The following is a 51977-nucleotide window of genomic DNA, read 5'->3' on the forward strand; positions in this document are numbered from 1 at the left end:
TTTTTATGAAATTTCACGTGCCGACCTGGAGGCGCCCGTCATCGTAAAATGCGTCGAAATTTTAAGCGCCAATGCAGGAGCTAGCGGTATGGTGCTTGGTCAGGCGCTTGATTGCTTTTTTGAAAATAGCGATAAAGCAGATGTGAAAAACGCTAAAAATAGGCTCGGTCTCGCTCAAAAAAGGCTAAATTTAGACGAACTAGAATTCCTGCATATCCACAAGACCGCCAAGCTGATCGCAGCAAGCCTTGAAATGGGCGCAGTCATCGCAGCTCTTGACGCGGCGCAGTGCGAGCGGATCTACGGCATCGGACTTGATCTGGGCTTAGCCTTTCAGATAGAAGATGACCTCATAGACGCTACTAGCGACGAGAGCGAGGCTGGAAAGCCAGTGCATAACGATGTTACAAAGAATTCTTTTACGAATTTACTTGGCATTGATGGCGCTAGAGCCAGTAAAAACGAGCTCATCGCAAAGATACGCCGAGAGCTTTCGGATATGCCAAAGGGCGTTTGCAACGTGGTTGAAAATTTGATAGATAAACACTTGAAAGGTTGAAAATGCTGAAAAAACAAGCCGATACGATAAGATTTTTATGTGCCGATATGGTGCAGGCGGCAAATTCCGGTCATCCGGGCGCTCCGATGGGACTAGCCGATATAATGGTCGTCCTCTCGAAACACCTAAAACACAACCCCAAAGATCCTACCTGGCTAAATCGCGATAGGCTCGTTTTTAGCGGTGGACATGCGAGTAGCCTCGTTTATAGCTTTTTATATCTTAGCGGCTACGACGTGAGCCTTGAGGATCTTAAAAATTTCCGCCAGCTTGGCTCAAACACTCCGGGGCATCCTGAAATTCACACTCCGGGCGTCGAGATAGCTACCGGACCTTTAGGCCAAGGCGTGGCGAACGCAGTAGGCTTTGCCATGGCGGCAAAATACGCTGCGAACGTCCTAAATACGCCTGAAAACGAGATAATAAACCATAAAATTTACTGCCTTTGCGGAGACGGAGACCTAGAGGAGGGCATAAGCTACGAGGCATGTGCCTTGGCCGGGCGCTTGGGCCTTGATAACCTGGTGATGATATATGACTCAAACCACATCACGATCGAGGGCGATACGGCCATAGCTTGGAGCGAAGACGTGAAGGTCAGGTTCGAAGCGCAAGGATTTGAGGTCGCACGCATAAACGGACATGATTACGACGAGATAGAATTTGCTCTAAGCGAGGTGGCAAATAAAGACAAGCCCTATCTCATCATCGCAAATACCAGCATCGCAAAAGGCGCAGGCGAGCTTGAAGGCAGTCATAACGCACACGGTGCGCCGCTTGGCGAAGAGGTTATACGCGCAGCAAAGAGTGCGGCAGGCTTTGATCCGGAGCTTAAATTTCATGTCGATGAGGACGTGCTTATTAGATTTCGCGGGGCTCTTGAGAGAGGAGATCTCGCACAGGCCGAGTGGAACAAGCAACTCTTGTCGCTAGATGATGAAAAGGCTGAAATTTTAAACGGGCTTTTAAACCCGGATCTAAGCACGATAGAGTATCCTAAATTTGACGGTAAGAAGCTGGCAACGCGCGACAGCAACGGGCAGATAATAAACGCTATCGCAAGCGCGCTACCCGGATTCATCGGTGGTAGCGCAGATCTAGCGCCGTCAAACAAGACCGAGCTAAAGGGCATGGGTGACTTCCCGTGCGGCAAGAACATACACTTTGGTATCCGCGAGCATGCGATGGCGGCGATAAATAACGCGTTTGCCAGATACGGGCTGTTTTTGCCTTTCTCGGCGACGTTTTTTATTTTCAGCGATTATCTAAAGCCAAGTGCCAGGATGGCCGCTCTCATGAGCCTAAAGCACTTTTTCATCTTTACGCACGATAGCATCGGTGTGGGCGAAGACGGTCCGACGCATCAGCCTATCGAGCAGCTAAGCCAGTTTCGCGCGATGCCAAATTTCTATACCTTCCGTCCGGCTGACGGCAACGAGAACGTCCTTTGCTGGCAGGTGGCTCTAAATTTAGACGCTCCAAGCGCGTTCGTGCTTTCTCGTCAAGGGCTTGCACCGCTTGAGGGCGGAGTCTTTGGCGAGGTCAAAAACGGAGCGTATCTGCTAAAAAAGAGTGAAAACGCGAAGATCACCTTTGTCGCAAGCGGCAGCGAGGTCGAGCTTTGCCTCAAAGCGCATGAAATTTTAAGCGGCGATGGCATAGCTACGAACGTAGTTTCTGCGCCTTGCTTCGATCTGCTTTGCGAGCAGTCATGCGAATATCTGGATAAAATTTTAGATAAAAACAGCGTCGTGATCGCCGTAGAAGCCTCAAGAGGCCTTGAGTGGTTTAAATTTGCAGATCATGTTTACGGCATGAAAGGCTTTGGCGCTTCAGGCAAAGCCGCCGAGCTGTTTAGCCATTTTGGCTTCGAGCCGACTGCGCTAAGCGAATTTGCAAAAGGTGTGCTTTAATGGATATCGTTCATATCATAGTTCTTTCATTGGTGCAAGGTATAACTGAATTCCTACCGATATCAAGCTCTGCACACCTCGTACTCGTGCCAAAGCTGCTTGGCTGGCCCGATCAAGGGCTTGCCTTTGATGTAGCGGTGCATATCGGCACGCTAACGGCGATCGTTTTTTATTTCAAAGATAGTATTTTCGGGCTTTTACGCGACTTTTTTGCCTCTATTGTAAGGCGCGAAAGAGTAGGCGACAGCACACTGGTCTGGGCGGTTTGTTTTGCGACGATACCGGCAGGGATCTTTGGTCTAGCGTTTAATAGTCTGATAGAAGAATATACAAGAAGCGGTATCGTCATCGCGGTCACTACGATAATCTTTGGCGTAGTCTTATATCTAGCCGATAAGAGAGTCGGCACCAAAAGTGAATACGACGTCACTATAAAGCTAGCACTCATCATCGGTTTGGCGCAGGCTTTAGCGCTGATACCGGGTGTCTCGCGCTCTGGCATAACGATGAGTGCGGCGCTATTTTTAGGCTTTTCACGTGTAGGAAGCGCGAATTTCTCATTTTTGATGAGTATCCCTGTCATTTTACTAGCGGGCGGGCTAGAGAGTGTCAAGCTCATAAGGCACGACATCTCTTACATATGGAGTGATCTGGCGCTTGCAGCCCTGATCAGCGCTGTGAGCGCGTATATCTGCGTCAAGCTCTTTATGCACATCATTTCAAAGATGAGCATGACGCCTTTTGTCGTGTATCGTCTTATTTTGGGCGTATTTTTGCTATTTATGTTTGTTTAGAGTGATGGTTTAGGCTGTGAATCTAGCAAAAAGGCGAAATTTACAGCCTAAAATTAAATTTCGTATTGATTTTGTGCGCTCTTGTTTGATTTTAAGCACTTTAAGTTATAATACGCTTCTTTGGGTAGATGTCCGAGTGGTTGAAGGAGCACGCCTGGAACGCGTGTAAAGTGAAAGCTTTCGAGGGTTCGAATCCCTCTCTATCCGCCATCTTTTATCACTACTGATTATCACAAGAATTGAAAAGCTTCGTATATATTTGGCTACGGTTGCAATATAAAAATTTATATTTCGTTGTAAAAGGCTTAAAATTTTGTATCATCATAAAGTTAAAAATTAAATTTATTTTTTAATATATATAAAGAATTTTTATCAATAAGCAATAATTCTTAAAAAATTTGTTTCATTTTTACACATATTTTTTTAAAATTTTAGGATTTTAAATTTAGTTATTAAAAATAATAAAATTTTTATAAATAATGTAAAATATCTGTAAATATCCCTTATTTTAGCCGTTTTATGAAATAAATTTTAAATCAATGTAAAGCTAAAGTAAAAATCAAATCACATAAAAATCGCTATATTCTTAAAATTTACTAAAAAAAATAATACTAAAAAAATCTCATTAAGAATTAGCTTATATTTAAAGTATTAAAATCGTATTAGAAAAGCATTAATAAATGATAAATGGAGGTAGGAAATCAGGTGCTTGAAGGATAAAATGGCCCAAAGGGTCTTGCGTCGGGAAATTTAGTGAGACTTTGTCTCTAGTTATAAGATAAAACGAAATCAAGGAGTTTTTATGAAACGCAGTTGGCTAAAAGATGGGGTTTTCGCCTGTATCTTCGCCCTTAGTGCTTCGTTTTTTTGTGTATCTGCTCAGGCTACCGAGAGCATGGAGAATGTATCAGACGATGCTCCAAAAACTTTTCAAAACGATGGAGTAAAGCCAAGGACACTTGAAGACATAGTGCATGGGGATGCGGACTTTTGGGACTATCTCAAGAAAAATCACCCGATTTTCAAATTTGAAAAAGAGGGACGTTTGATCGGAAAATACTCGCTTTCTGATCGTCAAAGTGAGTTTGTAAATTTCGGTGGCGGTAAAAAATATGCCGAGAAAGTTGGACATCCTACCTCTATCACATACCGCTTATCTATGGAGTCTTTTTTGGACTTTCCTAATAAATTCGTAGGCCCTGAAAAATGCGGCGAGTGCCACCCGGCTCAATACGCTCAGTGGGAGCGCTCACGTCACGCTAAGACCATAAGATGGCCTGAGGAGCTCAGCGAAGTAAACGGCGATCCAAAACAAGGCATGTACGGTACTAAAACGCCGATCCTAACGACTGGCATCAGGCCTGATGATACTTACGGCATCATCGGAACACCAAGGACGAAATATGGCTTTGTCGATAAATGGCTCGTTCGCGGCACTTATCACGTTATAGACGGCACACTTGACGATCCTAACTCAAAAATCGTAGCCGGCGGAAATCAGTTCTCCGTGAACTGGACAAAAACATCACCCCGGAAGTCGCTAAAAAGATAAAAGAAATTTCGCCCAATTTCCCTACCGAAATGAAAGATTTTGGCGGAAACGGCTCGCATATGTGGGGTATGAACTCTTACGGCTCGACATATCAAAACAAGATGCTTTTCCAGCCGGCCAGTGCATACTGCGAGGTCTGCCACTCGTTTAAATTCGACTTTAAAACCAAAGGTGAATTTTTTGCGGCATTGGGAAACGCCAAAGAGCTTAGAAAACACACCGTCGCAAGAGGAATTTCATGCGAAGAGTGCCACGGAGCGGGTGCTCACCTATACGGAGCAAGAGGCGCTGGTATGCCTAGTAACTGCGAGCGCTGTCACCAAAGATTTGCATATCATGAAGACGATGCAAAGATCAATCCTAGCAAGCCTTTCAACTCGTTCTTTAAATCAAGCTGCCCTGCTTGCGGAACCGAGGGCTCTCAGCTTTACAACTCCAAACATTATGATAAAGGGCTAAGGTGCGCTACTTGCCACGATCCGCATGAGATCACTAAAAACGACTGGAGAGACAACTACACCCTAACAGGTCTTAAGAAAACATGCCAAGACTGTCACCAAGAGCAAACGGATATGTTTAAATACGGCGGACCTCACGCGAAGGATAATTGCACGGGCTGCCACATGCCGGCTATGATGAGCTGCGAGAATTTCGCCGCCATACAAGACCCGGATAAAGCCGGATACGACAATACCAGAACTTCGCATATCTGGAAAATTTTAGTCGATAAGGATAAAAAATCAATCAACCCTCCTGAAGGACAGCCGCGCGATCCTAGGACTACTAAGGGCTGGAGGCTCGCTCGCGAGGACGGACGCTTCTTTGTGGATTTGATGTGGAGCTGCGGCAGGACTGCGTTTGAGGATCCAAATTTAGTAAAACCGGGCGCGAGCGGATGCCATAGCGCTATCCAATCCACACTGCCAAAAGAGCTTCATTACACCGATCAAGCTACGATCTATGACGCTGTGATGCAGTGGCAAATGCCTGTAAAAGACGGATACGCAAAAGTTGAGATCGCCTTAAGAAAGATCGATCGCTTGATGGCTGATGACAACAAGCTTTCTACCGAGCAAAAGTCTAAAATTTTGAGCCTTGCAAAACAAGCTCAAGATAATCTAGACATCTTGAAAAAAGACGGCTCATGGGGTGTTCACGGACCAAAATATGCTAAAAAGCTAGTCGATGAGGCTCTTGTTTATACTACGTATGCCCAAGAGATAGCTGAAGGCAAAAGCAAATAGGCACAAAATTTAGAGGGGTTCGTCCCCTCGATTTTTAAAAACAATAAAGGAGAAAACGGCTATGTTAAAATTTGCCAAGTTTTTATTTATTGCTTTGATGATTTGCCCTGCCTTTGCGTCGATGCCTGCTGATGTAAATTTAGGTATAGACGGGCTCAAGCCTATAAGTCTTAACGAAGCTGAAAATTTAAAAGCTAAAAACGCCTATTTTTTAGATACGAATACGCCGGTTGAATTTAAGCTTAGGCATATCGACGGTGCGATGAACGTAGATGCGAACAACACCGCTTCGATGCTACCTGAAGACAAAGACGCCAACATCGTCATATACGGGTTAAATTCCTCTTCAAGAGAGCCAAACGATGTAGCCTTGGTCGCAAAACAAAAGGGTTATAAAAATTTATATTTTATGACAAACGGCATCGAAGGTTGGGTGATCGCAGGCAAGAAAACCGTCTCATCGCAAAAGACAGACAAACTCACAAACAAAGAGGTAACCAACTTCCACGACGGGGTACACGGCAGACTTAGGTTCGCTAGCGTGCCAAGCTGCCGCGACTGCCACGACTCGCCTAAAATTTTATATGCGAGCAAGGCCGAACGCGAGGAGCTTTTTAAGGACAAAGAATTTGTAAATGACAACTGTAAAAGCTGTCACAAAGACGTAAAGGCTGATTTTGAGGAGAGCGTGCATTCACCACTCGTGACAAAGGAGCTAAAAGATGGCAGGAAGCTGCCAAACTGCACCGATTGTCACGGTATCCACATCGTCGATAAAAGCGGCGTAGCGAAAAATTTAAAGCAAGTCAGCGAAAGCAACTGCGGCAGCTGTCACGAAAAAGAGCAAAGCCTTTATCATCAGACTTTCCACGGCAAAGCGCTTTTACTAAACAAACCGGGCGATGCCGTAAGGGTAGCGGCGTGTTTTGACTGTCACGGCACTCACAACGTGATGAGCCTTGATAATCCAAAATCTACGATAAATCCTAAAAACCGCGTAAAAACCTGTGGCGAGTGTCACCCGAACTCAAATCTAAATTTCACTGGCTTCATCGCACACGCAGATCATACCGATAGTGAAAATTTCCCGCTTCTACACTCTGCGTATGTGTTTATGACAGGGCTTGTGATAACGGTGTTCGTGTTCTTTGGTCTTCACACTCTGCTTTGGTCTATCAAGCTCATAAAAACAAGGCTCGAGCGACCTTTGGAGTGGAAAAAGGCGCGAGAGGCGGCTCACAACGATGTGGTGACGATAAAGAGATTTAGTGCATTCCACATAATCCAGCACTTCTTTATGGCCGCATCGTTCTTGGGGCTTGCATTCTCGGGCTTGCCACAGAAATTTTACGACGCACCTTGGGCGCAAAGCATGATGGATATGATGGGCGGACCGATAATGGCGACAAAGATCCACCATATCTCGGCCATCATAATGTTTGCGGTGTTCTTTAGCCATATCTTTGAGATCATCATCGTTCAAAGTAAAAAGGGCTCAGGATTTTTCAAGCGATTATTCGACGCTGACTCGCTCATGCCAAGATGGCAGGACTTTGCCGATATGAAGGCGCATTTCTTGTGGTTTATCGGCAAGGGCGAGAGGCCGCAGTTTGACAGATGGACCTACTGGGAGAAATTTGACTATCTAGCCGTCTTTTGGGGTATGTTCATCATCGGATTTAGCGGGCTTGTGTTGTGGTTTCCTAACTGGTTTGCAAATTTCTTACCGGGCTGGATGATAAATCTAAGCACGCTGGTGCACTCGGACGAGGCGCTACTGGCGACCGGATTTATATTTGCGATCCACTTTTTCAACACTCACTTCAGAGCCGATCGCTTCCCGATGGATATGGTCATCTTTAGCGGGACATTGTCAGAGCAAGAGATCAAGCAAGAGCGTGTCAAATGGTATGAACGCCTTGCAAAAAGCGGTATGCTCGAGAAGCTTTATCATAAAAACGAGAGCTTTGGCTCGTATAAGCTTATCGCCAAGATCGCCGGATTTGCGATGCTTATCACTGGCATGATCTTCCTCTTTATGATGATATACGCTTATATCGCAAGCTTATCTTAATAAATTTAGCTCCCCTTTGCGGGGGGCTAAATTTCAAATCCTACCTAGTGCGGTGTATTTATAAAATTTTAAGAAAAATAATTTTTTTACGATGATTTTACGCATCGGTCGCTTTACGATTTTATAAAAAATTAATAGTAAAAATTTATATTTGCTTAATATCTCTTTGTGAATTTTGATATCACGCGTCAAAGAGTTTAAATTTTATGCCAAAGATCGGCATCGAAATTTCGCTTTGAAATATCGATTAAATTTTGTCATTTTTTTATCACGAAAATTCTTAAAAAATTTATTAATGATTTAAATTTATATAGCTAAACGCCTAAAAGCGCCATTTGATGAGGTTTATGTATTAATATTTATTTAAGAGTATAACGGGTATAGTTTTTTAAGAGTTCTTGAAAAATGGTAATGAAAACGGGCGTGTGTTATGAAAATTTTTCTTTTCTTAAGTTTGCTTTTTACTATTGTTTTTGCTCGCGTCCAAGGCTGTGATTACGACGCTAAGCTCGCTCAAGTAGCGCTTTTAGACGACGGCTTGGTTAAAATTTTAAACATTGACACACAAAAGATCATAAAAAATATCCGTTCAAAAGACAAGATCACCTGCCTAGCCTATGACAAAGCGGCCCTTTATGTCGGGCTTAGCAGCGGCGAAGTGATAAAATTTGACCCCGTTTTGGGGCAAAGATCGATATTTTCTCTAGCCGACACTAAGGCTCGGGGCGAAATTTCGCTCATGAAAATCCTAAACGATAAAATTTACGCCCTCATCGGGCAAAATACGCTGATCGTTTATGATATGAGCTCCAAAAAGCTCATCAAGAAAAATTTTCCTCAAATTTATAGAATTTCAGTCCTACTCCCGCTGGATAGCGAGCTTGTGACGACTAGCTACGACGGCACGGTTTATAGCCTATATCCTCAAAATTTAGAGGCTACCAGGCTCTTAGACCTTGGCTTCGTGCCTACTAGCGCCTGTATCTTAAAGGGCTCGCAAGATGTGGTATTCGGGCTTTTTGACGGTGAGGTGGTGAGCTTAAAAAGCGGACTTCGCGCAAAGGTGGCCGAAACTAAAATTTGCGCATTAGCCTGTTTGGATAGTGAAATTTACGCTGGCGGAGGTGACGGTAAAATTTATAAACTAGATAGAAATTTTAAAATTTTAAGCGTCCAAAAGGTTCATACGGACGAGCTTAGAGGGATTTTTACGGATAAAGATTTTATCTTGAGCGTCGCTTTTGACGGCGATGTGAAATACAAAAAAGCAGACTGAAAACATTTTAATAAAAGGAGAGCAAATGCAAAAGTTTTTAAACTCTTGTATCGCGGGTATCGCGCTGCTTGGGTTGTCTTTTAGCGCGGCGTGTAGCGCAAGTGATCTTGAACAGGTCATGAAAGAGCGCGGACTCAGCGAGAAAGACGTCCTGGCAGCCGCCAAAACCTATCAGCCAAGCGGACGAAAGGACGAATTCATCGTATTTTCATCCGGCGGTCAATCAGGCCAGATACTAGTTTACGGCGTTCCGTCGATGAGAATTTACAAATACATCGGCGTTTTCACGCCTGAGCCTTGGCAAGGATACGGCTATGACGACGAGTCGAAGGCAGTGCTAAAACAAGGCGCTATCAGGGGCAAAGAGATAACCTGGGGCGATACGCACCACCCGAATTTCACCGAGAAAAACGGCGAATACGTGGGCGATTATCTTTTCATCAACGATAAGGCCAACCCTCGTATAGCCGTCGTAAATTTACATGATTTCGAGACCACTCAGATCGTCGTAAATCCGATAATGAAAAGCGAGCACGGCGGTAGCTTCATCACTCCAAACAGCGAATACGTCATCGAAGCCAGCCAATACGCAGCTCCGCTTGATAACAACTACCACTCCATAGACGACTACGAGGCGGTTTATCGCGGTGCGATCACGTTTTGGAAATTCGACTATCCAAAGGGCAAGATAGACGAAAAGGCCTCTTTCTCGCTTGAGCTGCCTCCATACTGGCAAGATCTAAGCGACGCTGGTAAGGGAGAGAGCTTTGGCTGGGCTTTCACAAACTCGATAAATACCGAGATGTATACAGGCGGTATCGAAAAGGGCTTGCCTCCGTTTGAGGCGGGTGCTAGTAGGAACGATACCGACTTCATGCACGTTTATAACTGGCAAATTTTAGAAAAGCTAGCTAAGGACAAGAAAAACTATATGGAGATAAACGGCCATAGAGTCATCACCATTAAGGCTGCCGTCGATGCGGGAGCGCTATTTTTGATACCTGAGTCAAAAAGCCCTCACGGTATAGACGTGACGCCTGATGGCAGATACATCATAATCGGCGGAAAACTCGATACTCACGCTTCCGTTTATGACTTTAGAAAGATAAAAGAGCTCATAGATAAAAAGGATTTTGCCGGTACTGACCCGTATGGCATCCCTATCCTCGATATGAAAAAAGCCCTTCACGGACAGGTAGAACTAGGCCTTGGACCACTGCACAACTCTTTTGACTCTAAAGACGGCATAGTCTATACTTCGCTTTATGTCGACTCTCAGATCATAAAATGGGACTATAAAAATTTAAAGGTGCTTGATAAGGTAAATGTGCATTATAACATCGGACACCTTGACACTATGGAGGGCAAGTCCTCTAAACCGGTAGGCAAATACGCCATAGCGCTGGATAAGCTTTCTATCGATCGCTTCAATCCGGTAGGACCTCTTCATCCGCAAAATCACCAGCTCATCGACATAAGCGGTGCTAAGATGGATCTAATCTACGATATGCCTATACCTCTTGGAGAGCCTCACGATGTCGTCTCTATCGCAGCTTCCAAGCTAAGTCCGGCGCTTACTTACAACATGGGAACAAACTCAAGAACAGGCAAGCCAAGCCCTTATGTCACCCTTGCCGGTCAAGAGAGGATCGAGCGAAACGGCAAAAATGTGACCGTGTTTGCAACGATGATAAGAAGCCATATCAACCCTGAGCATATCGAGGTAAATAAGGGAGATAACGTTACTATCCACCTTACAAACTTAGAGCGCGCTCAAGACGAGACTCACGGCTTTGGTATAGATCTATACAATATCCACGCATCGCTTGAGCCGGGCAAAACGGCAAGCGTGAATTTCGTAGCCGATATGGAAGGCATCTTCCCTTACTACTGCACGGAATTTTGCTCTGCGCTTCACCTTGAGATGATGGGATATTTGCTCGTTAAAGATCCGAATAAAAAATACGAATCCGCAAAAGGCAACAAGCTAAAAGCTCTAAGCCCTGAGGCTTTAAAAGCCGAGTATGACAAGGTCATCGCGACAAACAAAGCTACTGACGCGGTAATACAAGAGGTCGTAGCGTATCTCAAAGAAAAACATTTTGAAAAATATCCGAAGGTGAAAGAGCAAGTCGAGGACGCACTGGATCAATACAGCAAGATAGCCGAAGTCAAGAAAAAAGCTGATGAGGCCTATAAAAAAGGCGACGTAAACGGTGCGATCCTTTGGGAGTATCAAGTATGGCAATACATGGTAAAAACCGCCGATGTGGGTCTAAGGGCTAAAAACAATCTCGCAAAAGCTATCGCGACTCCTATGAGTGCGGGCGCTGCAAAGGGCGAGGAAGCCTATCTAAAAGGCGGATGCAACGGCTGCCATGTCATCGGTCAAGTAAGCTCTGGCCCTGATCTAACGGGTGTGCTTTTACGACACGAGAACGGCGAGAAATGGGTGGCTGATTTCATAAAAGATCCTGCGAAATTTTATGAGGACGACTATGTTAAAGCGATGATAAATTACTTTAACCTAAGGATGCCAAATCAGCACATGAGCGACGAGGAGATAAAGCATATCATCGAATACCTAAAATGGATCGATGAGAACGCCGGTCTTTAAAATTTGGGCGGGATTCCCGCCCTTTAAATTTTGAAATTTGACTTGAAATTTTGAGCGTTTTATGGTAGCGACATCGCTCGCTGATTTTTTCTGGTTCGACTTTGCCTCGCAGCTTTTCAAGACGCTTTACGCTATGCGTTTGCAGCGAGACTTCGCTACAAACAAAGGAAGCTGCAGGGCCAACAGCGAAAATCGCGGCATGCTTATCAAATAAAATAGGCTCTGTTACAATATTTCATTGATTTTTAACTTCCAAGAGCGAAGTCAAACCTTGTGAAGCGACGCTATCGCCGCCGATTTACAGGGAAGCGGCAGCTGACCGCGTAAATCGTACTATATGTTCGGCGTCTTGCGGAGCGAACATGGTTTGCGAAGCAAGTGTCAATGATTTATTATAACAGAGCCATAAAATACTAAGCATAAAAAGTAAAATTTTAAAATTTAAAGGAGAAATCATGAACAAGTATAAAATTTACACCCTTATAGCGCTTGTCATCATGACCGTGTGCTTTACTATACCGGTGCTTGGATTTTACGGAGCGAAGGCAAAGATCGAAAATGGCGACACTTTGCCCGCATGGACATATAAAATTTACGATGTTTATACGTCCTTTCAGTACAAAAACCACCTCCTGCCAAAGGACGTGGCATCAAGCCTGGAAAAGATGATCGAGCAAAAGGCCGAGATAGGCACGCCGTCTTTTCCTATCTGGTATGTCTCGCTTGAAGCGCCAAACTATCCAAAGGCAGCCTTTCCTGACGGTATCCCTGTTTATTTTCACGTAGACGGATACAGCGGGGACGTGCATGAGATGAATACGATAAACCACTACATCGGTATGTATCCGATGGAATACGGCGGCAATGTCGAGCGAGCTATAGCACCTTATTATCTGCTTATTTGCACGCTTTGTATGCTGGCATTTTTGTATTATGACGGTAAATTCAACTCCCTTTTGATGATACCTCCTATCATCGCACCGCTACTTTTCATGGGTGCTTTTACGGGCTGGCTCTACTGGTACGGACACAACATGCAAGAGTGGGGCGCGTTTAAGATCAAGCCTTTCATGCCGACGGTCCTTGGCGACGGTAGCGTCGCGCATTTTACGACGCACTCTTACCCGGCTATCGGTTTTTGGGTCATGATAATCATGAGCGCGCTTTGCCTGCTTGCGATGTTTTCAAAGAAAAAAGAGCTGAAAGGCTGAATTTATGAAAATTTTACTCCTTGTGTCGCTCGTGCTCAAATTTGCTGTGGCAAATGCCTTACAAGAAGCGATCGACAACGCCCAAGCTGGCGACACGATAAAGCTTGGCAGCGGAATTTACGAGGGGAATATCGTCATAAATAAGCCTCTAAGCATCATCGGTGAGGATAAAAGCGTCGTGATAAAGGGCGAGGGCAGATCGAGCGTGATAAAGATCATCGCCTCTGACGTGAGACTGGAAAATTTAAAGATAAGAGGCAGCGGAGATAGTCTGAGCGATCTTGACGCCGGTATAAGCTGCGACGGGGCAAATAACGTGACTATCAAAGCAAACGAGCTTACGGACGTGCTTTTTGGCGTTGAGCTCAAGCAGTGCAACGCCTCTAAGATCGTAGAGAATAACATCACCTCAAAGGCCGTCGCGATGCCTCTTAGAGGCGATGCGATCAGGCTTTGGTATAGTCATGAAAACTTGATCGAGTCTAACTATGTCCACGATAGCCGCGATATGGTCGCGTGGTATGCGAGTCTAAACACCTTTAGGAAAAACCACGGCGTGCGCGGTCGCTACTCGATACACTTCATGTATGCAAACAAAAATTTGGTGGAATTTAACACCTTTGAGGGCAACGCGGTAGGTATGTTTTTTATGTATTCGCAAGGCTCGCTCGTTCAAAATAACTTGGTCATAAATTCAGACGGCGCTTTTGGCATCGGCATCGGGCTAAAGGACAGTTCGGCCTTTACTATAAAAAACAACACTCTCATCTACAACGCGCGCGGACTGCTTTTAGACGCCTCTCCGTTTCAGCCAAATATGCCAAACGTCTTTGAAAACAACCAAATTTTACACAACACCATCGGCATACAGTTTCACGCCACCCAAGAGCCAAGCGTCTTTAAGGACAACGACTTCATCGGCAATATGCAAATCGCCTCAAACGATACACCCGGCTCAAAGATGTATCTAAACCAGTGGCGAGGCAACTATTTTGACGAATACGAGAGCTTTGACATCGACAAAGACGGCTTTGGCGATACGCCGTTTTTGCACTTTATATATGCCGATCAGTTGTGGCAGTATCATCCGAATTTGCAGTTTTTTTACGGCTCTAGCATATTCAGCGTGCTAAATTTCCTCGCCAAACTAGCGCCGTTTTCAGAGCCAGTGAAGCTACTACAAGATGATAAGCCGCGTATGAAGCCTGTAAACGAGCAAAATTTGGCTAGGGGCTAGCGTGGATAGGCGAAATTTCATCATTGCCGGTGCTGCAGCGATAGCCTGCGGATATGGCGTAGGTATCGCCCTACCAAAGACGAGAGCTGATGAGCTTTATCTAAGGCCGCCCGGAGCTGTTAAAAATTTCGAGTCGCTTTGCATAAAATGCGGCCAGTGCGTGCAGGTGTGCCCCTACCACAGCATCGATCTGCTAGACATCGCACAGGGCTACTCAAACGGCACGTCTTACATAGACGCGAACAAAAGAGGCTGCTATCTGTGCGATCTCTTCCCTTGCGTATTGGCCTGTCCTAGCGGTGCATTAAGCCACGATACGAAGGTCATCGGCGATGTGAAAATGGGCGTGGCGATCTTGGTGGACGCCAACGCCTGTTTGGCTTTTAAGGGTGAGAGCGTCGATGAGAGCGGAGTTAAAAATTTACTGGATAGGAAAATTTATAACGACAGGGAGCAGGCGGTAAAGGATAGCATAAAGGCCAAAATAGGCTCTATCTGCGATCTTTGTGCGAGCTTGTGTCCGGTCGGAGAGAGCGCTATAATCATGCAAGGAAATTTGCCTCTCATCAAGCAAGACTGCGTCGGATGCGGCGTTTGCGCTGAGGTCTGTCCGCCACAGGTCATAAAAATAGCGCCAAATAAAACCTATGATGAAATTTACTAAGGAGAGATGATGAGATATATTTTTTATATTTTTGCCTTTATGCTTCTTTTTAGTGGCTGTAACGATAAAGGCAAAGACGATAAAAACCAGACCGCCTCGGCGTCTGCGCAGACTGCCGGCGTCATAAAGGTCGAAAGATCAAGCGCTAGCGCCCAGCCAAGCCGATCTGACTTCGTTCATTACGATATTGACGGAGAAAAAAAGGTGAAATTTGGCCTTGAGGACAATAACGTAAGCAGGCAGATCGGTGCTTTAGCGATGGTGAAAAGCCCGCTTGAGAGCATAAACGCAAAGCTCGTGCGCGGCAGGCTCAGTAAGGATTTTATCGTCAAATGCTCCTCTTGCCACGATGATTACGCAAACGGCATCATCGGCCCATCGCTACTAAATAAAAGCGGCGATGAAATTTACGATATGATAATCGCTTATAAAAATAAAGAAAAAGCCAACGTACTTATGCGAGATCTGGTAAATTCTATGGACGAGAGCGAGGTCAGAGCCCTTGCGAAAGATATAAGCGACTTTAACGCGCAGTTTAGGAGTAAAAAATGAATATAGGAAAGATCGTAACTATATTGATCGCCATAGGCGTCTGTGCGCTGATGGTGATGATGCTGATGTTTCAGACACCAAGTAAAAAAGGCGGCGAAGCAAAAGCGCAAAGCGCTTCTCAAAACAATGCCACGCAGGTTTCAAACCAAGCTCAAAGCACGACTATCGAAAATTTCGCCTCCAGCGAGGAGCTACAAAAGATAAAAGAGCTCGCGGGAAGCGTTCAAAACAAAGCCGCAGAGGGAACCAGCAAGCTATATCTGACCTCGTGTGCGCCTTGTCACGGGGCTGACGGTAGGGGCGTGATGGCGCCAAATATCGCCGGCATGGATAAAGAACAGCTCATCAAAAAGCTGCAAGACTATAAGGCGGGCAAGGTCGAGAATTCGCTGATGAAAGGGCTTCTCGCAAACACCAGCGACGCTGACATAGCCTTGCTTGCGGATGAAATTTCAAAATTTAAAAAGTAGCCATGAACAAATACACCACCCGCGCGACAGTGAGGCAGATCGGCTTTTTCGATACATTGATCAGCACCGATAAAAACGGCAAAAAACGCCCCAGCATTAGGGCTTGGCGCATAGGAGTCATCGTTTTGGTGCATCTTTTGTTCGTGCTGTCGTATCGAGCCGATATCCAAATTTTAGAGGGCGATATCAGCGGCTCGCGGATATTTGGCTTTCACTTGACGGATGTTTTCATGAGTGCGCAGGTGTTTTTATCCACGCATGAGATGCACGTAAATCTCATTATCGGATCGCTCAGCATACTGGCTTTTTACGTGATAGTGGGCGGTAGAGCGTTTTGCAGCTGGATATGCCCCTATTCTCTCATAGGCGAGATAGGCGAGAAATGGCATGAGAATTTGCGCGCCAAAAAGCTCATAAAAGAGCGAAATTTCGATACCAAATGGCGCTACGTCTTTACGCTGTTTTTTTTGGCTCTAAGTCTTGCTAGTGCGCAGCTCGTGTTTGAAATTTTCAATGTCGTGGGTATATTTTCGCGTTTCATCATCTACGGCTACGCGCATGCGATCTGGTTTGTCGTAGCCGTCTTATCGGTCGAAATTTTCTTTTCGCGCCGCGCGTGGTGTCGCTACGTTTGCCCGATAGGCGCGACCTACTCGCTGCTGGCTAAGCCAAACGCGATGAAGGTGAGCTGGGATAAAAACAGATGCGATCATTGCCTGGTCTGCATAGACGTCTGCCTCGTGCCTCACGTGCTTGAGATGACAAAGACCAAGGCAAAAGATAGCAGCGAGCAAAAAGAGACGTTTCGTATCGCAGGGGCTGATTGCACGCTTTGCGGACGCTGCATAGACGTATGTCATCAAGACGCGCTGAAATTTGACAACGGGTTTAAAAAGCTGATATAAGGGAAAATTTTGATAAATCTAAAAAATATAACGAAGAGCTTTGGCTCGCAAAAAATTTTAGACGATGTGAGCCTTGATGTAGCACGCGGCGAGAAGCTGGCTATCCTGGGGCAAAACGGTGCCGGCAAAAGCTCGCTCATGCGTATCGTTTTGGGTGAGTTTTTACCCACTAGCGGTAGCGTCAGCATAAACGGCTTTGATCCGCTAAAGAACCGAAAAGAGGCGCTCTCTCTCATATCTTTCGTGCCTCAGACGCCGCCTCCGCTTAAATTTAGCCTCGCTGAGCTTTGCGAATTCGTTTGTAAAAGCTCGAACGTGAGCTTTGATGAGATAGCGAAATTTTGCGGCGAGCTTGACTTTTCACTGGAGCAAAATTTAGGCAAGCCCTTTTACAAGCTCTCGGGCGGCATGAAGCAAAAGATGCTCATAGCCGTGGCGTTTGCTAAAAATACCGAAATTTTGATGTTTGACGAGCCGACGGCAAATCTCGACGTGGAGGCTAGGGGCGCTTTTAAAATTTTGCTAAAAAGGCTCGCCGAGGCTAAAACGATGGTCTTCATCTCGCACCGTATAGACGAGATAGACGATATCTTGCAACGATACGTGCTGATGGATCTTGGCAAGATAGTAAAAGATGAAATTTTAAAAGGCAAGGGCGCGTGATGAAAAATCTACTTTTGATAGCAAAGCTCGATATAAAGGAGTCGTTTCGCTCCAAGTGGTTCATGCTTTATCTGGGGCTATTCTCGGCGCTGATGCTAGGCTTTTTGTTTAGCGGAGTGACTGATTCTAGGGTGCTTGGCTTTTCGGGACTTACGAGGGCGCTTTTGTTGTTCATTCAAATTTGCGTCGTCATCGTGCCTATTTTCATACTCATTTCCACCGTCAGGAGCATAAATTCCGATCGCGATACGAATTTACTCGAATACGTCCTCAGCTTTCCTATCAGCTTAGCGGAATTTTACTTTGGCAAGGCCCTCGGACGAGCGTTTGTCGTGTTCGTGCCGCTTCTTGTCGCTTTTATCTTATGCGTGGCGGTTGGTATTTTTAAAGCAGTCGCGATACCTTGGGATGTTTTGAGCCTTTATCTGGGGTTGCTTTTTAGCCTCAGCATCGTGTTTTTATCGCTTGGATTTTTGATCTCTAGCCTCATAAAAAACCAAGAAACTGGGCAGGGCGTGGCATTTTTACTGTGGCTTATAATGCTTGCATTTTTAGATCTTGCGCTGATTGGCTTTTTGATGAGGAGTTCAGTTGATGAAAGGGTTATTTATTTTATCGCTTTGATAAATCCTATCGAGCTTTTTAGGATAGCAGCCATCTGCCTTTTTGATCCAAACCTCGCTGTCATCGGTGCGGCATCGTATTTCATACTGGCGAAATTCAGCCCCGCAGCGTTCATCGCTTACAGCATACTTTATCCGCTGATCTTGGGCGCTCTTTGCCTTACGGGCGGGTATTTCGTCTTTAAAGAAAAAGATTTGGTGTGAAATTTCGATTTTATATTTCATTAAATAAGAATTGGCTTTAAATTTAGAACAAAGCTGTATCATTTCGTTGTCCAACAAGAAAAACCTCCTTTTTGTAGCAACCCCCTTTCCCCCAAGGGGGTTTGTTTTAGTCTCCTACATTTTTGCTTATATATGTAAAATCTCGGTAACACTTCTTTGATCTATGCTCTAAATTCAGCTAAAACATAAAGTAAGATGAGTAAAATTTATAAACACTTTGTCAAAGAAGGACAAAATTTTAACATACGAAAGGATCGAAGATGGAATTTTATATGAAAGCCGCCGTTTTGTGCGGTATATTGGCATCGTTTTGCTCGCTTGAGGCTAAAAATTTAGAGACTGCACACACCAAAACGATAGATGTCGCCGTCAAAAGAGTCGAGCTTGAGATGATATCCGACCTCGTCTACGCCCAGCCGCCTATTTATGGCTATAAAAACAAGGCGCTTGAGATGGATATCATAAAACCAGTCTCCGATCAGCCCTTGCCGACCGTGCTTTTCGTGCCTGGAGGCGGCTTCATATCATCGAACAAGACTAAATTTTTTCAGCCTCGCGTAGATATCGCGCAAGCCGGATACGCAGTCGCCAGTATCGAATACCGCGTCGCTCCCGAAGTCACATTTCCGCAGCCTCTCATCGATGTCAAGTCTGCGGTCAGATTTTTACGCGCAAATGCCAAGAGATTTGGCATAGACCCGGACAAGATCGCCATAATGGGAAACTCTGCGGGCGGCTATCTCTCTGCGATAACAGGCGTTACAAACGGACTGAAAGAATTTGACGTAGGTGAAAATTTAGGCTTTAGTAGCGATGTCAAGGCCGTTATCGATATTTTCGGGCTATCTGATCTTAATAAAGTCGGTCAAGGATATGCCGAGGAGCTTGAAAACGAGCACTACTCGCCCTCAGCCCCGGAGGCGCTTTGGCTAAACGGTATGGCGACGAATTCTCGCACGAGCGGCAGTGTGCTAGACTATCCCGATCGCGCTGCAAAGGCAAATCCGATAAATTATATCTCGAGCAAAACACCGCCATTTTTGATAATGGTCGGTGACGCCGATACGCGCGTATCGCCGATAGAGTCTAAGCTGATGCATGAAGCGCTGCTAAAAGCTGACGCTAAAAGCGAGCTCATAATCGTAAAAGGCGCCGAACATGGCGGAATTTATTGGGCGCAAAGGCAAATTTCAGACATTTTGATCAAATTTTTAGATGAAAATTTGAAAAAATAAAGGCCAACGGACAAAATTTAGACGTAAAATTTGAGTCCATATCTCATGGTCTGACAGGCGGTCTAAAAGCACGTTATCTAGGTGGTTTGACGTGCATGGCTCAAGATCTTAAATGATAACGGATTTTAAAATTTATTAACTAAGGGTTGAGTTAAAATTTAGAGCCAAATAGTATGATTTCGTTGTCCGACAAGAAAACCTCCTTTTTGTAGCAAATTAAAGCCCCTTATCCCCCTGAGGGGCTTTTGCTTTATCCTCGCTTTTAAATTTCTTTGTTATAATCCTCGGATAAAGGAAATTTTATGCTTACACATATAGATGAAAAAAACCGCCCCAAAATGGTCGATGTCAGCCCCAAAGAGCCTACGAAGCGCGTAGCGAAGGCAAGTGGCGTTATAAAAATGAGTAAAGAAGCCTTTGAAGCCGTGAAGCAAAATACCGGTAAAAAGGGCCCGGTGCTACAAACCGCCGTAGTCGCAGCCATAATGGGTGCGAAAAAGACGAGCGAGCTCATACCGATGTGCCATCCTTTGGCGATATTAGGGGTCGATTGCGATATCGAGGAGTTGGCTGAAATTTGCGCTTTCAAGCTTTACGTGAGCGTAAAGATAGAGGGCAAGACTGGCGTCGAGATGGAGGCGCTGACGGGCGTGAGCGTGGGGTTGCTTACTATTTATGACATGATAAAGGCCATAGATAAGAGCATGCAGATAACTGATATAGCGCTTGAGAGCAAGAGCGGAGGCAAAAGTGGCGAATATTTGCGATCTTAATGGCAAACCTGACATAAAATACCCGATCTTTTGGGAGTATAAAGTGATCTTTGACGCGAGCGAGGATGCAAACGCCAAAATTTCACAGATAGTAAAAGATCGCGAGCACAAGGTGAAATTCTCTAAATTCAGCAAAGACGAAAAATACGCTAGCTACGATGTGAGCGTGCTTGTTTTTAGCGAAGAGGAGAGGCTCGAGATATTTTCGGCACTAAAGCATAGCGCAAAATACGTTTTATAGGAGCAAAAATGAGCGACGAGAAGCTAAAGAAAAATTTGCAAAACTACAAGGACAGCGATGGCCTCCTTATAAGCATGAAAGCGCTTGCCGGCGACTTTTTCAAGGAGCTAAAGGATACGAGCGAGAACGAGCTAAAAGAGGCGCTAGAGGCCAAGATGAACGCGATGTATGAAAATTTCAGCGAGCAAAATTTGATCAGCGCCAAGAACCTAAAAAACGCGATGGAGGGGATAAGCCAAGCCCTAGTCAGCGACAAGGAAGAGGAGCTTTACGAGCTTATAGATAAAAAAGACGAGCTCGCACGCGCGATAGAAAGCAAACGCGAGGAGATAAAGCGCAGGCTCAAAATTTCGTTCGAGGCGGCTGAAAATGTGATAAGCGGCAAAGAATTTAGCGAAAAAAATGAAATTTTAGAGCTTTTAAATAACGCGATAATCCGCGAGACCAGGATGCTCGGGATCTTGAAAGAAAGCGCTATGAACGCGTTTTTAACGACTATCGAGCGAGGCGAAGATGTGGGTGATACGGCCCTGGCGATAGCAAAAAACATGACCTACGTGGGCATTATCGGCGGGGAATTTAGCAAAGAGCGCATACTGGAGATATCAAAAGCGATCGTCACGGCTGCGTGCGAGGTGGCGAATGAGGGGCATATATTTGCCAAAGAGCTCGTAGACGGCGCGGTAAATGGCAGCAAAGAGGGCATATCTCGAGCGATAGAGCGTTTGAGAGAAAATTCTAAATTTGCCCCTAACGAGCTAAAGCTAAACAGCGAGCTTATTAGCCTAAAAAATATCGATCAAGGATTTATCTCTATGCTAAGGGAGCTTGAGCCCAAGCTGGAGGGCGTAGCCAAAAACGAGATAGAAAAGCTTTTAAATACCGAGCTGGATACGAATTTCGCTAAGCTTAGGCGCATAAGCGATCAAGCCAGCGAGCAGATACTAGCTCGCATCGAGGAGCTAAAGGCAAATTCCAGTATGCTTGAGCTGATGAACGCAGCGAACGATAAAATAGGCGCACTAAAGCAAGAGATAAACGAGCGAAGCAAGAAACTCAAGCTAAATTTCGACGCTGGCGAGAAGCTAGAGGGCATCAAGCAAGACATCGCCGAGCTCGAGAAAAAGGCGAGCGAAAAGCTAGAAGACATCAAACAGCTCAATATCAAGATCGAAGCTAAAAAATTTGGCGATAGAGCGTATAAGGCCGCTAAAGACTTTTTAGCCGGGATAAAGAAAGAAAAGGAGTAGGCTTTGTTGCAGTAAAGATTGATACTCGCTTCGCTTGCGTAGTTGTAAACGAAGTGAAACATCTTGAAAAGCTACGAGATGAAGTCGAAGCAAAAAAACGGTGGCGATAGCGCCACATCATAAATTCAACTACACTCAAACGTTTAAATTTATGGAATCATATTTGCAGTGATCTTAAACGGGAAATTTAACTAGCCCGTTCGATTATTTTTAGCGTTTTTAAGCTATCTTTTATCGTCACACCCTCTTGCTCGCCGCCATTTAGTAGCTGGACAAAGCTCTCAAGCTCGCTCGTTAGCGCGTCGGTGCGCTTTACAAAGCAGTTTTGCACGCGGCAAGAGTTCGCGTCAAATTTTGCTCCCGGTAAAATTTAAAATTTGTTTTAATTATAGTGATAATAAAATTTATGACTAATTGATATGATTTAATAGGGCTTTCAAATTCGTAGTAATATAATTTCAAATATACTTCACTATTAGGAGCACACATGTTTTCATTTCTGGCTTCTAAGCCCGGCACTCCTGTCCCGCAAGAAGAAATTTTATAGCGCTACAATGTCATGCGCTGGCAAGCCCTCTTTGGAATTTTTATCGGTTACGCAGCGTATTATATCTTACGTAACAATTTCCTTTTAAGCTCGCCCGAGCTTCAAAGCAATTTCGGTTTTTCCAAGACCGATATCGGCTGGGTTTCTGGTACGATGCTGGTAGTTTACGGCGTCAATAAGGGCGTGATGAGCGCACTGGCGGATAAAGCAAATCCTAAATATTTTATGGCGTTTGGTCTTTTGATGTCGGCGGCGGTTAACGTTATGATGGGTTTTACGACTGCGTTTTGGATATTTTTCGGACTTTGCATGCTAAACGGAATTTTTCAGGGCATGGGTGTAGGTCCTGCGTATGTGATCCTTGCCTCATGGTTTTCTCGTAAGAACCGCGGCATAATCACCGCTACGTTTAACATTTCGCACAACGTCGGCGGCGGTCTCATCGCTCCTATCGCCGGCGGTGCGGTCGCATGATTAGGTCAGGAGCACTGGCAAGCGGCGCACTTCATGATCCCCGCGGCGATCGCTTCCATAGTTGCGGCGATCGTGGTGATCTTTGGTAGGGGCAGGACATACAACGAGGGTCTGCCGCCTACGGGCCAAATTCTAGGCACTCAAAAAGAAGAGCTAGTAGAAACCAAAACCGAGGAGACAAAGCTTAGCTCGTGGGAAATTTTTAGAGATTATATTTTGAAGGACAAAAACGTTTGGTTCGTCTCGTTCATAGACGTTTTTACTTATATGATAAGATTTGGCGTGCTTACGTGGCTACCGCTGTATCTACTCCAAGAAAAAGGCTTTAGCAAATCCGACATGCGTATCGCTTTTGCGATGTTCGAGTGGGCGGCGATCCCTACGACGTTATTTGTGGGAATTCTTACCGACACGCTGTTTAAAGGGCGCCGTATGCCTCTGGCGATGCTCGCGCTAACGGGCGTTTTCGCCTCTTTATTTTTATACTGGGGCGGACAGACTTTGACTGCCGTGACGATAGGCGCGGCTATCATCGGATGCCTCATCTACGTGCCGATGTTTTTAAGCTCTCTTCAAACCATCGAGCTAGTTCCGTCGTTCGCTGCAGGGTCTGCTACGGGGCTTAGAGGGCTTTTGAGTTACGTACTGGGTAGCTACTCGGGCACGGCGCTAATAGGCTACACGGCGGATAAGTTGGGCTGGGATTACGGATTTTATCTAATCATGTTTGCCGTAGTGATGTGCATATTTTGTTGCTTCATGACTCACCTTGGCGTGCTGGAGATCGAACGAAAGAAATCTGCGAAAGTGTAAATTCCGCGCGAAAGAATTCTAATCCGCGCCGCAAGATGCGAATTGGAATTTTACGAAGCTATAGAGGCTCCGGATCGAAGTCGTTCGAACCTTTGGTGCCCTCTTGAATGTAAAATATAAGTAGTGCGATCCAGCCTACGATAGGAACAAAACACAAAAACCAAAACCAACCGCTCCTGTTTCTGTCATGCAGACGTCTAACTGAAATCCCGATAGAAGGTAAAAAAACGGCTAGAGAAGCTGTGCGTCACATCTAAAATTCAATAGGCGCGCTTATCAAAGCAGGCTCGTTAAAATCGCACGTCGATAGCCGAAAATAGCAGCACGTTGCTAATCAAAGGAGGGTCAGGGGAGCGGTTACGCCCGGTTTCTTGTGCCGATCCTATAAATCGGCGGCAAGAGCGTCGCTTGCAGGATTTTTACAGGGATGCTGTTCGCATTCTCCTACTTTAAAAATTAAAAATCAATCTTTACTGGCAAAATTCCGTAACGGAGAATGGGCACTTTTATTCTGCGCGGTGCTTGTGACGATGATAGCGAGCAAAATTCTACAACTAAGAGTCAGCCCAGGGCGAACTTTGAAAATTAAAAATCAATACTTTACTAGCGTAAAGCCTAAATCACAAGCGGGAGCAGTCTTGGTCGCTACTGCGGCTTCCCGTCGCCAAATTTCGCTCTTATGTCGGCTCCGCAATCCTCTTTTGGATGCCAGCCCTCTCGCTTCATCCGCGCTAAATTTTCACACCCTTCATTCGAGCCGTTTTGACAAAGCTCGTCGTAAATCACCAGGCTACGGCATTGACCGCTTGCGAAATGCTCCAGCGCGGCGGCGTTTTGTAGGCAGGCTCTGATCTTTTCTATGCCGCTTGCCAGCTCGCATGCCTTTGCGAAAAAGCCCTGCGCCTTTAGGCGGTTTCGCACCACGCCCTCTTTGCCAAACTCGTATCTCATCGCTACTTCGTAGCACGCCGCTGCATCGTTTGCATCGCATTTGCGCGTTATGGCGCCAGTTTTAGCGGATGAGAATTTAAAATCTCCTAGCTGCGGCTCGCCCTGCGCGAAAGCAAAACTTAAAGCGCACGCCAAAATCGGCGCAAATTTTAAAATTTTCATCTCACTCCTTAGGCAACAGATCCAGCACCGCGCAGGCACGCTTGTTGTGCATCTTGCAGGCTTTATTTAACGCCTCGCCCGACAGCTCGAAGCTTTGCGGCGTGCCGCTTCCTTGCAGGTATTTGACTGAGAGCTCGTAGCACGCCTCGCTACTTCCGCCGTCGCATTGGGCTTTGAAAAGCTCGAAGGAGAGGATCGCGTCCTTTTCTACGCCAAGACCCCGCCCCAGCATATCGGCGTAGAAAAAGCACGCCAGCTTGTCGCCGCCGTCGCAACCGCCCTTTAGATCGCCGACTATGCGCGAGCATGCGCCCTCGTCGCTTTTGACTATGCAGCCCTCCAAGTCCGCGCGCGATACGCGGCTTAAATCGGCGCTTGAATTTGCCGTCATTTTAGCGTCCTTTGTGCCGGCACCTAGCGCCAAAGTCGCGCAAATAGCGATTAAAACCAGTGATTTTTTCATGATTTTCCTTCTTGAAATTTGATGTTATTTTAATGAGAAACGCTGAATTTAAAAGAAAATCACTTATTTTTTATTCGGTCAAAATTTGAGCGAGCGAGCGCAGTGAAAATCGTAGTCAGCTGTCGCTTTCCTGCACTACTCAAGCATTGTTCGTATTTTTCTACAAGCAAGATGGCGGAATATTATAAATGACTCTGTTATAATAAATCATTGATACTTGCTTCGCAAACCCTGTTCGCTCCGCAAAGCGCCGAACATATAGCACGATTTACGCGGTCAGCTACCGCTTCCCTGTAAATCGGCGGCGATAGCGTCGCTTCACAAGATTTGACTTCGCTTTTAAAGTTAAAAATCAATGAAATATTGAAACGGAGCCTTGTAAATTATATAAAATAATGCTTTATCAAAACACAGCCGAAATTTTCAAATCTCAGTAGCGTCTTCTAGGCTTTTGCCAAGTATCGAGACGTCCTTTATATCCCCGCCTAGATCGCAGACTTCAGGCAGTTTGCCCCATTCTTTGAAGCCAAAATTTTTAAATAGCCCCAAGCTCGCCTCGTTGTCCGCAAAGATCACGGCGATGACGTTTTTTATACCAAAATTTGGAGCTATGTCCAATACGTAAGCTAAAGTCTTTTTACCAACGCCCTTGCCGCGAGCCGATTTACGCACGTAGATGCTGACCTCTGCGGTGATGTGATAAGCCTCGCGCGGATAATAATCACCCAAAGCGCACCAGGCTGAAATTTCGCCGCGATCGTCCTTTAAAACGTATATCGGGCGATTTGGCTTATGTGCATGAAACCACCATTCGCGGCTTTGCACGCTCACGGGCTTTGTGTCTGCGCTCGCGTTTTTGTCCAGGATTGCTTCGTTATAGATGTTTGTGATGCCTTCTATGTCTTGTATCGTGGCTCTAACTATCAAATTTCTCCTCCCTAGCTTGTGGTTCAGGCTCTGTTCTTTCGTGTCGATCAGCTCACTTAAATTTAGCTTTTCACTGCCGCTTGATATAGGGGCTCCAGCTTTTTGGCTATCTCTTTTAGATCCTTTATGCGGCTCTCGTTTGAGGGGTGAGTGCTCAAAATTTCAGGTACTTTGCCACCTGAAATTTTAGTCATCTTCTCCCAGACCTTTACCGCTTCGTTAGGATCGTATCCTGCGCGCGCCATCAGCTCGGTGCCGATATGATCGGCCTCCGTCTCGTGCGAGCGCGAGAAAGGCAGGCTGATGGTGTATTCGCTGGCTAAATTTAGAGCCTGAGCGCCCGCATCGCCAAGGCCGGCAGCTGCCGCAACAGCGAAGATACCGATATTTTTTATCTGATCTGTGCTGGCTTGCTCGCGGCTGTGCTCGCGCAGTGCATGCGCCATCTCATGCCCCATCACGGCGGCCAGCTGAGCGTCCGTTAGATCCAGCCTTTTGATGATACCGCTATAAACTACGATGCGACCACCCGGCATGCACCACGCATTTATCGTATCTTCGTTTATGACATTGACCTGCCAGTTCCATTTTAGCGCGTCTTTTCTAAAGACACCGGTCTGAGCGATGAGGCGCTTTGCTATGTTTTGTACGCGTTTAGTGAGGATAGGATCGATATTTAGCTCGCCTTTTGATCTAGCACTTCTTAGCGTCTGTGTATATGCCTGCGCGGCGCTTTGATCCATGGTCTCAGACGATACTAAAAGTAGCTGCCTGCGGTCGGCCCCTACTAAGCCTGCTTGCGTAGAGCTCGTGAAGCAGCCCGTCAAAAGCACTGCGAGCGCGGCAAATGTGAGTAAAATTTTTCTCATTTTATGCTCCTTTTGGCTTGTATTCGATATTTTGTTCAAATTCTTTCAGACGTTTGTAGATGGATCTCAGCTCGGTTATCGTCGTCCAGTTGTCGATAAATACGCTAAAGCTCTCCCTGACCTGCGAGAAAGCGTTGCTGACTTGAACTAAGATGCCAAGAGTGATCACACCGCTAAAAAGCCCGTTTCCCATGATGACATAGGGGACGATGACTAAAATTTGCGAAAACGATATGAGCCAGATATTGAAGTATCCGTAGTGCAAAAATAATCGGTAGTAGTTAAATTTTAGCCCCGTAAAAAGCTCCAATATCGTTTGCGAGCCGCTGTGATTTATCTTGTCGTCCTCGCCGTAAACGAGCTCTTTTCTAAAGGCGGCTTCGACTTTTTGGTTGTTGTATTCAAGAGAGGGCAGCTTTATACCTACAAACCACGATATGATGAGCCCGCCTACACTGATGCCAAGAGCTATGAACACGAGCGAGCCCGGAATATCTTTGATGTAAGGCAGGTCGACCTTCGCGCTAAGCGCCCAAAGGACGGGGATGAACGCGATCAATGTCATCGTCGCACGCAGGACTTGAACGCCTAGGCTCTCCATTATTTTGGCGAAGCGATAAACGTCCTCTTGGATACGCTGCGAGCTGCCTTCGATCTCTTTTTTGCATCTTTGCCAAAATTCAAGATAGTCAAACGTCATCGCCTCGCGCCAGCGAAATACCCAGTGGCTCGCGAAAAACGAGATGATCATATATGTGATGACGTAAGGCATCGCGATATAGATGAACTGAAGTATCGCAGCCCAAAATTCCTCTATCTTATGATCTTTGACGTTTTGCATGATGTCGTAAAAATCTTTATACCACTCGTTTATGCGCACATTCAGATGTGTTTGATAGACCAAAAGCAAGATGATGAATACCGCTCCGCCATAAGCCCAAAGAGCCCATCGCCTACTTCTAAAAAATGATGAAAACATAAAATTTCGCCTTGAATTTTTGCGTGATTATAGCAGATAAAGGTAAAGACAAATCGCGATATTTATCTAAAATTTAAACGCTTTTTATATGATTTCGCGAAATTTTAAGTAAGGGAGAAAAAATGAACAAAATTTTATCTGCCGTCCTTAGTACGTCGATGTTTGCGTTGGTGGCATTTGCCGATACCAGCATGCAGGTTTATAAATCGCCCACTTGCGGATGCTGCGGTAATTGGGGCAAGATAATGGCGAAAAACGGCTTTGAGTCGGTGGAGATAAAGACGAACGATCTTGTCGAGGTAAAAAATAAATTTCATGTTCCGCTTGAGCTATCTAGCTGTCACACGGCGATCGTCGACGGGTATGTAGTAGAAGGGCATGTCCCGCCTGCTGAGGTGAAGCGACTGCTCGAGCTAAAGCCTGATGGAGTCATCGGTATCTCGGTGCCTGGCATGCCGCTTGAAAGCCCCGGTATGCAGCAAGGAAGCGAGCCTGAAAAATACGATGTGATCTTGTTTAAAAAAGATGGCACTCAAGAAATTTTCGCGACTTATATCGGCGATAAAAAACTGCAATGATCGATCTTTGGCGGGTGAAATTTTAAATTTTGTCCGCCTTGAAGTGACTAAAAAGAGACTTTTTAACCACAAAGCATAGCTTACATTTACTGTTTGTTTAAAATTTTAAAATACCATTTTAGGTTTAGAGTAAAATTAATAATGAGTATTATTTTTTCTAAAATTCAGATATAAATTTTAAATTTAAGGAGAAAAAATGGACGCACAAAAAAGAGCGATCGACCATATGAACGCCGATCATAGCGACATTGTATGCGTATTTTGCGAGGTGTTTGGGAAATTTGAAAATCCTACAAACGTGTTGATGACTGCGATAAACGAGGACGGCATGGAAATTTCATGCGATCAGGGCAAAATTTTCGTTCCGTTTTTGCAAAAGGCAAACGTAAACGGCGAGGGCTTTAGAAACGAGATAATCGCGCTTTACTCAAAGATAAAAAGCGAACAAAGAGCGGCGGCTAAAGGCGGTGCACATCCGCATGCGCCAAGTCACGGACATGGTACAGGAGCGCATCCTCATGGTAGCGGACATCCGGGCGGCGAGAAAAAAGAGAGCAAAGCGCAAGAAAGCATGATAGCGTTAGTTGATAGCCTAAAGTCTCTCATCATATCAAGCGTCGATGCTAACGGTGATTGCGTGAGCTCATACGCGCCGTTTGTCAAAGAGGGCGAGGATATATTTTTCTGCGTCAGCTCCGTCTCGCAGCACTATCACACGATAAAAGCCAACCCAAGCAAGGTCTCCGTCATGTTCATAGAGGACGAAAAAGACGCTAGAACGATCCTTGCCAGACATCGCCTAAGCTCGAAATGCGAGATAAATTTCGTCGAAAACGAGACGAAGAGGGATGAAATTTTTGACAAGCTTCAGGCTAAAAATCCTAACGACGGATCGTTTGAAGACATCAAAGGCATGAAGGATTTTTACATCGTAAAAGCCGTCCTTAAAAAGGGCAGATATGTAAAAGGCTTTGGCGCAGCATACGATGTCGATGGCCTAGAGATAACAAAAGGCCTTCAAGATAGCGATCCTCACACAAAAAGATAAATTTTATTTAAGCCCTAAATTTAGGGCTTAACCTGCTTTAAATCTATAAATTTTTGGCTCTGTTTTAAAAAATATCAACACTTTTTTAAAACAGAGCTTAAATTCTTATGACGTCTCAAACCAGCGTTTTATCGTAAATAACATAAAATTTTATCCTTTAATCTTAATTTTTATTATCATCTAATCTAATAAACAATATAATCGCCATATATGATAATATATTTCAAAATCAAGGAAGCACATCATGTCAAAGAGTAAAATTTGCATCTGCATTTTTGTGTCGATCGGCCTATATGGCGCGGATAACAATACGACCAAGCTTGATGAGGTGGTCATAACGGCGACCGGATTTGAGAGCTTTTTAAGAGATGAGGTCAGAAACGTTACGGTCATAACATCAGAAGATCTGCAAGGACGTGGGTATAGAGATATAAACGAAGCCCTGGAAAAGGCGCCGGGAGTGAGCTACATATATAACGGCTCGGGTAGGAACATCGACATAAGAGGACAGGGGCAAAAGGCCAACACCTCCGCCAAGGTCCTGGTAAACGGTATCGCGATAAATATGATAGACACTACGCCTACTAAAATTCACACCGACCTCATCCCGATAGAGGATGTCGAGCGTATCGAGATCATCCCCGGCGGCGGCTCAGTTTTATACGGTAGCGGTACGACAGGCGGCGTGATAAACATCATCACAAAGCAAAAGCCAAAAGACTTTTTCGTGACCGCCTCGACAAAGATAGCCTCTTACTCTTATAAAGACTTCAACGTAGGCATAGGAGGAAAGGTGAGTGAGGATCTATATCTCAAGGCTGCGATCAAAAATTTTAATGGGGATGGGTATAGATACGGCGAGTGGCTTAGAGGATACTACGCAAATTTAGGCATACGCTATCAGATAAACGATATGCAAAGCATCTCTATAAATCCTAGCTATTTTAAGGTCAAAGAAAAAGGTGCAGGGGCGCTAACTAAAAAGCAGCTCGAGCAAAATAGACGCCAGGCCGATGACTACAGCGAGGTAGTCAGTAAAAGAGTCGCCGTAGATATCGACTATAACGCTAAATTTAGCGATGCGTTCGAGCTTACTCTTACACCTTATTATCAAAAAGAGACCGACGATATGGATAGTGATACGAAATTTGAGGATAAAAAGCTGGGCTCAAATTTTAAAGGCAGATACACTTACTCTAGCGGTGAGGTCATAGCCGGATACGAATATCTAAAAAATGACGGACTGAGGATACTAAACGTATCTGCGGCTACGCCTATGGGCATAATGAGAAACTATACAAAATTTGATATGCAAAAGCAAACGCACTCCTTTTACATCATGCCAAAATATAACTTTACCGATTATTTCGAGCTAAATGTGGGCTATAGATACGAAAAGGCGCTTTACGATACGGACAGACTACAAAGGACGACCATGATGGGAAGGACCACTGGCGGCACCTTTAGCGAAGATAAAAGCATGAGCAACTACGCCTTTGAGGTCACGCCAAATTTCAAATATTCAAAGACGGGAAACGTCTATCTGAAATTTGAGCGCGGCTACACCTCTCCTGGACCAAATCAGCTGGTAGATAAGCTAAATCGCACGACTTACGCCATGAATAACCTAAGGCCGGAGACCTTTAAAACCTATGAGATCGGTATGAAAGATATGTTTTTAGGCGGGTATTTTAGTGCAGCGGCGTTTTACACCGATACTAAAGACGAGATAAGGAATTTTTCTAACACCGCAAATATCTCGGACGGCTGGCGCTTTATAAATTTAGACAAAACCAGACGCTACGGCTTTGAGCTTTACGCAGAACAAGATATCTTAAGAAAGCTAAGGCTAAGCGAGACCTACTCTTTTGTGGACGCCAAGATCAAAGCGGGTGCAAACAGCGGCAAGCGCATACCTTGGGTGCAAAGGAGCAAATTCGTTCTTGGCGTGGACTACGAGCCGATAAAAAATCTAAATTTGCTGACCGATGTGAAGTGGTATTCAAGCATAGTTGATAGTTATTATGATAAAATAAGCGACAAAACGATCGTGGATTTTGGTGCGAAATATAAATTTCAAAACGGAATTTCGGTCGTAGCCGGCGTGAAAAATTTATTCAACAAAAAATATAATATAGTCGAGATGAAAAGAGCCGATTCTTATTCGCCGGCGCGCGCGAGAAATTATTATGTAGAGTTCAAATATGCCTATTAAAACAAAAGCGAGCATCGTTTTAGTGCTGCTTACTATCGTCGTTTGCGTCGTTTCGCTCAGCCTTGGAGGCGCTGATATCGGATACAAAGACATCGTGAATTTCGCTCTTGGCGGCGACATGGACGATATAAAAAGGGCGATAATCCTTGAACTTCGCCTGCCTCGCGTGATAATGGCCTTTTTGATAGGCATGCTTTTAGCAAGCTCGGGCGTAGTGGTGCAAAGCGTTTTTTTAAATCCCCTGGCCGATCCTTATATCATCGGTATCGCCGCTAGCGCGACATTTGGAGCCGTCGTGGCCTATCTTTTAAAGCTTCCTGATGTCTATTATGGTGTCTTTGCGTTTATCGCCTCAGCCATCTTGTCGCTTGTTATATTTAAGCTTTCAAAACGCGGCAAATCCATCGCCACACTACTCATCATAGGCATAGCGTTCTCGTCGTTTTTGGGCGCTTTCACATCATTTGCGACCTATCTCATCGGCGAGGACAGCTTTAAGATAGTAGCGTGGATGATGGGCTATGTGGGCGGCGCAAACTGGCAAAAGATCGGCTTTTTAGTCGTTCCGCTCGTGATTTGTATGATCTATTTTTATATAAAAAGACTTGAGCTAAATGTCATTTTAAGCGGTGACGAGGAGGCGCAAAGCCTTGGTGTAGATGTCGAAAAAACAAAGAAAAATTTACTCATCGCCTCATCTTTGGCTGTTAGCTTTTCAGTCGCATTTACGGGTATGATAGGCTTTGTAGGCCTCATCATACCTCACACTTTGCGAATGATCCTACGCACGTCAAATAATGCTGTTTTGATCCCGGTAAGCACGATCGCCGGCGGGCTATTTTTACTCGTTTGCGATACGATAGGAAAGAGCGTGCTAAGTCCGGTCGAGGTGCCAATAGGCGTAGTAACGGCGTTTTTTGGCGCTCCGTTTTTTCTATTTTTAGCGATGCGCTCGACTAGAGGGATAGTCTGATGAGCGTCGAGATCAAAAATTTAGGTTTTAGCTACGATAAAAAAGAGATATTAAAAGGCGTGGATCTTGCTGCTAAAAACGGCGAATTCATCGGAATTTTAGGACCAAACGGATGTGGCAAATCCACTCTTTTAAAAAATATCTTAAAGATCATCCGCCCAAACTGCGGCATCATAAATATAGAAAATAAAGCGCTTAGCGAGTATCCGCTAAAGCAGCTGGCTAAAATTTTAGGCTTCGTGCCGCAGCGAAGCGTGCTAAATGCTCCGCTACTGGTTGAAGACATCGTTTTTATGGGCAGGTTTTGCCATTTGAAAAATCAGTTCAGCGGATACGATGAACAAGACACAAAAAAAGTGGACGAGATCATGCAGATGCTTGATATAAAGCACTTTGCAAAGCGTATAGCCGCATCGCTGAGTGGCGGAGAATTCCAGCGTGTTTTGCTGGCTAGAGCGCTGGTGAGCGAGCCTAAAATCCTCCTGCTAGACGAGCCGACATCTGCGCTTGATCTAAACTACGCCATAGAGATACTAAAAATTTGCAAAAAGCTCACAAAACAGCTAAATCTGCTCTCTATCGTCGTGCTGCACGATCTAAATTTAGCCTCGCTATTTTGCGATAGGATAGTGATGCTAAAAGATGGACGCGTCAGATACGATGGCGTAGCAAAAGAGCTTTATACGAGTGAAATTTTAAAAGAAATTTACGGGCTTGAGTGTGAAGTAATCGAGCACAAGGGCAGTCCTTTCGTCGTGCCGCTAAAGTAACGGTGGGGTAGTTGATTTACCGGAGATTTTAAGCGTAGTCAAATGAGATGAGCGGCGACATTGCCCTCCGAAAATCAGGGAAGCCGTAAGGCTGACCGCGATTTTCGTGCTACACGTTAGGTATTCTGTCGCAAGCTCATCTTATTTGCGAAGCAAAAAATCGTGCTATTATATGTTTGGCTGCCCACTCCCGCACAAACGCTGTTCGCGTCCGTGCTAGGTCGCTTCTGGAGTAAATAAGATTTGCGAAGCACTATTTAAAGGCATCAACGTTTTATAAAAAGAGAGCCAAAATTTTATAAATAAAAAACCAAAAACAAAGGAGTAAAAATGTTTAAGAAATTTAAAATTTTAGTCTCGGTATTTGCCGTTTTTGCGGTATTTGCATCGGCTACGACCACTATGGATACGCCTAAAAAGCGCCTAGTGATCTTAGACCCGGCGGTCGTTGAGATGATGTATATGCTGGGTGCGGAGGATCAAATAGCCGCTATCTCGACCCTGACTATGTCAAAAATTTGGCCCGAGGACAAGACCGCGCTTTTAAAAAGCGTAGGCACTTATACAAAGCCCAATTTTGAAAAGATAGTCGAGCTAAAGCCTGATCTCGTGGTCACCAGCTTTCACTCCGCAAACGTGAACGAGGATCTTAAGAAATTTAACCTGCCTACGCTTACACTAAAGGCCGATAGCGTGGATATGATCTACTCAAACATCGAGCAAATCGGCAAGATAACGGGTAAGGAGCAAAAGGCGCACGAGCTAGTGGAAAGCATAAAGCAAAAATTTAAGACCTACAAAAACGGAGCGCTGAAAGGCAAAAAGATAATCGCGATATTTTCGGGCACGCCTATCACGGCATTTAACTCAAAGACGCTTCCGGGAGATATATTTAAAAGGCTTGGCCTCGTAAATTTAGCCGATAGTCTGCAAGGCAGCACGCCTATCGTATCTCCGGAGTTTATTTTGGGAGCAAATCCTGATTTCATCGTGCTTGTAGGCGGTATGGGCGGCAGTAGCGAAAGCTTTTTGAAAGAAAATCCCGTGCTTGCCAAAACCAACGCAGCCAAAAACGGCAAAATTTTGACCTTCCCGTCGTCGATATTGCTTCGCGGAACGCCTAGGATAGGCGAGGGCGTGGATAAAATTTATAATGATTTGCTTAAATGAAGTGTATAAATTTATCAAACAATAAGCAAATAAGCTTTAAAATCAAGAGCTAAAAAGTCCTAAAAGGAGAGAAAGTGTTTGAAAAAAGGATAAAAGGGCACCATTCGGGGCATCCGAACAAATCGGAATTTGCAACGAAAGAGGACTTGTATGAGTTCTTAGAGGACGGTGTGCCCGAGCAAAAAGAGGGCGTGATATATTTTCACGTGCCGTTTTGCGATACGATATGTTCGTTTTGCTCGATGAATCGCAGCAAACTTGACGGCGAGCTTGACGATTATACGCAGTATTTGCTGGGAGAGATCGATAAATACTCGAAATTTAGCTATATCCAGCAAAAAAGCTTCGAGTCGGTTTATTTTGGAGGCGGGACGCCAACGACGCTGAAAGAGCGCCATTTGGAGAAAATTTTAAAAGCCATAAATGAAAAATTCAATATCTCCAAGACTTGCGAATTTAGCTTTGAAACCACGCTACATAACCTAAATATCTCAAAAGTGCGCTTGATGCAAAGCCTTGGCGTAAATCGCTTCAGCATCGGCGTGCAGACGTTTAGCGAGGCTGGCAGGAAGCTTCTAAACCGCACGCACTCAAAAGAGGCTGCGATCGAGCATTTAAAAAAGATAAAGGACGAATTCAAGGGCTTTGTCTGCACCGATATCATCTACAACTACCCTAACGAGACGGAGGAAGAGGTCAGAGAGGATGCGAGAATTTTAAAAGATATCGCGGTCGATAGCACGAGCTTTTATTCGTTACAGTTTTTAGACGGCTCCGTGCTTTCAAATACCTTTTCGCAAGATTATTATAACATCGAGACTGATAGGAAGCTTCATAACGCCTTTGTCGAGGAGATGTTTAAGGGTGGGGATTATGAATTTTTAGAATACACAAAGCTCAACCGAAAAGGTCGTGACGAGTATAAATATATTCGTCTAAGCCACGTCGGAGCCGATGTATTGCCCATTGGCGTCAGTGCAGGCGGACAGCTCGGGGAGTTTGGCATCTTTAATATGAGAGCCGACCTTCAAATGATCGGTATCTTGCCACCTGAGGAGCGAAATAGGAAGAAATTTAACGCCCTCTTTCAGTATCATGACATCAAATTTAGCGATATGAAGCGATATGTCAGCGACGAGACGTTTGCAAATTTGATGGAATTTTTCAAAAAATGCGAGAGCGAAGGCTATATGAGCATCAAGCCTGATGGCATCGAGCTTAGCCTAGATGGCGTATTTTGGGGAAATACGATAGCCGATGAAGTAGCAAAGATAGCAAAGAAGGAGTTTGAATGAAAAAAATAGTGATCTATGCCTCACTAAGCGGTAATACCAAAAAAATAGGCGAAGCCATCGCGCAGCAAATAGGCTGTGAAGCGATCAGCTACACCGATGAACGCGCAAAGGATATAAGCGGTTTTGACTTTGTGGCGATAGGATTTTATATCGATAAGGGCGGCCCGGAGGCACATTTCAAGCGCTACATAAAAGAGCATGTAAAGGGTAAAAAAACGGGACTTTTCATCACTCTTGGCGCTGATCCTGCCGGAGAGCACGGCGAGAGCATGCTAAAGGTCGGACGAGAGCTCTTAAACGAGGGCGGCAATGAAATTTTAGCTGAGTTCATCTGCCAAGGCGCTATCGACCCCAAGGTCATCGAGGAGATGAAAGAGATGGCGGCGAAAATGGGCGATAAAGCGATACATTTAATCACTCCTGAGCGCCAAGCCACATGGAAGCAAGCCTCCACTCATCCTGATGAAAACGACCTTAAAAATGCACGAAAAGCATTTGAAGGAATAAAGTAAAAGCCCTTTACGGGCTTTTAAAATTTAAGCTCTGTTTTAAAGGGCGTTGATATTTTGCAAAATGCTTCACAAATGGGCGCAGTATCAAAACGAAATATGCATATTAAGCGCGATGATACAAAGTAAAAGCGCTAACGGAACGTATAAAAATCTGCCGATGTTATACCAAAAAGAGTCGTAAATTTTACCCGCTCCCATATTTATCTCGTCTAAAATTTCATCTCTTTTTATCACCCAAAACCACGATACCGCGCCGATGACCGCACCGATCGGGATGATGTAGATCGAGACGAAGTCCATCCAAGGCCCCCAGCTAGTTATGTCTTCCATGTGTGCACCCACGCCAAAGCATATCGCGCATAGCAGCACGAGCGTCCAGGTTCGGCTTAGGCGCGGGAATTTATGCATCAGCGACTCGGCGACCGCCTCGAACATATTTTGAAGCGAGGTGATACCGCCAAAAATGACTGCGGTAAATAAAATGACGGCGAAAATTTGCCCGCCGACCATACCTTGTAAAATTTTAGGCAGTGTTACGAAAAGTAATCCCGGTCCCGTAGCCGGGTCCATATTGTAGGCAAACACCGCCGGTATCATTACAAGTGCCGCTACCATCGCAGCTAGCGTGTCAAATATCGCTGTATTTTTAGCGCTGTTTACGATATCCTCTTTCTTGGAAAGATACGCCCCGTAAACTATCATGCCTGAGCCTGTGATAGAGAGCGAGAAAAAGGCTTGACCCATCGCAGATATCCACACCATCGGATCTTCGAGCTTGCCAAAGTCCGCTGTGAATAAAAATTTATACCCCTCAAACGCCCCGTCAAGCGTCGCTACCCTGATAGCCAGTATGGTAAATAATATAAAAAACAAAGGCATCATGATCTTGTTCGTTTTTTCGATGCTTTTTGCTCCGAAAAATAGCGTGATGAGCGTTCCTGCAACTACTATGAAATGATATGGTAGCACCGAGTATGGCGTGAGTGCAAAAGACTCAAACCAAGTATCGGTGTTTTCGATCATCAGCGAGCCGCTTATGGCTTGCACCAGCGCCTTTAAGACATAGGCGATGATGACTGCGTAGCCGATAGCTATACATAAAGAACCCGCAAGCGGAAGCCAGCCGATGATCTTGCCGATGATGCCTAAATTCCTACTTTTCCAGGCATATTCATAAGAGCCTAAAGTCCCCGTTTTGGCTCGTCTGCCGATGGCGTATTCCGCGCTTAGTCCGGCGTAGGAAAACAGCGCGACGAAGAAAATATAAATGATCAAAAATGCGCCGCCACCATTTGTACCGAGCTTGTAAGGAAATCCCCAAACATTCGCCATGCCTACGGCCGAGCCGACGCATGCGATTATAAACGCCCACCTAGATGAAAAGCTTCGTTTGTCCATGTTGCTATCCGTAAATTTTGATTAGTAGCTATGTTATCTAAATATGATTTAAGAACTATTTATAAATGTAAAATAAATCAACGGCTGTTACATTTGGTGTAAGTCGTTTGGGCGTTTGAGAAATTTCGCACTTTTTGATATAATCTCTGAAATTTTTAACTTTTAAGGATCATACTTGCACCCCAGTAGCGATACTTCGCTTTTAATGATAGTTCTAGCCGTCGTATTCATTTTATTAAACGCTTTTTTTGTCCTCTCGGAATTCTCACTCGTCAAGATACGTAAATCGCGCCTTGAAGAGCTCATAAAAGATAAAATACCAAACGCCCAGCTTGCCTTTGATATGTCAAATAAACTAGATACTTATCTAAGCGCCACTCAGCTTGGCATCACGCTAAGCTCACTCGCACTCGGCTGGATAGGCGAGCCTGCGGTAGCCAGACTCATCGAAGAGCCGCTTAAAAAATTTCTAAATTTCAACGATATCTTGGTGCATACGGTCGGCTTTGCCATAGCATTTACGCTCATCACGTTGCTTCACGTCGTAATCGGCGAGCTTGTGCCAAAGTCCGTCGCCATCGCAAAGTCCGAAAAGACCGTGCTTGCCATCGCTCGTCCGCTTCATCTGTTTTGGGTGCTCTTCTCGCCTGTCATAAAGCTATTTGATATCTTGGCAAATGCCGGTCTCGCCGCACTTGGCATAAAGCCGGCCAAAGAAAGCGAGCTAGCGCACTCCGAAGAGGAGATCAAGATAATCGTAGGCGAGAGCCTAAAAGGCGGCGTGCTCGATAGCTTTGAGACCGAGATCATCAAAAATGCAGTGGACTTCAGCGACACGGTCGCAAAGGAGATAATGACGCCTCGCCGCGACATGGTCTGTATCAACAAGCAAAAAAGCTTCGAGGAAAATTTAAAGGTCGTTTTCGAGTCCAAATACACGCGCTATCCGTATATAGACGGCTCAAAAGACACGATACTTGGCATGATACATATCCGCGACGTTTTGCAGCTACATTTTAATGAGGATAAAGAAAAGGACTTCGACAAGATCGTGCGTAAATTCGTCATCGTCCCGGAGAGCCTTTCGATCTCAAAAGTGCTTGTCATGATGAATAAGCAGCAAATTTCAGCCGCTCTTGTAGTAGATGAATACGGCGGCACGGCGGGGCTTCTTACCATGGAAGATATAATGGAAGAGGTGCTTGGCGATCTAAATGACGAGCACGACGAGGCCGATCCGCATTATAAAAAGATCAACGAAAATATCTATGAATTCAACGGTCGCTTCGACCTTGAGAGCGTCGAGGAGCTACTTGGTATCAGCTTTGATGAGGAGACCGATCAGCTCACTATCGGCGGATATGTGTTTAATCTCATCGGTCGTTTGCCGGTCGTCGGTGATAAGATCGAGGATGAAAACTGCTACTACGAGGTGCGAAAAATGGACGGAGCTAGCATCTCGAGCGTCAAGGTAAGAAAGAAAATTTTACAAGACGACGACTGATCGCGCTAAATTTTGAGTATGGCAAAAGAGATATTGCTTTTTGATCACGCAGATTTGGCGCTTTGGGTGTTTATCTTTTTCGTAGCCCCGTTGCTTGCTATCTGGATACAAAGTAAGCCCAAATGCACGGCGAAATTTGTAGCTTCTATGCTTTTAGCCTCAGCTTTTTGGGGCGCTATTTTGCTCTGTTATATCGCCAGCAACACTTACGAGTGGGCAGCTTGGCTGGTTGAAAATTATATAAATTATGTTTTTATACTATTTTTTGCTCTTTGTCTCTTGGCTAAATTCGTTCAAGTTTTGCTAAATTTTAAAAAATAAACCCAAATTTCGTAGTTGATGTTAATTAAGATATCATTTGTCCGCTTTTGGTAAAATGAGCCCGTCAAATCTCAAAAAAAGGATAAAACAGTGGCAACAACGAAATTTAAAGGAAGTGTCGTAAATTTAGGCACAAACAGCGTAAGCGTGGGTGAAAAAGCCCCGATAGTAAAGGCGGTCGGCAAGGATCTAAGCGACATACAAATCGGTGGCGAACAGGGCGTAGTGCAGATCGTCATAGCCGTCCCGTCGCTTGATACCGATGTTTGCGCGATGGAAGCCAAAAAATTTAACGTCAAAGCTGCGAGCATCCAAAATGCGCAGCTCATCTTGATCTCGATGGATCTGCCGTTTGCGATGGGTAGATTTTGCCAAGCTGAGGGCATCGAAAACGTCAAGGTCGCAAGCGACTTTAGAGCTAAAGAATTTGCAAAAGCTTACGGCGTCTTGATAGAAGACGGCGTTCTAACAGGGCTTACTGCAAGGGCGGTGTTCGTCATAGACGCAAGCGGCGTCATCACTTACAAAGAGATAGTCGCAGAGATCGCCGATGAGCCTGATTATGAAGCGGCTTTAAAAGCTGCAAACGAGGCTGCGAGCACTTGCTGCGGTAGCTGACATTAAAATTTTAGGGGCGAGTTTCGCCCAAAATCATATAAAACCCAAGGGATAAAATGCAGTTTCAAAATCATCTAAAGCCAAATGATGGCGCAAATTTCGGCGTATTTAGGCCCAGTGTTTCAAAAGGCGCAGTGAAATTTAGCACGTTTGGCGCCAGCCAAAGTAGCGAGCAGATGAGGACGCTTGAAATTTCAGCTTTTGCTAGATGGTACGAGAGATTTTGCGTTCAGCCCCATCAGCCGTTTTTCGCAAACGGTTCAGTGCAGCTTATCGCTTTTACTGGTTTGATGCTGCTTGCGTTTTTGACAAACGGCGTTATTGGCGCCGACATCACGCTATTTCACGTCTATGCCTTCGTTTTTGTGATCTTTATCCAGTTTTTTCTGGGATTTTTATTTGTCGTTTTCCCTAAATTTTTAGTGCAGGCAAGTATCGCTAAAAGTACCTATATGCGGCAGTTTTGGGCGTATTTCATCGTCTCTTGGGGCTTTTTTGCTTCGATGTTTTTTGTGGGGAAATTTTACGTTTTATTTATGGCGCTTGATCTCGCACTTCAAACGATAAGCTTCATCACGCTATTTAAAATCCACGCTAGATCGCTCGTAAAGGACAAATACGACACAAAATGGGTGCTCATCGCGTTTGCAGCTGGGCTTGTGGCAAATTTTGCATTTTTGCTATCGCAGGTGGATACGAAATTTAGCTTTTTGCTAAGGCAGATCGCGATCTATGCGGGCTTTTATTTATTTTTGTTTGCTCTTATATTTGCTATCGCGCAAAGGATGATCCCATTTTTTACCTCGGTCAAGATCGCCGGATACAAGATAAATAAGTCTAAATTTTTGATGGAGAAGCTGTTTTTCTTGCTCGCCTTGAAGGTGCTGTTTACAGGCTCTAGTCTGGAAATTTTACCTGATGTTTTGCTATTTATATTTTTCGTATACGAGCTATTTTTTAAATGGAAGTTACCGTTTTTCAAGGCTCCTGCGATACTTTGGGTGCTGTTTTTGTCGCTTTATTGGATACCTTTTGGCTTTTTTATCACCGCTTTTAATGATCTAAGCGATCTTTTTTCGTGGGGAGCGGTGTTTGAAAAGGCCTCGCTTCATGCCTTTGCGCTTGGGTATTTTATGACTATTTTGATCGGTTTTGGCACGAGAGTCGTTTTAGGGCACTCAGGGCAAGTGCCGCATGCAGGCAAATTCGCTATTTTTATATTTTTGCTTTTACAAGTCGTAACCTGTGCCAGGATCGTCGCGGCATTGGGGCTAAATTTTAGCCTTGATTATGCGTTTTGGATAAACTTAAGCGCCGCCTTGCTCGTCGCAGCGCTTGGCATTTGGGGCGTAAAATATGTCACCATCTTGCTAAAAGGCTCCACACCTCATTGAGCCAAATTTAGCCCGTAAACGCTCATCGTGCAAGAGCGCTTTAGTATCGGGATAAATCTCATCAGCCGCGCTTTAAACGGCCAGCGATTTAGATACATGTCCATCATGATGCCTGTTTTTAGGTATTTGATGCGCCCCTCATCGTCCCAGCGCTCTATGTCGCGCGGATCGTCGATGCCAAATTTCGTCTTTGCGTCCTTGATGTATTTTAAAGTATCGTGTTTGGTGTGATTTTTCGCCATCATCTTGCAGCACCAGATATTTAGCAAATCAAGCGCGACTTCGCCTTTAAAGCGCTTGGCTAAATTTAGGAAAAATCCCTTCATCTCGCTCTCCTCAAAATACATCGGAACGCCCTCTAGGACGAAAATAAACGGAGTTTGCGGGTATTTTCCCACTAGCTCGTCCATCCACGCAGTCTCTAGCATGGAGCAAGCTAGGCTGAAATTTTGCTTTGCCTTTGGCACGAGCTCATCGCGAAATTTTATGACGTCAGGCAGATCAAGGTCGTAAAATACGGCGTTAGGGCAAGCATGCTCTAGTCTAAGCGGCCTCGTGTCAAAGCCCGCACCCACCTGAACGACGACGATACGCTCTTTGTTTTTGGCAAATTCTATGATCTCATCGTCAAAGTATTTGGCCCTGATGATCACGCCGATACGGCTCATATCGGAGCTATCGAATTTGGAGAAATCATAATCGATCTTGTCCACCACCGCGCCTGAAAATTCATCTTTTAACAAGGGCTTAGGCAGTTTGTTTTCAAGGCTTCTAAAGTATAAATTTATGAGTAATGTCTCTGAAACGCCGTCTTTAAAGCTGATCTTTTCCATGTTTATCCTTTCGTTTATATTTGTAGGCTTTGTTCGGTGAAGCGCGATTTTTAAATGTATCAAGCATAGTCAAATCTTATGAAGCGAAGCGTCGCAAAAAATCATGCTACAAGCTTAGCTTCACTTTACTCGAATGCTGCTCGCATTATCCCTACTCTCACAAGCAGGGGAGCGGCTACTCGCTCCGACGCTGTTCGCGTCCGTGCTAGGTCGCTCCTAGAGCGAGTAAGATTTGCCAAGCGCTTGTTGAAAAAAATCAACGCCTTGTCAAACAAAGCTTTTGCGCTTATTATACTCCAAATTTTAAGAACCATTATCGTTTTAAAAGCTGCGCTCGCTTTGATTTGGCGAATTTGCCCTAAAATTCTAATTTTTAGTTACAAACCTTTAATTTTTTTAAGCAATCGTTATCTTTTTATTAACCATTAAGTTTCATAGGACTAAAATCGTTTTGATTAAATTTCACAGGGGTAATATATGAAAATTTCAACAAAAGTCATCGTATTGTTCGTAGTTTCGATGCTTGTGATCAGCCTCGTACTGACCGTATTAAACAGCAAATTTTCGTCGGATCTGACGGAATTTTTCGCCGATAAATCCTACAACGACCTGATAGAAGCCAGGAAGGCCGATCTAAAAGACGAGGTCGATACACTAAATCAAGTGATGAACCTCGTCTATCAAAACGGCAAGAAAAAGGGGCTCTCTGATGAGGCCATAAAGAGTGAAATTTTCAGTATCATTTCGCCGATAAAATTTTTCGCCGATAAATCGGGCTATATTTTCATCTATGACTACGAGGGCAATGTCATGATGCACCCGGAAAAGCCCTCTTTAGTCGGTAAAAACATCATAGGACTTAAGGATCCAAGGGGCTTGCCACTCATCGAAAAACTCATAGAAAATGCCAAAAAAGGCGGCGACTTTCTGACATTTGGCTGGGCGAAAAAAGAGGGCGAACAGCCGGTCGATAAGCTCGGGTATTCGGCTGGTTTCGAGCCTTACGGGTGGATGATAGGAAGCGGCATCTATATAGACGATTTACAAACCAAGATAGACTCCGAGCGTGCGACGCTAAATGACACGAACTCGCACAATACTCTGACATTTGTCGTCATCTGCGTAGTCGCGACGATCATTTTGATAGTCCTGGCCCTAGTCATACTAAATAAAATTTTGATATCTCCGATAGGAAACATCGTGGATACCTTGGGGCATATGTCGGCTGATATAAAAGAGGGCAAAGGCGATCTGACTAAAAAGCTCGTATCTGATAAAAATGACGAGATAGCCCAGATCTCAAACTCTATCAACGATCTCACCGGTGAGCTGAGGACGGTCATAGAAAACACAAAAGGCCTCTCAAATGAAAATTCCTCTATCGCTCAGGAGCTCTCCTCCACCTCGGTGCAAACCGGCAAGCGCGTAGAGGACTCGACTAAGATCATCGCACAAACTACGCAAAAAGCGCAGCAAATCGGAGATGAGATAAAAGATTCGCTCGAAGAGACGAACGCCAGCAGGCAAAATTTAGAAAAAACGGGACTTTTCATCAAAGAGGTCGCAGACGCCGTTTTAGGACTGGGACATGATATCAACTCCGCAGCGCAGACCGAGATAGAGCTGGCCGAGAAGATGCGAAATTTGACTCAAGATACCGAAAATGTGCGCGGCATACTAAACGTGATAAATGACATCGCCGATCAGACGAACCTGCTAGCTCTTAACGCCGCTATCGAGGCGGCGCGTGCGGGCGATCACGGCAAGGGGTTTGCCGTCGTGGCCGATGAGGTCAGGCAGCTTGCCGAGCGGACTCAAAAGAGCCTGACGGAGATAAACGCGACTATAAATTTGATCGTCCAAGAGATATCAACTTCTAGCGATCAGATAGGCGAGAACGCCAAAAGAGCGCAAGATCTGATCAAAGTTTCTGGACAGATAGAGAACAAGGTATCTGATATGAACGCACTGATGAGCGAGACCTTGGCGATGAGCGAGCATGCGGCTAAGGACTATATAAACACTAGTGCAAATATCAAAAACGTGATAAAAAGCATCGAAAATGTCGACGCCCTCTCGCAGCAAAACGCTAGAAGCGTCGAGGAGATCGCAAGTGCGGCGACTCATCTTAGCGACATGACCGAGAGCCTAAATGCGAATTTAAATAAATTCAGGACTTGATCTAAAACGCTAGGCGGGCAAATTTCTCCCTCGCCTCATATCCAAATTTTTTGATTTAACTTTAGCTCTTTTACGATGTCCGCAAAGTCTTGTATCTGACTCATGTAAAGGCTCAGTGTTTGGTTTTTTATGAGGCTTAGATCGATGTTTGGCTCAAAGCCGTCCGTCCATGTCTCGACCGCGATGAAAATTTTGTTTTGTGTGAAAACGAGATCGATAGGGGCGTTGAATCTCGCTTCAAGTCCTAAGATACGCTCCATCATCGCAGGCGTGAGAACGTATCTGGCGGCTATTTGATCGGTGGAGTAAACGTCAAAAAGCCTTTCAAATTTCACGTTGTCCATATTTGCCCGTCGCCCCTCATGGGCTAAATTTTTTGATTTTACGTGATGGACTCTAGTCGTGTGGGCGAGTTTTTTATTGAAGTCGGCTACAAATAAAACGCCCTGAAACTGCGGGACTTTGGTGGTATGGTTTTTGGTCTTTACCTCCATCAGCGCGCAAAAATCGCTAAATTTCACATTCACGCCTTCTATTTCGCCGCTGATTAGATCCTCGCCGTAGTATTCATCGACGCTGCAGTCATAGATCATGAAAAACTCCGCCAAGTCAAGAGAGCCCGCAGAATCGTATCTTAGCCCAAAATGCGCGGCGACTCTCGTTATGACCTCGTGTTTGAACTCATTTACGAACGCACGCTTCTTTTCGCCTAACAAGATCGCCCAAAGCCCCAGATAAAGCAGCCCCGCGCAGGCGACGCCGTAGATGAGCGATATGTAGTGAGCTATGAGTAGCCCTATTATCAGGGCTAGAGGGATAAATTTTATCTTAAAGTCCGTTATCTTTTTTACCAGTATCCTGCGCTTTATCTCAAGCACGTTTAGGCCTTTTGGTATCTTGAAATTTAAAATGTTGGTGTTGATTCTAGGGCGTTTGGGGGATCTTAGGGCGGCTAAAATTTTAGGTAGGAATTTAAAGCAAACAAAGCACAAAAGTGCAAACGGCAGTAGGCTTTGGACGATAAAGGTAAAGTCTAGCTCGCCTTTTAAAATTTCCTCCTTAAGCGGCCAAAAGCTTACGAGGCTAAGCGCGCAAGAGAGCACGATAGCTGCGATGCCAAGCCAAATTTCAAGATCATTTTTTGATTTACCGTTCAAAACCTACCTTTCAAATTTACGCGCTAAATTTTCCAAATTTTACGGTTTAGATTCAGCTCTTTGACGATGGCGACAAAGGATGCTATCTCTGCGATGTAGCCTCTTATCGCGCCGTTATCCGTGAGCGGGACGTCGAGGTCGGGCTCGAAGCTGTTTTCGCGTTTGTCGATCGCCATTAAAATTTTGCTTTTAGACAGCACGATATTGACCGGGCAGCCAAAGTCCGTCTGCAAGGCTAAGATCTGCTGCATCAAATTTGGCGTGAGCGCGTATCTGGCGTTTATCTGATCGCTCGTATAAACGTCGTAAAACCTTTCAAATTCCACGTTGTCCATTTTCGCTCGCTCGCCGTCTTTTATCAGATACGAGGAGTCTTTGTGGCAGATGTAGGTCACGGAGTTTAGTCTTTTGTTAAAATCAGCCGCGAATAATATCCCCTCAAATCTCGTGATCCTTCGCGTATTTTTTTGAGTTTTTACGATGTCTATGGCGCAAAAATCGCTAAATTTCACATTCACGCCCTCTGCTTCGCCGCTGATTAGATCCTCACCGTAGTATTCATCGACCTCGCAGTCGTAAATTTCAAAAAAGTCATTTATGCTAAGAGAGCCTTTCTCGTTGTAGCTTAGGCCAAAATCCCTGACTATGCTTTTTGTGATCTTCGTCTTGAAATTTGATGAAAATTCCCTCATCTTGGCGCTGGTCATTACAGCATATACGAGGCCATAGACCATAAAGCCGGAGGCTATGCCCCAAAACATATCAAAAAATTTAGACATAGCCGCTGCGATGCAGCCTGCTACGCCAATCGAAATGAAAGTAGCCTTTTTGATGAGTTTGTTCAGCTCTTGCCTTTGCTTTTCAAGTGCGGCGAGCTCGGCGCCATTTATGATATCTGCCGCGTCTATATGTAAATTTGCCGCAGTTTGGGGCTTTTTCTTTGGCTCAAATACGCCTAAATTTTTTACTATCAAAGCCACAATAAAAGATACCATGATGATTTCAGGCATGTGATCATTAAAATCAAATATGAATTGTGCGGTATTTTGGCTATATACTGCTACGGATATCGTCATTATCGTAGCTACAAATATCAAAAAAAGAAGTATGAGTGCTTTTTTTAGCATCGCCAAGCTTTATTGAGGTTTATGAGTTTGTCTTGGATATTTAAAAACGTCAAATGCCTTTTTAGATTGCGCTCTGGCTGCCTGTCCATGTCGCCTCCTGCTTGTCGCCTAGGATTTGAACATTTTGCCTATGTCGGGTGCGGCGCTTTGGTCGTCCGGGATGTCGAAAAACGCCGCTTTTTTAAAGCCGAAGGAATTTGCGATCAGGTTTGAAGGAAACATCTCTATGGCGTTGTTATAGACCTCTACGGATGAGTTGTAGGCGCGGCGAGCGGCTGAAATTTGCTCCTCGATCTCGCTTAGCGTACTTTGGATGTGTAGGATATTTTGATTTGCCTTTAGGTCGGGGTAGTTTTCTATCGTTACTTTTAGTCCGTTTAAGAGCTGTGAAAGCTGGTTATTGAGGTTAAATTTCTCCTCGCTGGTGCGAGCGTTTTGAGCATTTGATCGAAGTGCGGTGATAGCCTCGAGCAGGCCTCTTTCGTGGGAGAGATACTCCTTTGCGGCCGCGACTAAATTTGGTAGCAGATCGTAGCGTCTTTTTAGCTGCGCATCTACGCCGGCTTCGATGTTTAGCATTTGATTTTTCTTGCCCACAAGAGAGTTATAGATGCCTATGATGGCAAACACGAGAACTACTGCAACAACGATGAAAACGGCAAAAGCGTTCATGTCAGTCCTTTAAGAAAATTTATGAAAGTATAGCGAAATTTATTTTGGCTCTGTTTTAATAAAGTAAAATTTTAGGATCTGTGCCGGGTTGCTCCTAGAGCGATTAAGATTTGCGAAGCCACTGGCTCAATGCAAGATCGAAATTTTGACGCTTTTTTGCTAGCACCCGATCATCTATCCGTGCTTTTTATGTAAGCATAGTCTGAAATTTCAGTCCATTTTCTGCTTAGCTTCATGAAATTCCTTTGCGAGTCTAAAATTTCTTTAAATTCGCCGTCTTTTGCGGACAGCTCGTCTAAAATTTCATCTGTTGCCGCTCTTAGAGCGCTTAAAATTTCAGGCGGAAAGGAGAGGATCTTTACATCCGGATGCTCTTTTGCTATCTTGTCAAGCATGATGGAATTTTGATAGTAGCTTGCATCATAAACATCGGCTGCTACGACTTTGGTCGCACTTTCTATGATAAGCTGCAAGTCCTTTGGCAAGCTCTCGAAGAGATTTTTATTGACATAAAATTCATTTTCGCTCGCAGGCTCTTGCCAGCCGGTGTAGTAAAATTTCGCCACCTTTTCAAAGCCAAAATTTATATCTATCGCCGGCGAGACCCACTCGACCGCATCTATCGTGCCCATCTCGAGCGCCATATATAGCTCGCCTATCGGGATGGTGTTGATATTTGCGCCCAATTTCGCCATTATCTCGCCGCCAAGGCCCGGGATACGAAATTTCAGCCCCTTTAGGTCGCTAAGCGTCTTGATCTCTTTTTTGAACCAGCCGCCCATTTGCATGCCAAAGCTTCCGCCGTTAAAGGGCACGATGTTGTAAGAGCCGTAAATTTTACGTGCAAATTCCTTGCCGCCGCCGTAGTTATACCATGCGTGCTGCTCGGACGAGTTCATGCCAAAGGGCACGGTCGTAAAGAGCATGAGCTTAGCGTCTTTGCCCTTATAAAAATAGCCCGCTGTGTAGCCGATGTCGTATTGTCCGTTTTTTACGAGGTCTAGTATCGAAAACTGAGCTTTATGCTTGGACGGATAGTCGATGCGAACCTCGATGCGTCCGTCACTCATATCCTCGATCAGTTTTTTGAATTTTTTAGGAGCATCGCCTAATACCGGGACATTGCTCTCGTATGTAGTCGCCAGTTTAAGCTTGTATTTCTTTTCCGCTGCTTGCGTAAATACCGCAAATATCGCTACGATCATCATTATGGCGATCTTTTTCATGGCTTCTCCTTTATCTTGCTTTTAGTGCAATTATATATATTTGTATCGTAAATTTCATCTACCGACTTAAAAATATAGCAAGAAAATAGCCGCGCTGGGTAGAATTGTAATTTTTAATCTTAAAATTTAAATATAATTCGCATCATTAAAAATAGCGTTTTAGCAACATTGTCACCAAGGATGATCTAATAATATCCCAAACAAAGCGTATCGGTCAGTTTGATGCGCTTTTCAAACGGGGCTGGCGAGAAGAATTTACATTTTTCGATGTAGATACGGTAGGAGTACGCTAGCCCCAGATCATCATAAAATTTCTTTAAATTTATAAATTTTATCCCGCAAATTTCGTGAAATTCAAAGAGTTCGTAAAGCCTTGAGCCGTTTTTTTTGACCAAATGAGAGGGCGCTAACGTCGTAAACGAGCAAAACACGCCCGTAAGCACGAGTCCGTTAAGCGCGGTGCAGGCGTTTAGAGCTTTTGTAAATTTAGACGGTATGCTTTTGCGGTGCAAAAATACTATGCGAGAATTTTCAAATTTCGCTGAAACTACGCCTTTCCAAAAGAGATAGGCATTTGATGAAATTTTAGCGTTTTTGGCAAATTCGCAGCCCAAAACGTAATCGTCTAAAAATTCGTTCGGCGCAAGGGTCAGCTTCAAATTTAGTCCTAAATTTATGTGATTTTACGGCATTTGAGAGCCATTTTGATGAAATTATATCAAATTTAAAGAGGGCTGTTATTGACAGAGGTTTAAATTTGTAGTAGGATTTGCGAAATTTAAATTTAAGGAAAAATATGAAAAAAGCTATCTCTACGACTAACGCTCCAAAGGCGATAGGGCCGTATTCGCAAGCGATCTTGGCAAACGGGTTTTTATTTGTTTCAGGCCAGCTTGGCGTGAGCCCTGGTGGTGAATTTACAGGCAGCAACGTCGAAGCTCAAGCCGAACAATCGATGCAAAATATCAAAAATATCCTGGCTGAGGCCGGACTTGGCTTTGAAAACGTGGTAAAGACTACGATATTTTTAGCCGATATGAACGACTTTGCAAAGGTGAATGAAATTTATGCCAAGCATTTTAGCGAGCCGTTTCCGGCTAGAAGCACGGTCGCTATAAAAACACTGCCTAAAAACGCCCTCGTGGAGATAGAGGTGGTGGCTGTTTTAAAATCAAAATAAGGAATATGAGATGACTGCTAGTGCAAATGATGTCCCGCCATATTATCCGAACAGGCATCCCAAGGATGCTTCGCACATAAAACTTAGCTATGTCACTCATTTTTATTGCAATCAAAAAGACATAAATTCTGTTATTTCTTTGCTTCGAGAATATGAAACTTATGATCCTAGATTACTTGACGTAATGGAATTTATAATAGTTGATGACGGTTCGCCCATAGAATATGAAATTCCAAAATTTGATTTGAATTTGAGATGGTTAAAAATAAATGAAGACATTCCTTGGAACCAAGCGGGAGCTAGGAATTTAGGCGTGACTTACGCAAGAAGCGATAAGGTGTTAATAACCGATCTTGATCACCTGTTTTATGAGGACACTTTGTGGTATATGGCAAACCATAAACCGCTAGGTAGAAAATTCTATAAAATTTATAGAGATTTTGTCGGATATTGTGCTGAAGAAAGGGTTTATAAAGGGCCGTTAAATTTATTCTATATATTAAGCTGCAAAAAGAAAACTATATACAAGGGGCATACAAACACATTTTTTATAAGTAGGGCTAGGTATATGCGACTTTTTGGCTATGATGAAGAATTTGCGGGCCACTATGGATCCGAAGATTTTCGTTTCGTTAAATTTCAAAAAGCGCACGGAAGCATACAAGGATATTTGCCTATAAAGTATTTATGTAAAGAACGCTCATCTAAAAAGGGAGATCAGCAGTTTGTCGATAGAGATTTATCCTATCATTCTCTGGATAGAGATTTGTCATATAATACCCCAGTGGATGCTAGGAAAAAAAGAGAAAATCGCGAATTTGGCGCCGAATATGGGCACTCTAGAATATTTTTAAATTTTACTTGGAAAATTTTATATGAAAATATGAGAAAAAATATACCGCAGCCGGAGCAAAAAAGATGGTGGTATTATCTATGGTATGTTCGTTGGATCTTTGGGTATAGATAATTTTTTTATCTCCTAATAAATTCTATATTTTTATTATAATCATTAAAATTTCTTATCCTTATCCCCCGTTTTTCAACATCCTTTAAGCTTGCCTTGTATATAATTCCAGCTCACGATTTAAGAAGCCACCTTTAACTTCCCTGTTAATAAAGCCTTTTCTTTTTTATCGTTTGTTCTTTAACCTACCATTGTTAAACTATTAGTCAATCTTTGAAATCTAAACAAGTGATCGATTGAGCCGATCTGCTTTTAGGCTTTCTTTGGAAAGTAATCAGCAGATCAAAAACTAAATCATCTTTTCTTTGTAATAGATAAAGATGTATTAAAACATAAAAAACAAAAGTTTTTAGATTAAAAACTTCATATATCAAAAACCACTTAGACATTATCTAAGTAAGTGTCAAACCTTACTTATGCAATAACGATTTGCGAAGCAAGGAGTGTTGCAGTCTTTAGGTGGGTCAAGGGAGCATAGCTCCTTGTCGCAAGGAAAGGCTTTGCCTTTCTGCGAAGTAAATATGGAGAGTTTGATCCTGGCTCAGAGTGAACGCTGGCGGCGTGCCTAATACATGCAA

Annotated in this window: 45 protein-coding genes, 1 tRNA gene, 1 rRNA gene and 5 pseudogenes (1 of these 52 running past the window's edge); 38 read left to right on the forward strand and 14 right to left on the reverse strand. The window is 44.4% G+C overall.

What is annotated here, in order from left to right; all coding sequences use genetic code 11:
- The 21 genes and pseudogenes from HMPREF1139_RS02860 to HMPREF1139_RS02955 all read left to right on the forward strand — a co-directional run.
- Window positions 1-559, forward strand: partial view of a polyprenyl synthetase family protein gene (locus HMPREF1139_RS02860; RefSeq protein ID WP_009649490.1) — the 3' portion only. 344 nt of this gene lie to the left of the window's left edge; 559 of the gene's 903 nt are visible here — the last part of the coding sequence; its start codon lies off the left edge, out of view; the stop codon is at window positions 557-559.
- Window positions 560-561: 2 nt separating this feature from the next.
- Entirely contained in the window at window positions 562-2472 is a 1911-nt protein-coding gene (gene tkt / locus HMPREF1139_RS02865; protein WP_009649662.1) for a transketolase, read from the forward strand.
- Window positions 2472-3266: an undecaprenyl-diphosphate phosphatase gene (locus HMPREF1139_RS02870; RefSeq protein WP_009649586.1), complete on the forward strand. Its 795-nt coding sequence runs from the start codon at window positions 2472-2474 to the stop codon at window positions 3264-3266. The genes tkt and HMPREF1139_RS02870 overlap by 1 nt, the downstream gene beginning before the upstream one ends.
- Before the next feature lie 122 nt (window positions 3267-3388).
- Window positions 3389-3476: transfer RNA gene (locus HMPREF1139_RS02875), tRNA-Ser, on the forward strand.
- Between the two features lie 592 nt (window positions 3477-4068).
- Window positions 4069-6062, forward strand: a pseudogene (locus HMPREF1139_RS02880) (multiheme c-type cytochrome).
- Window positions 6063-6123: 61 nt separating this feature from the next.
- Entirely contained in the window at window positions 6124-8136 is a 2013-nt protein-coding gene (locus tag HMPREF1139_RS02885; protein ID WP_009649431.1) for a rhodanese-like domain-containing protein, read from the forward strand.
- Window positions 8137-8566: 430 nt separating this feature from the next.
- The gene (locus HMPREF1139_RS02890) at window positions 8567-9412 is read left to right on the forward strand and encodes a WD40 repeat domain-containing protein (protein WP_009649604.1); all 846 of its coding nucleotides are present in this window, start codon (window positions 8567-8569) and stop codon (window positions 9410-9412) included.
- 25 nt (window positions 9413-9437) lie between these two features.
- Window positions 9438-12029, forward strand: coding sequence for a Sec-dependent nitrous-oxide reductase (nosZ, locus tag HMPREF1139_RS02895; RefSeq protein WP_009649435.1), 2592 nt, complete (start codon window positions 9438-9440; stop codon window positions 12027-12029).
- 61 nt (window positions 12030-12090) lie between these two features.
- On the forward strand, window positions 12091-12243 hold the full coding sequence (locus tag HMPREF1139_RS11515) for a hypothetical protein (RefSeq protein WP_156795010.1): 153 nt from the start codon (window positions 12091-12093) through the stop codon (window positions 12241-12243).
- Window positions 12244-12484: 241 nt separating this feature from the next.
- The gene (locus HMPREF1139_RS02900; RefSeq protein ID WP_009649540.1) at window positions 12485-13240 is read left to right on the forward strand and encodes a hypothetical protein; all 756 of its coding nucleotides are present in this window, start codon (window positions 12485-12487) and stop codon (window positions 13238-13240) included.
- A 4-nt stretch (window positions 13241-13244) separates the two neighbouring features.
- Complete coding sequence (locus tag HMPREF1139_RS02905) at window positions 13245-14477, forward strand: nitrous oxide reductase family maturation protein NosD (protein ID WP_009649637.1); 1233 nt, start codon at window positions 13245-13247, stop codon at window positions 14475-14477.
- A gap of 1 nt (window position 14478) precedes the next feature.
- The gene (locus HMPREF1139_RS02910) at window positions 14479-15141 is read left to right on the forward strand and encodes a 4Fe-4S dicluster domain-containing protein (RefSeq protein WP_009649756.1); all 663 of its coding nucleotides are present in this window, start codon (window positions 14479-14481) and stop codon (window positions 15139-15141) included.
- Between the two features lie 9 nt (window positions 15142-15150).
- Entirely contained in the window at window positions 15151-15693 is a 543-nt protein-coding gene (locus tag HMPREF1139_RS02915) for a c-type cytochrome (protein ID WP_009649790.1), read from the forward strand.
- Window positions 15690-16163, forward strand: coding sequence for a c-type cytochrome (locus tag HMPREF1139_RS02920; RefSeq protein WP_009649483.1), 474 nt, complete (start codon window positions 15690-15692; stop codon window positions 16161-16163). Before HMPREF1139_RS02915 ends, HMPREF1139_RS02920 begins: the two co-directional genes overlap by 4 nt.
- A gap of 2 nt (window positions 16164-16165) precedes the next feature.
- Window positions 16166-17068 carry a NapH/MauN family ferredoxin-type protein gene (locus HMPREF1139_RS02925; protein WP_009649649.1) on the forward strand — a complete coding sequence of 301 codons (903 nt, stop codon included), beginning with the start codon at window positions 16166-16168 and terminating at the stop codon, window positions 17066-17068.
- A 9-nt stretch (window positions 17069-17077) separates the two neighbouring features.
- Entirely contained in the window at window positions 17078-17731 is a 654-nt protein-coding gene (locus HMPREF1139_RS02930) for an ABC transporter ATP-binding protein (protein ID WP_009649881.1), read from the forward strand.
- A complete protein-coding gene (locus tag HMPREF1139_RS02935) occupies window positions 17731-18558 on the forward strand; it encodes an ABC transporter permease (protein WP_009649481.1) in 828 nt (275 codons plus the stop codon). The genes HMPREF1139_RS02930 and HMPREF1139_RS02935 overlap by 1 nt, the downstream gene beginning before the upstream one ends.
- Window positions 18559-18839: 281 nt before the next feature.
- Window positions 18840-19814: an alpha/beta hydrolase gene (locus HMPREF1139_RS02940; protein WP_009649857.1), complete on the forward strand. Its 975-nt coding sequence runs from the start codon at window positions 18840-18842 to the stop codon at window positions 19812-19814.
- A 302-nt stretch (window positions 19815-20116) separates the two neighbouring features.
- A complete protein-coding gene (moaC, locus tag HMPREF1139_RS02945) occupies window positions 20117-20587 on the forward strand; it encodes a cyclic pyranopterin monophosphate synthase MoaC (RefSeq protein ID WP_009649827.1) in 471 nt (156 codons plus the stop codon).
- Entirely contained in the window at window positions 20565-20828 is a 264-nt protein-coding gene (locus HMPREF1139_RS02950; protein ID WP_009649628.1) for an HP0495 family protein, read from the forward strand. The genes moaC and HMPREF1139_RS02950 overlap by 23 nt, the downstream gene beginning before the upstream one ends.
- An 8-nt stretch (window positions 20829-20836) precedes the next feature.
- Window positions 20837-22078 (forward strand): hypothetical protein, encoded by a 1242-nt coding sequence (locus HMPREF1139_RS02955; protein ID WP_009649574.1) that lies wholly within the window; start codon window positions 20837-20839, stop codon window positions 22076-22078.
- Window positions 22079-22265: 187 nt separating this feature from the next.
- Here the strand turns inward: HMPREF1139_RS02955 and HMPREF1139_RS11220 are convergent, their stop codons facing one another.
- The gene (locus HMPREF1139_RS11220; protein ID WP_232209592.1) at window positions 22266-22409 is read right to left on the reverse strand and encodes a hypothetical protein; all 144 of its coding nucleotides are present in this window, start codon (window positions 22407-22409) and stop codon (window positions 22266-22268) included.
- 228 nt (window positions 22410-22637) lie between these two features.
- Between HMPREF1139_RS11220 and HMPREF1139_RS11830 the strand changes: the two are divergent.
- Window positions 22638-23912: pseudogene (locus tag HMPREF1139_RS11830) on the forward strand (MFS transporter).
- A 58-nt stretch (window positions 23913-23970) separates the two neighbouring features.
- Here HMPREF1139_RS11830 and HMPREF1139_RS12080 read toward each other — a convergent pair.
- The 6 genes and pseudogenes from HMPREF1139_RS12080 to HMPREF1139_RS02985 all read right to left on the reverse strand — a co-directional run.
- Window positions 23971-24138 (reverse strand): annotated as a pseudogene (locus HMPREF1139_RS12080) (DUF805 domain-containing protein); the annotation flags it as partial.
- A 419-nt stretch (window positions 24139-24557) separates the two neighbouring features.
- A complete protein-coding gene (locus HMPREF1139_RS02965) occupies window positions 24558-25025 on the reverse strand; it encodes a hypothetical protein (protein WP_009649609.1) in 468 nt (155 codons plus the stop codon).
- Between the two features lies 1 nt (window position 25026).
- On the reverse strand, window positions 25027-25488 hold the full coding sequence (locus tag HMPREF1139_RS02970) for a tetratricopeptide repeat protein (RefSeq protein WP_009649746.1): 462 nt from the start codon (window positions 25486-25488) through the stop codon (window positions 25027-25029).
- Window positions 25489-25911: 423 nt separating this feature from the next.
- Entirely contained in the window at window positions 25912-26415 is a 504-nt protein-coding gene (locus HMPREF1139_RS02975; protein WP_009649507.1) for a GNAT family N-acetyltransferase, read from the reverse strand.
- A 62-nt stretch (window positions 26416-26477) separates the two neighbouring features.
- Complete coding sequence (locus HMPREF1139_RS02980; RefSeq protein WP_009649632.1) at window positions 26478-27284, reverse strand: M48 family metallopeptidase; 807 nt, start codon at window positions 27282-27284, stop codon at window positions 26478-26480.
- Between the two features lies 1 nt (window position 27285).
- On the reverse strand, window positions 27286-28263 hold the full coding sequence (locus tag HMPREF1139_RS02985) for a putative transporter (RefSeq protein WP_009649729.1): 978 nt from the start codon (window positions 28261-28263) through the stop codon (window positions 27286-27288).
- A 122-nt stretch (window positions 28264-28385) separates the two neighbouring features.
- Between HMPREF1139_RS02985 and HMPREF1139_RS02990 the strand changes: the two genes are divergently transcribed.
- The 8 genes from HMPREF1139_RS02990 to HMPREF1139_RS03025 all read left to right on the forward strand — a co-directional run bounded on the left by HMPREF1139_RS02990 (window position 28386) and on the right by HMPREF1139_RS03025 (window position 36824).
- Window positions 28386-28841, forward strand: a complete 456-nt coding sequence (locus HMPREF1139_RS02990) for a DUF411 domain-containing protein (RefSeq protein WP_009649847.1) — start codon at window positions 28386-28388, stop codon at window positions 28839-28841.
- A 196-nt stretch (window positions 28842-29037) separates the two neighbouring features.
- On the forward strand, window positions 29038-29889 hold the full coding sequence (locus HMPREF1139_RS02995; protein ID WP_009649553.1) for a HugZ family heme oxygenase: 852 nt from the start codon (window positions 29038-29040) through the stop codon (window positions 29887-29889).
- Between the two features lie 244 nt (window positions 29890-30133).
- Window positions 30134-32104, forward strand: a complete 1971-nt coding sequence (locus HMPREF1139_RS03000; RefSeq protein ID WP_009649671.1) for a TonB-dependent receptor — start codon at window positions 30134-30136, stop codon at window positions 32102-32104.
- A complete protein-coding gene (locus tag HMPREF1139_RS03005) occupies window positions 32094-33077 on the forward strand; it encodes a FecCD family ABC transporter permease (protein ID WP_009649802.1) in 984 nt (327 codons plus the stop codon). The genes HMPREF1139_RS03000 and HMPREF1139_RS03005 overlap by 11 nt, the downstream gene beginning before the upstream one ends.
- The gene (locus HMPREF1139_RS03010; protein WP_009649455.1) at window positions 33077-33847 is read left to right on the forward strand and encodes an ABC transporter ATP-binding protein; all 771 of its coding nucleotides are present in this window, start codon (window positions 33077-33079) and stop codon (window positions 33845-33847) included. The genes HMPREF1139_RS03005 and HMPREF1139_RS03010 overlap by 1 nt, the downstream gene beginning before the upstream one ends.
- Window positions 33848-34177: 330 nt before the next feature.
- Window positions 34178-35017, forward strand: coding sequence for an ABC transporter substrate-binding protein (locus tag HMPREF1139_RS03015; protein WP_009649625.1), 840 nt, complete (start codon window positions 34178-34180; stop codon window positions 35015-35017).
- A gap of 74 nt (window positions 35018-35091) precedes the next feature.
- The gene (locus tag HMPREF1139_RS03020) at window positions 35092-36312 is read left to right on the forward strand and encodes a radical SAM protein (RefSeq protein WP_009649711.1); all 1221 of its coding nucleotides are present in this window, start codon (window positions 35092-35094) and stop codon (window positions 36310-36312) included.
- The gene (locus tag HMPREF1139_RS03025) at window positions 36309-36824 is read left to right on the forward strand and encodes a flavodoxin family protein (RefSeq protein ID WP_009649571.1); all 516 of its coding nucleotides are present in this window, start codon (window positions 36309-36311) and stop codon (window positions 36822-36824) included. Before HMPREF1139_RS03020 ends, HMPREF1139_RS03025 begins: the two co-directional genes overlap by 4 nt.
- Window positions 36825-36908: 84 nt before the next feature.
- Here HMPREF1139_RS03025 and HMPREF1139_RS03030 read toward each other — a convergent pair whose 3' ends face one another.
- Window positions 36909-38222: a sodium-dependent transporter gene (locus HMPREF1139_RS03030; RefSeq protein WP_009649606.1), complete on the reverse strand. Its 1314-nt coding sequence runs from the start codon at window positions 38220-38222 to the stop codon at window positions 36909-36911.
- Window positions 38223-38397: 175 nt separating this feature from the next.
- Between HMPREF1139_RS03030 and HMPREF1139_RS03035 the strand changes: the two genes are divergently transcribed.
- From HMPREF1139_RS03035 to HMPREF1139_RS03050, 3 genes are all read left to right on the forward strand, one after another.
- Window positions 38398-39726 carry a hemolysin family protein gene (locus tag HMPREF1139_RS03035; RefSeq protein ID WP_009649814.1) on the forward strand — a complete coding sequence of 443 codons (1329 nt, stop codon included), beginning with the start codon at window positions 38398-38400 and terminating at the stop codon, window positions 39724-39726.
- Between the two features lie 411 nt (window positions 39727-40137).
- Window positions 40138-40665, forward strand: a complete 528-nt coding sequence (gene prx-suh, locus HMPREF1139_RS03045) for a thiol peroxidase Prx-SUH (protein ID WP_009649545.1) — start codon at window positions 40138-40140, stop codon at window positions 40663-40665.
- 56 nt (window positions 40666-40721) lie between these two features.
- On the forward strand, window positions 40722-42059 hold the full coding sequence (locus HMPREF1139_RS03050) for an NnrS family protein (protein ID WP_009649779.1): 1338 nt from the start codon (window positions 40722-40724) through the stop codon (window positions 42057-42059).
- Here HMPREF1139_RS03050 and HMPREF1139_RS03055 read toward each other — a convergent pair.
- Window positions 42053-42892 (reverse strand): class I SAM-dependent methyltransferase, encoded by an 840-nt coding sequence (locus HMPREF1139_RS03055; RefSeq protein WP_009649690.1) that lies wholly within the window; start codon window positions 42890-42892, stop codon window positions 42053-42055. The two genes, HMPREF1139_RS03050 and HMPREF1139_RS03055, sit on opposite strands and share 7 nt — an antisense overlap.
- 519 nt (window positions 42893-43411) lie before the next feature.
- On the opposite strand from HMPREF1139_RS03055, the pseudogene HMPREF1139_RS12085 reads away from it, so the two are divergent.
- Both HMPREF1139_RS12085 and HMPREF1139_RS12090 read left to right on the forward strand, forming a co-directional pair.
- Window positions 43412-43990, forward strand: a pseudogene (locus HMPREF1139_RS12085) (cache domain-containing protein); the annotation flags it as partial.
- Between the two features lie 576 nt (window positions 43991-44566).
- Window positions 44567-44786, forward strand: a pseudogene (locus tag HMPREF1139_RS12090) (methyl-accepting chemotaxis protein); the annotation flags it as partial.
- A 322-nt stretch (window positions 44787-45108) separates the two neighbouring features.
- Here the strand turns inward: HMPREF1139_RS12090 and HMPREF1139_RS03065 are convergent.
- The 5 genes from HMPREF1139_RS03065 to HMPREF1139_RS03085 all read right to left on the reverse strand — a co-directional run bounded on the left by HMPREF1139_RS03065 (window position 45109) and on the right by HMPREF1139_RS03085 (window position 49914).
- A complete protein-coding gene (locus tag HMPREF1139_RS03065) occupies window positions 45109-46230 on the reverse strand; it encodes a DUF3137 domain-containing protein (RefSeq protein ID WP_009649666.1) in 1122 nt (373 codons plus the stop codon).
- 23 nt (window positions 46231-46253) lie between these two features.
- Window positions 46254-47357 carry a DUF3137 domain-containing protein gene (locus HMPREF1139_RS03070; RefSeq protein ID WP_050998738.1) on the reverse strand — a complete coding sequence of 368 codons (1104 nt, stop codon included), beginning with the start codon at window positions 47355-47357 and terminating at the stop codon, window positions 46254-46256.
- A 108-nt stretch (window positions 47358-47465) separates the two neighbouring features.
- Window positions 47466-48029 (reverse strand): LemA family protein, encoded by a 564-nt coding sequence (locus HMPREF1139_RS03075; RefSeq protein ID WP_009649789.1) that lies wholly within the window; start codon window positions 48027-48029, stop codon window positions 47466-47468.
- A gap of 170 nt (window positions 48030-48199) precedes the next feature.
- Window positions 48200-49255 (reverse strand): TRAP transporter substrate-binding protein, encoded by a 1056-nt coding sequence (locus HMPREF1139_RS03080; protein ID WP_009649716.1) that lies wholly within the window; start codon window positions 49253-49255, stop codon window positions 48200-48202.
- Window positions 49256-49440: 185 nt separating this feature from the next.
- The gene (locus HMPREF1139_RS03085) at window positions 49441-49914 is read right to left on the reverse strand and encodes a hypothetical protein (protein WP_009649836.1); all 474 of its coding nucleotides are present in this window, start codon (window positions 49912-49914) and stop codon (window positions 49441-49443) included.
- A gap of 137 nt (window positions 49915-50051) precedes the next feature.
- Here HMPREF1139_RS03085 and HMPREF1139_RS03090 point away from each other — a divergent pair, with 137 nt between their 5' ends.
- From HMPREF1139_RS03090 to HMPREF1139_RS03100, 3 genes are all read left to right on the forward strand, one after another.
- On the forward strand, window positions 50052-50435 hold the full coding sequence (locus tag HMPREF1139_RS03090; RefSeq protein WP_009649538.1) for a RidA family protein: 384 nt from the start codon (window positions 50052-50054) through the stop codon (window positions 50433-50435).
- A gap of 10 nt (window positions 50436-50445) precedes the next feature.
- Window positions 50446-51402 carry a glycosyltransferase gene (locus tag HMPREF1139_RS03095; protein WP_009649650.1) on the forward strand — a complete coding sequence of 319 codons (957 nt, stop codon included), beginning with the start codon at window positions 50446-50448 and terminating at the stop codon, window positions 51400-51402.
- A 515-nt stretch (window positions 51403-51917) separates the two neighbouring features.
- Window positions 51918-51977, forward strand: a 16S ribosomal RNA gene (locus HMPREF1139_RS03100); the annotation flags it as partial.

It is taken from the genome of Campylobacter sp. FOBRC14 (assembly GCF_000287855.1).
Classification (GTDB): domain Bacteria; phylum Campylobacterota; class Campylobacteria; order Campylobacterales; family Campylobacteraceae; genus Campylobacter_A; species Campylobacter_A curvus.

Excerpts from the sequence above, each read along its gene's own strand:
- tkt (WP_009649662.1), top strand. The coding sequence starts at position 562 with ATGCTGAAAAAACAAGCCGATACGATAAGATTTTTATGTGCCGATATG.
- HMPREF1139_RS02870 (WP_009649586.1), top strand. The coding sequence starts at position 2,472 with ATGGATATCGTTCATATCATAGTTCTTTCATTGGTGCAAGGTATAACT.
- HMPREF1139_RS02885 (WP_009649431.1), top strand. The coding sequence starts at position 6,124 with ATGTTAAAATTTGCCAAGTTTTTATTTATTGCTTTGATGATTTGCCCT.
- HMPREF1139_RS02890 (WP_009649604.1), top strand. The coding sequence starts at position 8,567 with ATGAAAATTTTTCTTTTCTTAAGTTTGCTTTTTACTATTGTTTTTGCT.
- nosZ (WP_009649435.1), top strand. The coding sequence starts at position 9,438 with ATGCAAAAGTTTTTAAACTCTTGTATCGCGGGTATCGCGCTGCTTGGG.
- HMPREF1139_RS11515 (WP_156795010.1), top strand. The coding sequence starts at position 12,091 with ATGGTAGCGACATCGCTCGCTGATTTTTTCTGGTTCGACTTTGCCTCG.
- HMPREF1139_RS02900 (WP_009649540.1), top strand. The coding sequence starts at position 12,485 with ATGAACAAGTATAAAATTTACACCCTTATAGCGCTTGTCATCATGACC.
- HMPREF1139_RS02905 (WP_009649637.1), top strand. The coding sequence starts at position 13,245 with ATGAAAATTTTACTCCTTGTGTCGCTCGTGCTCAAATTTGCTGTGGCA.
- HMPREF1139_RS02915 (WP_009649790.1), top strand. The coding sequence starts at position 15,151 with ATGAGATATATTTTTTATATTTTTGCCTTTATGCTTCTTTTTAGTGGC.
- HMPREF1139_RS02920 (WP_009649483.1), top strand. The coding sequence starts at position 15,690 with ATGAATATAGGAAAGATCGTAACTATATTGATCGCCATAGGCGTCTGT.
- HMPREF1139_RS02925 (WP_009649649.1), top strand. The coding sequence starts at position 16,166 with ATGAACAAATACACCACCCGCGCGACAGTGAGGCAGATCGGCTTTTTC.
- HMPREF1139_RS02935 (WP_009649481.1), top strand. The coding sequence starts at position 17,731 with ATGAAAAATCTACTTTTGATAGCAAAGCTCGATATAAAGGAGTCGTTT.
- HMPREF1139_RS02940 (WP_009649857.1), top strand. The coding sequence starts at position 18,840 with ATGGAATTTTATATGAAAGCCGCCGTTTTGTGCGGTATATTGGCATCG.
- moaC (WP_009649827.1), top strand. The coding sequence starts at position 20,117 with ATGCTTACACATATAGATGAAAAAAACCGCCCCAAAATGGTCGATGTC.
- HMPREF1139_RS02955 (WP_009649574.1), top strand. The coding sequence starts at position 20,837 with ATGAGCGACGAGAAGCTAAAGAAAAATTTGCAAAACTACAAGGACAGC.
- HMPREF1139_RS02965 (WP_009649609.1), bottom strand. The coding sequence starts at position 25,025 with ATGAAAATTTTAAAATTTGCGCCGATTTTGGCGTGCGCTTTAAGTTTT.
- HMPREF1139_RS02970 (WP_009649746.1), bottom strand. The coding sequence starts at position 25,488 with ATGAAAAAATCACTGGTTTTAATCGCTATTTGCGCGACTTTGGCGCTA.
- HMPREF1139_RS02980 (WP_009649632.1), bottom strand. The coding sequence starts at position 27,284 with ATGAGAAAAATTTTACTCACATTTGCCGCGCTCGCAGTGCTTTTGACG.
- HMPREF1139_RS02985 (WP_009649729.1), bottom strand. The coding sequence starts at position 28,263 with ATGTTTTCATCATTTTTTAGAAGTAGGCGATGGGCTCTTTGGGCTTAT.
- HMPREF1139_RS02990 (WP_009649847.1), top strand. The coding sequence starts at position 28,386 with ATGAACAAAATTTTATCTGCCGTCCTTAGTACGTCGATGTTTGCGTTG.
- HMPREF1139_RS02995 (WP_009649553.1), top strand. The coding sequence starts at position 29,038 with ATGGACGCACAAAAAAGAGCGATCGACCATATGAACGCCGATCATAGC.
- HMPREF1139_RS03000 (WP_009649671.1), top strand. The coding sequence starts at position 30,134 with ATGTCAAAGAGTAAAATTTGCATCTGCATTTTTGTGTCGATCGGCCTA.
- HMPREF1139_RS03005 (WP_009649802.1), top strand. The coding sequence starts at position 32,094 with ATGCCTATTAAAACAAAAGCGAGCATCGTTTTAGTGCTGCTTACTATC.
- HMPREF1139_RS03010 (WP_009649455.1), top strand. The coding sequence starts at position 33,077 with ATGAGCGTCGAGATCAAAAATTTAGGTTTTAGCTACGATAAAAAAGAG.
- HMPREF1139_RS03015 (WP_009649625.1), top strand. The coding sequence starts at position 34,178 with ATGTTTAAGAAATTTAAAATTTTAGTCTCGGTATTTGCCGTTTTTGCG.
- HMPREF1139_RS03025 (WP_009649571.1), top strand. The coding sequence starts at position 36,309 with ATGAAAAAAATAGTGATCTATGCCTCACTAAGCGGTAATACCAAAAAA.
- HMPREF1139_RS03030 (WP_009649606.1), bottom strand. The coding sequence starts at position 38,222 with ATGGACAAACGAAGCTTTTCATCTAGGTGGGCGTTTATAATCGCATGC.
- HMPREF1139_RS03050 (WP_009649779.1), top strand. The coding sequence starts at position 40,722 with ATGCAGTTTCAAAATCATCTAAAGCCAAATGATGGCGCAAATTTCGGC.
- HMPREF1139_RS03055 (WP_009649690.1), bottom strand. The coding sequence starts at position 42,892 with ATGGAAAAGATCAGCTTTAAAGACGGCGTTTCAGAGACATTACTCATA.
- HMPREF1139_RS03070 (WP_050998738.1), bottom strand. The coding sequence starts at position 47,357 with ATGCTAAAAAAAGCACTCATACTTCTTTTTTTGATATTTGTAGCTACG.
- HMPREF1139_RS03075 (WP_009649789.1), bottom strand. The coding sequence starts at position 48,029 with ATGAACGCTTTTGCCGTTTTCATCGTTGTTGCAGTAGTTCTCGTGTTT.
- HMPREF1139_RS03080 (WP_009649716.1), bottom strand. The coding sequence starts at position 49,255 with ATGAAAAAGATCGCCATAATGATGATCGTAGCGATATTTGCGGTATTT.
- HMPREF1139_RS03090 (WP_009649538.1), top strand. The coding sequence starts at position 50,052 with ATGAAAAAAGCTATCTCTACGACTAACGCTCCAAAGGCGATAGGGCCG.
- HMPREF1139_RS03095 (WP_009649650.1), top strand. The coding sequence starts at position 50,446 with ATGACTGCTAGTGCAAATGATGTCCCGCCATATTATCCGAACAGGCAT.